The organism is Chitinophaga rhizosphaerae (assembly GCF_003958645.1).
GTDB classification, from domain to species: Bacteria; Bacteroidota; Bacteroidia; order Chitinophagales; family Chitinophagaceae; genus Chitinophaga; species Chitinophaga rhizosphaerae.
Window position 1 is genome coordinate 1 of sequence record NZ_RXLO01000010.1, and the last position, 57,671, is coordinate 57,671.

Here is a 57,671-nt window from a genome sequence, read left to right on the forward strand (position 1 = left end):
TCAACTGGGTCCGGAAGCAGTGCCTGCGGCGGGGAGGGAATAAGTTTGTTATTAATCGGATTTTTTGTTTAATTGATTATCGTCTATAACCCTGATATTAAATTGATTGCAAAATAGTTATACTTTCAATATTGGAAAGTGCCGTTGAAAGAGCCTTGGCCGCATCTTCGGCAGGTTTGAAGGTTAGCTCTTCAAATTCACTAATATTCTTCTTAATATCCGGTAGGTCGGTAGCTAGCTGCTGCGCAGTTTTAATGGCGTATAACTTCTTGAATTCAGCTTCCACCCCTTCTGCAATATTGGTCGCAATCAGTTTATCCAAGGTATTCAAATCCGATTCAATTGAATTAATGTTTTTGATGTCATCGGCCGTAAGGGGAATAGAGACTGCAAGCTGGCGTAACGATAGGTACAAGAAAGTTAATTCCGCGTTTTTGAAGCCGGTTGGCGGGTAATGCAAATCCCCTACGCCGGTTCCAGGAGCTCCCAAGCCAGATTTTGCAATTGCGGCGGCGCTTTCAGCATTGTTTTTGTTAAGGTTGGCCACTGGCGCGCCGAACATTTCCACCAGTTTTGTTACAAATGACTGAACCGCCAGGTCCGCTTCGTCTTCAAATGTGGAATCGGCCCATTTTATTTGATAGTGGAGTGGATTTAACCATCTAACATAAATATTGCATTCATTACTGGTCATAGCAAACTTCTTCTTCTCCCCTATTGATTCGTCCCCGGCTTCATTATCCCGATCCACGAAAGTCCTAAATTCGCCGCCCTCCAATTTTAGATACAGCTTGTTTTTTTCAATTTTAGTTCCCTTAATCAAGGTGTTCTGTGCGTTTGTTCCGGTACAAATTGTCAGGACTAGGAGTAAGAGGGGCAAAAAATGTTTCATTTAGGAATGTTTTTGGAAAATGGTGAAAAAATAATGGGATTATTAAGTTCACTTGGTGGTGGTATAAACTCAAAATAAGAAAACCTGTACGTAGGAAATATGTTGGTCGCATTCTCAACAATCACCTTGAATTTTATCCATTGACCCGGCTTGACTGTCGTTGTGAAATAATTCCAGAATCCTTCTTCTGCATGTGGCTTGTGTAACTCCGTAACGTAGAGGTTGTGGTTGTTGAATAGTGGATTAAGTTTTCTGTTATATTGGAAGATGCGTACTTTCAGGTCAGTGTGTACAAGCATCCCGCCGAGCTCTTGTTCATATTCAGGCTTGGCAAGATCGATGATTACACCAACCATCGTATCTCTGTAAATCATTGGTCCCACGAGACTATCTGTGATAAAGTAATCAACCATGCCAAGCCCGGCCGTTATCATAGAATCCAGTTCACAGCCATCCATAAAATCCGAATGAAAACGGTATATGCTATCGTGGCTAAGCAACTGATGGCAATCGCAATAGCCATTAGGAGAAAAATCATGCTTGGATTCCGGGTAAAATCGTGGCGGCGGGGGGACAGGGATGGTAAACGCTTGAATATATCCTTTCTGCCAGCCACGGTCTATGGCATTTGCCCGTCGTGCACGATCGGGATGAGTGCGCAAATTATCATCATTCTGGAGATAGGAAGTGTTCATGATCCAAGTGGAATAGTCAGCGCTGGCACCCATTCTATACAATATAAAACCCGCAAACTCATCAGCCTGCAATTCTTGCTTGAACCTGGTGGCTGTATCTTCGGCGAGCCGGTGATCGTACAATAGATGACCTGTCTCGTGCGCCAGAATATAGACCGATTGCCAAAATACGGTACGGGACACCTTATCGATGTCATTCATAAAGTCTTCACTGTAGATTATTATCTTACGTCCATCGATCGTAGTTGCCAGTGCATTGGACACCTTTCCCTGACAGATAGCAATATCCTGGGAAATGCCTGAATACTCCTCGATTTGGCGCATGATTTCAAGGGCTCGATCGCTCGCTGGGCTCAGCTCGTACCGCTTCTTCGCAGAATCGCTGTATGGGAAAGCACCACAAAATTTAACAGTTTTTAAGTCGATATAGCCTTTGGCATGATCGTTAGGGGCTTTAAACGGCGTTGAGCTGCAGCCCGCCAAAAAGACGGCTATCCCTACTATTATCCATTTAGCGGCGGTACACATCGGAAACAAGTCGCTTGTCTTCGGCTGAAAGTCTAACATTGATTGGGGTGGTATATCCATCTTCTGTGAGTTCCGGTGGAATATGGTACATCATGATTGAGGTTGGATCGAAAGTGCCAGAGATGAGCTGATCGCGCATGTAGCGGGAGAAAATATTGCGCTTCACGTCATCTACCTCCCAATAGTTCGGATAGTTGAGGTAATAGTTGTAAACAGCACTTACTTTCCATTTGATGAAATTGCCGTCAGGGAGCTGGTGTTCGTGTACAAGCCCTATTGCATGTCCAAACTCATGGAGCACCACTGAGGCGAAAAGAGAGTCAACTTGCTCTTCCTCAAGCCACCCGAAATTCATCGAAGGGTTATGATTTCTTGAATCTGTGCCTATGTGAGACCAGGATACTCCTTTTTTCGCGAATGAAATCTTGATATCGGAATTTTGCCCTGCCGGGACATAAACGAATTTAGCTCCGGTGAATCGTTCCCACTCTGCGGCTATCGCCTTAACTCTGTCCTGAATGGATGGCAAACCATCGTTAAAGCACACCCTGATCTGTTTTGGTTGACCCGGTACCCACTTCCACCGATAGATCGAAAGTGCTCCTACATGAAGAGACTCAAGGCCTGTAGAGTCTGCCTTCGGAAATATTTCGGTGCACCATCGGATCTTGGGGGGAATTGAGTCTTTGGGACGTTTATACAGGGCATTTAGCGAATCGCTTTCTGATAGTACGGTATCGGGAAGCTTAGTTTTGGGCTTGCCCTTGCAGGCAACCAATACAAACAGGATACCGATAGCTAGGGCGACAGATGCTGTTTTCATTGTTTCTGGTTATAGGTTAGGTAATGGGGTAATGCTTTGACTTACGTCATATTACATTGAACTTGCCAAAGGCAAGCAAAATGAATAAGAATTAAAGTGTTTGTTAAATCAATTGCTTGCACGTCCAGAAATTCGCTGGCGCGATACAAAATTGTAGTTCTCTTGGGGCCGAGCTACTAAAGCCAATTGGAATCGTCGAGCTACGTAACGTAAATGAATAGCTTATTGACTCTAATTTAGACAATTTTCAGAAACGCACAAAAAACTCTCAAAAAAGTGTTTCTTTATACAAGCGGTAAATCTTGCCTGGTACTGGGAGAGAATACTTCACTCTTTGGTATCTGTTCGAAAGTCATTAAATTGACAATTATCATCGGTTCTGTTCTCAGTAATAATAGAACCAGCAAAGCCAAAGACAAATGATAGACATATACAAGGACCTGCTAACTCGCCGTGGAAAGAGGGAAATATTACAGAACCATTACCCTGTAGACTATAGCCAAGAGGAGGCGTTGAAGGAGATGGAACCGCTCCTGGACAAAATCTATTTAGAGGCCGATAAATGCCTGCAGACTGTACGTGAAGCCATTGGAGCGCAGGAGGCATATTTGATCATTAACTATGACCCAGTCAACTCAAGTGCGGGGCCAAACGGGTTATCGAATGTTACACCTTATGTGGTCGCTGGTTGGGAGGCTGAGTTTTTTCAAACGATTCATTATCATTGTAGCGATTGGGACGATATCGTGACTGACCTTGATTGCCCCAAAATGTTTAGTGCATTGAAACGGGGAAAAATTGGTTTGTACAATGCAATGATGGAATACACATCAATGACCGTCCATTACCATGAACTGGCCCACCTGGTCCAGCGCAAAGGAGAACTACAGGCGGATTATCGGGCTCCCCAAGGAGCTCCAGGGGCTGTCAACGACGTGCCTATCTCCCACTTGTCAGAAATCGATGCGGATAATTTTGCGATGGATCTACTCGCGCAAAGAATAGCCGGCAAATTTGATCCCAAGGATGTAGATCAGGCGCTCATTCCTTCGATTGAGGGAGAGATAGGTCTGGCGATTGCGTCAAATATACGATATTGGGTATTGGCCAAAGAAAGGACTGGTAAGGATATTTATTTCGCTGAAGAGTCGCATCCCCACCCCTTCATCCGAATGCACAACATGCAGGGCAAGCTATTCGAAGCACTAAAAATGCACTTGCCTGACGGAATTGTCCTTGACGAAGAGAAAGTGATGGCGGAAGCGTACCAACTAACGGAGCGAATGTGTTTTGTTGCAGACTTTATCCCAAATTGTGCAACGGAAATGAAGGAGGCAATTGTTGCCAATCGGGAGGCAATTGAGCAATACCTGATAAAGGTTGAGCAACAGTCCAAATCCATTGAAGAGCTTTGCGTGCATCAGGACAAAATCAACATTAGCGTAAGCAAGGCAACCCGTTCGGATGCGACGATTCCCAATAACGCGCAACTAGATTTGAATGACGCAGAGCGGAGCGGAGATTGAATTTCGCTGGGAAGATCCCTACAGGGAACTAGATGGTAGGTTAAAAGACCGGGGATGTATTACTCCAGGGGCAAAAGGTGCCTAGCCCGCTTTACAGGTAGCAGGTAAAACCGCATGACTCCCGCTTCTTTTAGGAATACGCTATGCTGCCACAGGACAGAGAGCTCGTATTTGCTTTCACCCAACGCGTGCAGCTGCAGGTTCCCTTCCCCAGCGGTCGCATAACCAAAACCGCTCAGCTCATAGTTAATAGCCCAGAAACTAAGCCGGGCTCGCGAACCGTCACACATCTGCTGTGGTTCAAATACAAAACCTGGGCGAACCAACTTGCTCCCTTCATACTTGCCGGGAATGGGGACATAAACCATTGTTTCTGTAATTCCGGTCTTTCCTGTATGAAATGTCACAGTCAATTGATAAGGCAAGCCCTAGATAAGGACAAATCACTCCTTCCGGATTCGGTCGTTCGGCTTTTACCAAAACCTTAATTTCAAGCCAACCGACACTGACATACGCATAAGGTTGGCTCAATCGACGGGGCTATATTTCCCCGTCGTCCGCCATAGAGTAATAGTGCTCGCCATCGCCCGAAAGAATGATATGATCCAGCAGCTTCATGCTCAATAAGTTGCACGCATCCTTGAGGCGTCCGGTAATCTGTCTGTCGGCCAGGCTCGGTGTAAGACTACCGCTCGGATGATTATGCGCCACCACAATTCTGGTAGCAACTGATTTTAATGCGACTGCCAACACTAGGCGAATGTCCAGCATGGTGTTTTCTATTCCGCCTTTAAAAGCGGTCATGACACCAAGCACCCTATTTGAGCTATTGAGGTAAATCACTTTTACTTCCTCTCTAAGTTCGATGGTATCCATATCCCATATACTCTTAAGCAACGCAAATAGATCATGTGAATTCGAAACTATTGGTCTTTGACTCGCCTTCACTTTGTTCCTGAACGAAATGTCGATTTCAGAAATCTGCAGCCACGACTCTTTAATTTCAACCTTGGTTACCTTTTCCATAATATTTTTTTTGATTTAAAAATTATGGAGAGGTCAACCGGCATTCTCCGAGTAAGACCAAAGACGCACGCGGAATAAATAGCGCAGCGGTTTATGCCGAACGTCTTGGTCGCCCCGAAGGGGAATGCCGAGCTTTTGGAATAATTGGTAAAAAAAATGGCTCGGAAAGCATCATTTTTATGAGTTTGTTTGGGAACTAAACTTGGCAATTGAGAAAGATAGGCTGGATTGCTTGAATGGTTCGTGCACCCTGTGCAGCGCAGGCGGGGTATGATGAAGACTCCCCGCCTGGTAAGAAAAGCAGCAAGCAACAACCAGTGGCTTTTCTTATTTCCTGCCATCGCGTGATCAAGTATCCTGGAGACATTGGCAGTACCATTTGGGTGCCCTGTGGAAGAATGCAATCATCGGTCAGGAGCCTACCCGCCAGGCGGTGTCGACGGGCTAAACTTTTTGTAGATTAAATGGAGGCGATCTTATGGCCCAATACCAACGAACTACCGTATGCAGCTGACCCCTAGGGCCGTCGTGATCGATAATTCTCCCATACTATCCGTTTTACCTGGCTTGCATCCGGTGCCACCTTTGTTCAGGTTCTGGCATTTCCTACATGCTGATGTCACTCATAGTACTGGCGCATTGAATATTTAATGCTTACTGCCCCCCTACGTCGAATTGTGTTTTTCATTGGACCTTCTTATCTTTAATTGCATACGAAGTAAAAATTGTATATTCAATCAAAACATTAGATCTGATAATGGTAGAAACAAGATATTGCGCATTTATTGACGTGTTGGGCTATAAAGTAATTGTCACAGACGACAAAACGACGTTGGAACAAAAAGCGCGGACGCTTCAGAGCATCTATGAAAATCTGGCAACCCAGTTTATTTGGGGAATCGGACATCTAAATACACAATATGAGGACAAAGTGTATGTTCGATCGTTTAGCGACTGTTTTTACCTGGATTGCGCCTCCATTGAGCCGCTCCTGGTTGCTGTTGGCCAGATCTTCACCAGTACATTTAACTTTTATTCGAATTTCAAGCCCGAAGAAGAAACGACACCATTTCTGAGGTGTGGCATTGTGAAAGATTGGGTGATAAAATTTAAAGATATAGGATCAATGGTAAATGGCACGAATGAGCTAAATCCGGTAGGGCTTGCAGTAGCTCGCGCATATCTTACTTCTGAAAAAAGTAAACTTTCTGGCATGCGGGTGATTGTCTCACCGGAGGTCATCAACGATTTACAGGCAGTGCGGAACACGATACCCGAATTTTCGTATTTCACGAAAGACATAAGAGAATATAATGTCTCCTTACCGTACTACTTCAAGCCCATTAACATTAACGAAAAAGGAGAACCTTCCGAATTATATGAAATGCTTTGGCCGGTTAACTATGTAAACGACCATGCAGACACAGTGATAAGTGTGCTGCAAGGCATCCGACCGACAATTCCCAAAGATGAACAACGTCACCTTATTAAGACCGCGCAAATGTTTGCAGACTCATATCTGTTAAGCGAGTGGAGAGAGAAGGATGGCCGCATATTCCAACGGGATTTATTAAGGCTTCAATTGTTAGCTACGCCGCAGGAAGCACCTCAAAACTAGATTGACTGGTGCCAGCTTCAACGTAAAGCAAGGAAGATGCCCAGCGCTATAATTGCGACGACGATCAGAACTACGACAAGTACGGAGTTTCTGGAGCGTAGTGATTCGATTCTGCTGCTCATTTCTCCAACGTACGATTGGTATTGTTCCTGGCTTTGTTTATTGGCAGCAGTGGCTTCGTTTAATCGGTTTGTAAGGTCAGTAAGCCGGCTTTGGAACTGAAGCTCCACTTGTCTGGAAATATCTCCGATAAGTTTGGACTTTGATTGGGCCATTTCCTCCATCGTCTGGTTGTAGATGTCATACAGGTATTGGCCAAACGCTGTTGGGGTGATAAAGCTTCTATCTGCCACTTTTTCCAACAGGGTCTTATCCACGGCGTGTCCAATGGCGGTTATAAAGGCTGCTTTCAGACCCAGTGCGCGTTCGGCTAGCTCGATTTGGTCAAAGACCTGCAGGTTCTCCCCGCCTCCCCTTGTAACCACAATGAAATCTACATCTACCAATTGTTGAAATTGTGCGACAATTTCCTGAGGCCTTGTCAGGTTGATCCGGATGAAGTGCATCTCGAAGCGCACCGCCGCATCTTTAACCTGGTGCAGGATATCCTGGTCGACAATTGCGGTTTGCCCTATAATAACGGCGATACGTATGGGAAAATCTTTATATAACCGTTCTTTGACCAGCCGATTGACATCTTTATACCCGTGGTCTGCCTTGCGACGAAGCAGCGCGGCGGTCTTTTGAGCGACAGGATCGACTTCAACTTCTTTCTTCCGGAAAACCTCCGACAATACGAGTAGCAAGTCGAGCCTGCCGGTGCCGACATTGAGTCGCTTATTGAGGTAGGCAGCCCCTTCAATAAGCTGGCCTTCCGTAATGGTTTGTCGGATGCTCTCTGGAACAACGAGCGTGATATTGGCGTCGTTTGTTTCGTCTTTCAGGATATCGTAGAATTGCCCCCCATAACTAACTCCTTTCCCGGCACGATAAATACCTTTGATGGGAAGGACTTTTCCAAGCAAGGGTGAAGTCATCGTGTTACTGAACCCATGTAGAATGGACCCCGGCCCATAAGCTGGAGTTAAGGTGACATTCTCCGCCTCTTTAATTGTATCCATACGTCACTTCTGTTTGAAACCTTTAAAATAGTACCCCAAGCCTCTACGGGTGGGTTCCGGCGTGGTGGGGTCTAGATATTTGTCCAACAGCTTTTGCGTTGGCCGTAAACCGTTTTGGCCAATATCAGCACCAGTTACGACCAGGCGGCCAGCCTTGTATTTGGTTTTTTTATACCCAATGTAAAATCCGTATTTGTTTATGATTTCGATGATACGCGGAACAAGCGCCTGGAAATCTTCCTGGGAGGAGAAGCCCAAATCGTCAACGTACCGAGTGTAAGTAATGCGGTGAGCCTTGCATAACTCCAGTAGTTCGTTGTCCATATCGAAGCCTGCAATGTTGGCAAGAAATGGACTTGTCGGTGGTCCCTGCGCCAGATGGCCCCGGAAAGTTGTTGCCGCTGTAAGCAGTCGGGCTACCTTCTGGGAAAATCCTAGTCTGCGAAGGTTGCTGTAGACCATTTTGTTGGTCACGAAGTCAAAGTATGACTTTAGATCCGTATGAAATTTGTACAGTTTCCCCTGATGAGGCCGGGTATTAGTGATGTTGCCTCTGCCCTTGGTGCAGCCATGAAGATGATCTGGCAGTTCAATCTTACTGAAAATTTTATCGTAAATGCGATTATGCAGATCCCGGAGGCGCTGGCGGCTCGGGTGAAAATGCCGGAATACTTTCTCGCCTTTTACAATGCCTTTCTTTCGCTGGAAATGGTAGTGCAAATCTTCCTTCTCGCTGATCATTTGCTCGATCTCTACTATCGAGTACTTCAATATGGCGGTCAGGTGCGGGTACGAAAGAATCATGGGGTATCGATTAGTTCAAGCATAAATTGCCGAAGAGCCGGCTGAAGCAATTTAAAATGGGCGGCTTTGCTGGGGGGAATGTCCTTGTCGTCCATAGACAGCATAAATATAAACGGTAGCGGTGTCGATAGTTGGTTGCTGATTCTTTCCAGCAATGCCATGGTCGGCAATTTCTTATTATTTTCTATCTGTGACAGATAGGTGGATGTTATATGCAATAGCTCGGCCATTTCCGACTGCTTCAATCCCTTCTTTCCCCTTAACTGCGATATGGTATTGCCTAAATTCATAAAAATAAAATTAAGTGGACGGTTAAAGATTCTCACTAATAAATTTGACGAGCTCCGATACTTTCTCCCCTATTACAGGATTTGAAAAGAACCTGAGCAGCAGGTCTACTACTTTTACGCCATTTTGTAACCTTTCATCTCCCTTCAACCTTTCGTGTTTCTTAAGATGATCAATTACTGCATTTAAAAGCTCGGCATCTTCAACCGTCATTGAACCACGGTTCCTTAACATTTGTTGAAGACCTTCGATGAGGTCGTTTGTCGACGCGGACGTCTTTTTCTTAAAACCCATTGTAATGTGTTTTTTGATGTTAAGGACAGCATATGCTGCCCCCTGTCCGTTAGCAGTTAGCCAATATTTGTCGTGGTTCAACACTTAGAAATCACTTAACTTTTCCTGTCCAATAAGGTAACTCAGGTCAATCCCTTCAAAGTAAACCAGCACCAGCCTGATGGCGGATGGGGCAACGTTTCATGGTAAGACTACTTGAGTGTATACCAGTAGCATGGGCATGAGTATGACGTGAACGAATATTACCGGTAGTTTACTACCAATACTCAATATTCCTTGCTCTGCGCCTCCGCCCAACGCCTATTTCAGCGTATCGGATGAAGTCAGCACCAGCATACTGAGCCGTTCTGTCTTGTACTTGCCGAGACGATTTAACAAAACTGTCCGCGCATGGAAGATCAGCAAGGCGGATAGACGCCGTGTCCTGACCTGCTTTGCGTAGGAAGTCTGCATGGTTGCCGAAATTACTTGTTAGCAATAGCAGCATTTTTCGTCTTTTCTACTTTGCACCGGTGGAGTTGCAGACACTTTTGAGTGGTTGCAGTTTACCGGCGGACCGTATTTGCGTCGCTGTTCGTCCTGAGAGCGTTTCGGCCCAGGCGGCTGCGAGCAAACAATGATGGGCATTCATCCGGCGATGCCGGAATCAACCCATTGCGCATTTAAGCGCTTTAAGACATATGGTAACTGTCGACTATCAAAGAACTGCTGCAAATATACAGCACTTTAACTCACAGTGAAAGTAATTTTTGCATATATAATTGTTATACATATAATATTCTAATAAATAGTCAGTTAAAAGTTACCTATACTGACTGAAAGTTAAACATAGGTGATCCTCAAGAGGGCAATGCATCGCCAACCTTGATTGTCGAATAAATGGTAAATTCGAAAATGCCTTTTGCGCATATTAAACCGTAATTCTACTTTTCGTATGATTGATTTTCAGGAATTTGGTGGCAGTCAAAGAACGTTTATAACGGAACGACAAATTATCGAGCAGTTATGGTCAGCCCTTAAATTGCCCATACGCACCAGTCGTCAGCGTCCGGTGCTGAATTTAATTGCCAAACTATTTCGAGATGGCTGGATGCTGTCGGCGGACTTGGAGGATCTAATCTATGCGTTGGATCCGAGGCTTGAGGAAATCAATTTGGATGTGTCAAAGCTCATTGCTGCACTTCGGTTCTCCTGGGAAAAAGTGTGCTTTCGGCCTAGGTCGATTGCTACAGGCGTTATAGAATACAATGCTTTACGTCCTGAACCTATTGCTGCGGTTCTAATTCTGCTGGAACAATTCGGGTTGCAGACGCCCGCTTACGAATTGGTAAATAAATTGTTACCCTCCTTAAAGCCACGTAGGAGAAAAATCCTTACGGTCGAGGAACTGGACATTCTATGGTATCCTCGGTTCAGAGGCAGAAATAGTCCGGTCGCCCTTGGCTCGGAAAATTACGACGGTGACTGGATCAGGATGAGGGAGGATGAAAGTCTTTCTACACCTGCTGGCTATAAAGCACGTTTATACAGACATAAGACTGACGATAGCATGTTGTTGGACGTGTCAGCTCCCAGGCCACGAAAATTGATGCAAACCAAAAAGATGATTTGCACTGAATGCGGGCTGGAGTGGTTGAAAGGTGATCCAGAATCTAGCTTGCTCCACCGTCGCGAACACAAAAAAAGACTGATTTACCTACGGCCTTTACCTTTATCTGAAATGATTGCCGAAATGTCGATCAATGAGAATAGTGAATTGGTCACCAGCGCGTCTCCTATGTGGAAACACGAGCAAATGCACTTACGGGCCGTAGCATTCAGACGCGAGATGCACTTTGATTTTCCACAATGGGTGAGTCCCGAAAATAAAGCCGCGGTAGCTAAGACAAAGGCGCACGGGTACCTATTTACAAATAACGAGCAGGTAATCGTTGGTGCGTGTTCTTTTCAGCCAGGTGCTAGACTCGCAGAACCTGACCGTTGGGCCCTGGATTGGGTTTGGATTGCACCAGTATATCGGGGTAAAGGAATACTTGATGACAGATGGGATAAGTTCAAACAACAGTATGGAAACTTTTGGGTAAGCCATCCTGTATCTGAGGCTATGCAATCATTCTTGAATCGCCATGGAGATCTCGATATGATGAAATAGAATTAGGGGATCTGCGCCAAACCTTAATTGGGCGATTGGCGGAAGGCACATAGCCAGTAGGATAAATTTGTTAAAGGTCGGGTTCAGTACATCAGAAAAAAGGCCCGATTACTAAACCGCGGCTGGTCGAGACGTTCCACCACTATTTAATCCAGATTACTGGGAATTTCCTCCGTTGCATCATTGCGTTGTATGTACTTGCGCTTTTTCAGAAAGTGTTCAAAAAATGGCGCTGCATCCTTCATGAAAATGTCCATTACTTGCTGGGAAAAGTCCTTAACACTTACATCTTTGCCATTGAGATTCTGGAGCACCTTTGTTATGGCTGCTTGAGCGTAATCCTGCACGCCCTTGGTGTATTGCAAATGCTCCGCTACCGCCATAATACGGTTTAAATGGCTTTGTATGGAATTGATAATTTTTGAATTCAATTCTCTCGCCATATTGGCGTCGTTCACCATTGAAACATACGATAGCCGTCCTTCATAATTTGTAATTACCTTTTTTTCAAGTTTGGTGAGTGTAACGACATCATAGGCGAACGACTTTTCAAACTTTTCGCTACGGTAGTTTTCGGACAGGGTTACCATGTATCCAATACTGCTAAATAATACAACATAAGCATATAATAATCCCGTTGTTGGATCGCCATTGACTTGAACGAAATGAAACACCTCTTTTCCTGAAAGCTCCAATGAATCAATAATGTAGTAAAGGTGCGCATGTTGTTCGTTGCTAATTTCGCCTTTTATTACCGGCAATATCTCTCCCACCGCTGTCCGATCTCCTCCGCTGTGTAAATAGAAGTTGAGTGCAATTTTGGCGACGGCCCGAAGTCCCTGTTCACCGCCAAGGGTCAAAGATCCATGAAGTGCCTTATCCATGTAGGACTTTGATCGCACAGCCTTGCTCCTCACGTCTTCCAGGTCTATTTCCGGGAATCTGTCTTTAAATTGCCTGATTATTGTCTCGAATTCTTTTTCGTTCCTGGCTGAGATATGATAACTCTTACCGCCCTCTGCGACAGTAACAGGCGGTTCTACAGATTCGGGAAACCTACCGTCACGAAGTGAATATTTCTCACCGCTGTCAGTGACCAGGTTTTTGATGACAGGAATCTTCTCGCTCCGCTCCCGATCCAACATGAGCATTGCGACAAAAAACTCAAAGCTTTTGGCAAGATTCGCATCTATGGTCGCCCCATAATGCTCATTGCATTTTTTGCATAAAAGGGTTAATGAAGTTAGCCTTCCTCCGATAGCCTGAGGAAATATGTGCTCTTCGGAAAGCGTTCCTGGCTCTAGGCGAGTATTACAATTGTAGCAAATCATCATAAGGTCGGAATTTTTGAAGTGAACGCACCAATTACATTGCCGGGAAGCAATTGCCAAAAACCAGATTCCAGTAATAAAAAGCCTGGTCGATCTTGCCCCGGTCCTCTGCTTCTATTGCTTTCGTGGAGCGCTCGACCGCCCATTCCAATTTAGACAAGGCGCTGGCACGCTGATTTTCGGTTTTGCAGGCAGGCACAAGCCCCGAAACACCCATGGGATCCCTCATGGCTGCCAGTTGGTTGGCGTATAGCATCCGCAAAACAGCACGCATGTCTTTTTTGTAGGATACTGTGGTGGTCGAGTCAGCGTAACTGGTGGTCCTCAGTTCAAGATAGAAAGAAACGATTTCTGCATTGTTATAAAACTTCCAGGCTTTTACAAGCTGGATGAGGGGTTTTAGCCGAAAACCCAATTTTTTATTGTAGTGCTATACGTAATGATTATGCGCGTTTGGACTGGCTTTCATCCAACCACCGTTACTGTCGGGGATCTCATAATATGGCCGCTGCGCAAGTGGTGTTTGAATTAAGCCTTTAAACCGTGCGGGGCAAACTTCAACAAGCTCTGAAACCCTTGATCCAAATGGAATTCTTACTGCAGGAGAGCTGACCCTGATCCCGGTTGTGGAGTGAAAGGTATATGATAAAGCGTTTCGGAAATTAACAAGCATCGTATTGGAATTTTCCGAAATCTTTTCTGATGGGCAGGCAGCAAAGTAGTCTGTATCGCTATAGTTGCGCACACTCGTACCGCTCCCGAAAGAGCCGATTTCACGAAGGTCATAACATCCGAAACTGCGGCTGAGGCAGGAGTTTACAGTACTGTAATGTGACTTTACCTTGCCCTGCTCGGATGGTAATGGTTGGATGCGTTTAATAAGTTCATCAAATGCTTGATCTACTGTTCGGGCCATTATTGAATATTTAGTCTTTTTTTGAGTTCGATCCATTGGCCGGAAATTAAAGAATTGGCTTCGTCAAACAATTTATCCGAAAGTTTGATGCTCGCCCAGGCCATGGTTGCTTCATAGTTGGTCATCGCGTTAATAATGTAATTATCCTGGGCTTGCCCCCTTGGGAGAGCAAAAGTTTGTTTAAAACTGTCCAGGATCATAGCCAATCGGTTCTTCAGGAGCAATAGTCGAATAGTTTGCTGTGCGATAACAAATGGAATGGCCAGTTGGATAAGCACAATAAACCATTCATTAGGACCAAAAATTATAGCAAAGAGCATGACGATCACAACAATCGCTAATTTTATCACACTCGATCGTAATTGTTCTTTAACAACAGCAAGCGTAAGGAAGGTATTTTCAAAGCTGTTGACGCCAAGTTTATAGATACCGGGATGAATTTCATCATTTGAAAAGTACCCTTCGGAAATCACTTCGGACAGCACGGTGTTGAGGCTGTTATCAAAAAGATCGTTTCTGCGCCACATGTTCGCGCAAAAGAACAAATAATTACTGAGCTGGTCCAGCAAGAAGCAGCAGATTGCTAAAAGGCAAATCAGGCCGGTAACAATTTGCTTCCAGGTAGTTGTCTGATCGGTGACAGGCAGCCGTTCGATCAAAACATTGGCGATGTTGATAAATACAGACAGGTATAGCAACCAGTCTCCGGCAGCATTCAAGTGGCCAATGGTCTTGAAGCTGGCATAAAACGGGACACGTTGTGCCATGCACTTAAATTATGTGTGAACGGGGGATGAAACTTCCAACGTTTGTAGTGGTGTCAGTCCAAATAAAGCACCCTCTATAATTGCAATTCTTATGGGCAAAAGCGCGTTCACCACACTACAACACGTTGCTAGCTGGGGTAAGATCTAACGAGAACGAATTTGAAGCGAATATTAACCACAAACAATCCTAATAAAACACCGAAACCGATTCCTTATGCTGCAGATTCTTCGAAAGCATTAAGCTGGACCGGTATCCCGTGCCGCTTGCCGAAGGCCCTATAAAATGAATACCATTCATTAGGCCCATAGCGCTTCATCATGTCAATTGCTTCATCCCGGAATTGCTTTGCTTTTTCAATACCTGCCGGGTTCAAAAACTGGAAGAACTTCGCTGTCCGAATACCATTCGGTACAGCCCTTGAGCGGAGGTAGGTAACTAACGATTCTCCCTGGCTGAATCGCAAGTATATCAGGTAAACTAGGTGCCGCCCAACAACCCCCGGTTTGATGTACTTGCTTGCGTCCGCTTCATCAAGTCCCATAAGTCGGAAAATCTCCTTGAAAAATGGGTTCGAGTTGGGGAATATGGCCTCGTACGGCTGCCTGTGCGCTGCGGCATCGGCCATCAAATGGGCGATGTTCACGGTTGTGCCGTCGCGAAAGGTAACTATTTCCTTTTCTAGCTGCTCCCGCTGTTTTTTGCCATCTTGCGCCAGCTGGTCAGCTGCTTTGGTTAACCACTCGCCTAGTGGTAGTTGCGGATCCTGTGTTTTTGCAGAACCTCCCCCGGTACCCGCATCAGCGGGTAAACCTTCTTGCCCTGGTATGGGCTCCTCCTGTTTGTTAAAACTGTTAGACATATCACTCAATTATAGATATCGTTTTTGAGCACCTCTATCTTCTCCCAGGACAATTCTTCCTCCCACGGTACTGTCAGCCGCGAAACGGCTACTTCAACTGGCGGCGACATTTCACGAGCCCTAGCCCAGAATTTCTTAGATGATTTGTTATCGTATGCCAGGAAAAGATAAATGATACTTTCGTGCACTTGGCTATCTGCCGCCAAATCGGCAATATAATGCCGGTCGTATAGGTAGCGATCAACCCCTGCCGATTTCTCTTTGCTAAATAGGAACGATCGCGCAAAATCATCTGCTCTCCTATCCTTTTCCTTCACGGTGAGCGGTATGTCGTCTCCATCTTCTGTGGCATGATAGCTGTTCGCTTCAATATCTGGCCAATCAAAAAGCACATGGAAGATTTCATGGCAAAGCGCAAACCACAAGGTGCCATAAAACCCCATAATATCTGTCAGTACGATGCAAGGTTTGTTGTACACCGCCATCGTAGCTCCTCTTAATTGAAGGGAAGGCATCGGTGGTTGATAAATTACCGTCACCCCCAGCTTGTAAAGGGTTTTGACCACATCCACCAGGCCCAACTCGACATTTGTCGAATGCCAACGAATTAGCGGGATAAACTCGATCAAGCCCTGCCTATTGAAGTCATAAGGATTCTCAAGCTCTTCAAAAAGATTCATCGCAGCTCGAATCCAGACGGAACGGCTAAGGTCATTTTTGGGTTGCAGTATCCCCGCACTAAAGGCGACATGATTATCAGGCTTCTTGTAGTCGAAAATCGACTTGAGTCCTAACCGTAGTAACAACCGCTGCTCTATATGACGAAAATCAGTGATAGTGTCAATCAGCCTTGCTTTTCTTAGCGCGGCAAGATCGAAGTTATCTTTAATAAACTGGACTTTTTCTACGGTTACTGGTCCAGTGGAAAAGTTTGCTTCCAATGCAGCCGCAAAAAGCTCGACCACCCGTGTCAATGGCACCTGTAGAAAATTGGCTATCTTGATAAGATTAGTAAAATCAACCATTTTCTTTGTTCCGTCCAGTATTCCATTGAGCGCCCTGGATTCCATATCCAATACTGGTAAAATTGCTGTGACCGATGTATCCAAAGCGCTTAATTTTGCCTCAAACATTCCCCTGAGGGTCTCTTTTGGGACAAAAGCACTGTTAATCAGCGCGTTAATTTCAAATTTATGTGATTCTTCGTTGGGCATCCGTCGTTAATGTAATTCTACACTACGAATATCTAAAATAAAATGTAAATCTACATTGAAAATTTTTTAACAACATGTGTATATTTATAACATGCTGATAATAAAACAAATATACTTATAAACTATTCCCAACGACACATAGACATGGAGCTTTCCCTTAATACGTCGATACAACTACATTGTAACGAACAATCCCCTTTATCAAATTCTACAAGGCGTTTACCTCGGCTACGAGCTGGTAATTACTCAATAGTCGAATAATGACAGTCTTCCCGGCAAAAAGTCGTTTAGCTCGGCTATCCGCCAAGAGCAGTTCAGCCAAATCACGTGCAACAGCAGAGCCCTGTATATTATTTGCAATTTTTCCGTTTTTCAACTCAAGTCTAAAGCAATAATCTTCACGATTGCCAACGGCATTGAATTCATTTTTCGACAATTCGATGCCTAAATTGGATGGAAACACTTCCACCATGTCGAGGATATCAGGAATGTACATTTTCCACAGATTCGAATATAGGTGTTGCTGTTTATTCATATTCATTAATTTAAACTGGAAGTCATTATGCCAATGTCAAATCGTTTTGTTTTGTCGACAGAATTTACAGTTCAAACAAAATGGGAACTGCCTTTACAGTCAGTGTCCTCAAAATTCAGACTCACATGACTACGAAGCAGGTAAATCTGATTGTCTTTCAATCTGAGCCCGCAGTAATCGTTGAAGGAAAGTGGCCGTTAAATAGAGGATGGTGTTGATATCCGCTTCCTCAACTTTATCGTTGTGCTTTACGTAGTCATTTTGGTACTTGGTATAAAAATCTAATAGCCCAAGCAACATCGAGCGTAGCTCGGTAGGTACTCCCTTTTCTTTTAAGTATTTTCCAAGGGTATCTTGTTTCTCCAGAGGTTTATTATTACCCAATAGTTGTTTAAGAAAGAGTTCCAGGCATAACCTTAAGTTATCCATCGCGCTCCGATTATCAGACTTGTCGACAACTGCCCTTATACCAAGGCGGAATTTTTCTGCCGCTTTGCCATACAATTCTAGCCCCAATTGTACTTCCCCTATCAGATCACGTGATATGCCATCAAAAGATGCAGACATGGGACCAAAAAGCTGTTCCATTCGAGAAATGAGTTGATGACGGGACGCTACGTCAGGCGCTGCCAAAGCCAGATCCATTATCAATGTATAGCGCTTTTCTGGAAAGAAACCTTCAAGATTGGCCATAATTCCGGCCTTTTTACTGATGATGGAACCATCATCCGGGAATCGTTCATCTTGGTAAGGAAATGAAATGTCTGCCCTTACAGCCTGTTCTTGAAAGAATTTCGCAATTGCCGACCAGTCCATACCCAAGTCGTCATCGCCAAATACGTGCGCTACGTATTCGAGAAACGGTTCGTCCAGTCGCATTTTCCCATACGTCTCCAGGTACTTTAGGAACAGAAACGCCTCATTAGCAATAACATTATCCATACATTCGCCATAATCCCATGTTTTTACACTCCAGTCCAGTTCTCCTCCGTTTAGCAAGTCTTCGAATATGACCCGCTGCATATTCATACGATGCGATTCGAAGTCTTTTCTTAATGCAATTTTTGCTTTCTCGAGAACTTCATCCGGATAGATAGCACGGCTCATTCGGACTTCGAATTCCGCTACTCTCCCACCAAGCGTCATGGACCGGGGGACGCCATTGGTGGAATGTTTGATATAGTGATACACAAGCCGGTTGTATTCCGCAAACTCCTTTTTATCCATAGGGATAACAGAGATTCTGTCGCTGCCGTCATCCGATTCGGAATAGCTTATAAATGGACTCAAATCATTGCGTACCCAGTAATTGAATTTTGCCAGCAGGGAGTTATTCGCTTCAAAGAATACCCTCGCTTTGGCAAATTCTTTCCTGTACGCTGCTTCAAAAAAGGCGCGGTGTGCCATTGTATCCGGATGGTATCTGCACCCATCACAGGCACAATAGATCCGCTCTTTTTCCAGCCCATCCTCATCATAGGTATATAGCCGTCCTGACGCTAATAGTGGATAGTACACCACCAGTTCGTTAAATCGGCTTTCAAAGTCAGGTTTGGCAAGTACTCTCCGTTCAATCTCCTGGTGGGTCAAACCTCTATATTTCCAATAATATACTACGTCCCTCCTCATATACAATAATAATCATATTACAAATAGCTACCTTCCCTAATTCTACTCTCTCAACAAACTTTAACGCAATTGTACCTCGACGATTTTGCGCAAAAGGGTATTGGTAAGTTAAAATATTTTGTCGGATACTAGCTTGCCAGACCTTCAATATTTATGGAGAATAGGTAGGCATTCAATGCATGACTTTTTCATTATGAGATCGCTTACAGTCTCCAAAGGCTGCTATTTTCTTGTCTAATAGCCTCCGATTTGAACAGATTTACAGATCCGATTTGCAAGCAGGGTATCCCGGCTTGAATAGGAAATTGTGGCCTAATTTTATGGGAGGTAGTTGTCAAGAAAATCCTATCTTTACCATCGGTGTTACAGACGCCAGCCGCCCACCAGTGCAAAGCCACTCAGTACTGTAAATTCGATTTCAATTTTTGAAAACTTTTTCTCGCATAGAGAAATGGTGGGTGGGCGACATTTTCCCAAGCGAGATCATTAAAGTTTTTGAAGAATGAAAGAGTTACCTCGTTCAGTTACCTACATTAAAAGTCAGGCTAGAAAGCTTAAAAGGACACTAAACATTACTCACGTCCAAGCGCTTGAGTTACTCGCCAAACAATACGGCTACTCGAATTGGCAACATTGCCAGCGGGATCTTATAATCAGTGTTGGAGCAAAGATCGAATCAACACTTATTCCTTTCCATATTGGGTTTAATGATTGGCTGAAAAGGCACAAAAACAGGAATTCACCGCTTGGAGATTTGTCAAGAGCCATGCTTCGAAATAATTCTTGGCCAAATTTCGATACCCTGGAAGAATACGGTCAGTTTTTACCTTCCCTACGCCTTCCGTATGGTGCTACCGTCGCCCTTGAAAGAGCTTGGAAGCGGTATTTGTTATATATAAAAAGCAAGAATAGCCCTAGGCCAATTAAATCGCGCATAAAGAAGAAGGTAGCTCCTCAAAATGAAGGTAGAAAGATAACAATTGTAAAGGATGCACCCTCTGTTCAAATCACAGAAAGGACTGTAGAGAAATTCAAACCCGGCGATCAGGCATGGGTCTCCTGGAATGGTAGGAGAGCATTACCAATTACTATAACAGAAGTCGACAACAGACACTATACATTTATCGTAGAGCGACCGCTGAAGAAACGTGGTAATGAGCACTACGTTTTCCACGATGAAGTCGGAAGTACACCGAAACTCGCATGTACAAATTATGTTACATTTTAAGAATATTCCTTTGCTGGCCCTCTCCTTTCCGGGGGCCAGTTTTTATATATCACATAACCGTGCATTAATTTAGTTCCAAGCAGCACTTAGAAATATTCTCAGAGTCAGCGTTTAGAAGCTTCCGTAAATAGGCTTGCAAGGACTGGGATTCCCATACATTCAATCAGTCATTGCAATATATGGTTCGCACTATGAGAGGTTGGCTTTCAGCTTTTCCAGCAGCGTTTTTTCTCTTTCAACAATAAATTGATCAAAATTATCGAACGCAAGATCTACGGTTTCGGGGATTAATAACTCTGACCGGATATTTCCGTTTGTAAGCTGCCTTTCAGCGATCCATTCTTGTAATGGCCGGTCATTTTTTGATTTATTTGCCTCTTCCGAAAGAAAGGCCAGGTTCAGTACCGTGTTGTAATTTTGTTCAAAAGTCTCCCTTTTTTCTTTTGGTAATCTTTTCAAAGCTTCTTCATTAAAACCGGCGACTGGATGAAGGTGATCAATATTTACATCCTTAAATTGGAAATTAAAATTCGGATACAGTAATGCCAAGGTATAAAAGCTGTCCAGCTCATCATAGCTTCTACGTAGAATACTCTTCAGTTTTTCCTCATTGACAAGGAACGTTTTCGGCGGCTCTGTGAATTCTTGCCTGAAGGCTTCCAGTGGGAAGCCCCGATCAATGTTTTTTTCTGTTATGCTTCGGAGCCTTGTCAAGAAAGTGTCTGCACTGCCACTAAACACCTTATTGAGTAAACCGATGTGCAGGTACTGCCGAATTGCCCGTTTATTTGATTGATGACGATTATCCTTATTAATGTCGACGGAGAACCCTGTCTTAAATAGGTAATAGGCGACCGGTATAAGCGCGTTCTTGGCGCGAAGAGAATAGTCGTTGAAGGATAGGGATCTAGCCAACTTGAATGTCTCAATGATGGATCGGGTGATCTTTCCCCAATTTAGGCCGATCTCTGCTATTGTATCTGCGCCGAAGTTCTTAAGCGAGAAACGTATGTCCTTGGAAACAAAAACTAGGCAAGTTTTCAGGATGAAGTCCTGATCAATATTGAAACCAATTTCCTGGACCAATCTCACCAGCGTATCCACTTCCTCCCTTGCACCTTTTGTATTATCATCCAGATCCCAAGATGCGGTAATGATAGACATCAAAAGGTCGGCAAAGGATAATTTTGTCCCACCGGAATTGGTTCTTATGAATTCGTGCAGGATTTTATCAAAGTCTTGATCTTTTTCTAAGTAGTAGTTTAGGAGATCTTCTTTTCTGACCTTGGAGTAAAGTTTCAAAAGAGTTTCAAGTGGAAAATCAGCAACTGGCAGGCCATTGCGGGACAAAAATGTAAATATTTCTGATTCATCCTTCATTTTCAGGATAGCACCTACCTCGTACCAAAAACAAGGTTGTTTGATTTTCCGACCGTCTGGTGTTTCGATAGTTTTAGTCTTCTCCTCCCCTTCCTTCATGTGCTCATTCTTAACCAAAAACCGAAAGTCGTAAACTTTACGTTCTTCATCATCTTCTAACGGTGCCAGGATATCTAGATAAAGCACCCGAGAAGGATAGTCTTGTTCATCCTTAAGGTATTTTCTTTTGAATTTTTGATACTTTTTGTATGCATAATTTCCCTTAAGTCCAATGTAGAGGCTATTGAGCCGTTGTTGACCATCGATGATTGCATAAAAATCTGTAAAAGTTGCATTGACTGGCTTCTGCTGATTGTTTCCCCCAAGGTATTCCTTGAATACTTTCAAAAACTCATAAAAGCGAAAGTTGTTTTTTACTTCAGCATCGGTTACCTGCCACATCATCATTGTATTGATGGGATAATCTTGCATGATGGAATCGAAGAGCATTTCGATTTGGTAGGTATTCCAGACGAAGCGACGCTGGATGGATGGTAGTAGATAGCGGCTACTATCGATTTCAGCAATTGCCTCTGATATTTTGATAGCTTTTTCGAGCTGATTGGCCATAGATTTGGGTTATTGTTTATTAACGAGGAAAGTGTCCTACGATGATTTCAATATGTATATCTCCGTCTGGATTGCCTGGCAGGGAAAAGACATGGGCGCTAGAGTTCCGTTCAGTAACCGCACCGCGACTTTTATATTGAGGGTGTTCACTTACATACTCGGCAATTCGTTGCAGTACAGTATCGATATCATCTCGGTCTACAAATAGGAGCAGTGCAGCTTTGCTGTCGCGGTATGTTAAATACCCCATTAGCTGGGTGATCGCAGCGAGCATGCCCGCCTTGCCAGCCCAAATTTTACACTCTGCGACAAATAGATTGTTACCGCTAGTGTGACGAACCAGGATGTCAGTCCTCCCTGCCTTGTTAAATGACTCGCGGGTGACGGTGGTGTGTTCGAAAGCAGGTTCTAAAATTCCGGTGATATAATCGCGTATTTGCTCTTCCCCCATGAGGCGATAGAGGTCAGGCTTTGTCTCCAGATTTGTAATTGCATCCCGAAGTCGCTTCAAAATTTGTTGATAAGTATTATCAGACATCATCGGATCAACAGGCACAACGGGACGTATTAGTTCGTCACCGGCCTCGCCGAACATTTTTTTCAGCTCCATAAGTTCACGACTCGTGAAAGTACCCAGTTCCCGAAAAATGGCTTTATAGGCTGCCACCCGTTCTTGTTGCGGAACACCTTCCAAAATTTCCTGGTAATATACTTTTCTGCTGGTTGGAAGCTTTTTATTGCTCCTCATTTGTATATACTTTGTATAGTTCTGAGGAAAATTATAGCTAATTCCTTTAAGGGTATTTATGAATCGTGGACCCGAAAAGTACTCGGGGGCCTCCCTGTTGCCGCCAGCTTCAATAATGTCAAACAATCGATAATACGCCTCTTCCCAATGAATCGCCATTTTCTAAAGATTAGTTTTAGGTTAGGGTATTGATAAATTTATCAATTTGGGACAACTTGAACAAATTTTATAATGTATATACATATACGAAGTGCGCCGACTATTGGGACTTAAAATCGGTCGTGATTCAAGCTCAGGATGTTCGGAACATCTGAAACGAGAAGATCCATCAAATACATAGGGCTGGCCATAGGGCCAGGCATCGTTTGATGCAATTTGTAGTGCCACCTTGATTATCGGGTATGGCAAAATGCTGGATGCCGGGGGGATTCAAGGTCCGGTAATCAGTTGAGGGTATCAAGGCATCCGTTAGGTGGCGGCAGCGCCTATTTACTACGAGCGCTAATTAAGTTTTCTCCCCGTTATTTACAATTCAATCCATTGTTTGAAACCCGGGCGCCATTTGAAAACCCAGCCTCCTGTATTTTGCATATACCGAGTAACCAATGTCCAATAAGGTTTCCGCTATATAAAGCCTATTGGAATTCAAGTTCCATTTTCGTACCTTAACTAATCATTTCATAGCGCAACCCTCAGAAAATAAGCAAGGGACGTCTGGATCCATTTCACAAAATTTATTGAAAACCTAAGAATTCAAATGGTGAGAAAGGCTTTGAACATATTAATCGTCGATGACGATCAAGATGATAAAGACTTTATTACGGATACGATCCTCAAACAAGCGCCAAATGCTAATGTCCAGGGTTTAGAGAGTGGCGCCGAGGCTTTAGATTACTTTTCGATAGTATCCCCAATGAATTTTCCGGATCTTATTATTCTGGATTACAATATGCCACGGATGAATGGTCTTGAAACGCTAGATAAAATTGCCAGTGTAGAAATGATACGTAGTATACCAATAGCAGTCGTTAGTACAGCAAATGAAAGGATATATCGAAGGGAATGCCTAGCACATGGTGCAATCAGGTATTTTGAGAAACCATCTGATATGGCCCACTGGGGGCATATTGTAGAAGAGCTGCTGGAGTTGGTTTCGCCTGTATTATAAATGCAGTTCCAGGGGTCACAAAGGTAATATATTCCTCGGGCTATGCTCACTCATCCAACTTTAATTACTTCGCTAAGGCCGGAAATAAATTTCGTATATAAGAGGATAGATTTTAGGGGCTAATTGAATTGCAAAAAGTCATTACTGGTATTTCATGGATTAAATTATTTGAAAATGGTATCAATATCGTAACTAGACTGGCCCCGGAAACGCCCAAATTGAGCCATATTATAATAGAGATCCCAAACATTCCGCATAGCAAACTGAAAGGCGTTTTGCCCATTGCTTAATTGTAGTTCCTTGAAGTTGTTAGCTGCCCCGTTGCTTTCGCTAACGAACTGCGTATTGCATGGAGTTAACCTTATAAAGCCGTTCGAAATATGACTTAGCGAGGTATGCTCCCAAGACAATTTGGATGGGCACTGGGTCATAAAATGTTCGGTTCTAAAAATCTTTTATTCTCAGTCCTTGATACTCGAGCCAAATCCGACCGTATACCTTTTTAGTTATCAAATAAAGCCTGTTAAGTTCTGTTGTGGTACCTGCTTGGGATAATCATCATGTGGACGACTAGACAGACTAATCACTATCAGGTGTCTGTTAGGGTAACATGGCTCCTATTTTTTGCCCTCTGGATTTGTCGTTATTCTGCAAAAGGCAGCGATGAAATTTTGCAATTTGAATCTTTTCCCCTAATTTGACAGTGGTTTATCTTCTCCGGCAGTTACCACAAGCTTTAGGCATATAAATACCAGCTATACCTCCCATTTTGCCCCGTGCGTTTGACAAAAGTCTATAGAGTCGGCCAAGAATTGAGATAGATCAACAAAGTTAACTCCTATAACGATTGAAATATGGCCCCAAAAACTAAGTGGCTTGTTTTAGTTTGTGCATTTTTCCAAACAACAATCAACGCCCAGTCTATTCATCGCAGTGATTCTATAAGCTGCGCCATTCATTTCGAGACAGTCAGGGTTCGAAAAAAACTTGCGGACGAATACTTTATTAACAAGCGAAACACGGATGCGCATGCAGAATACTCGCGAGCGATCCAGCAACTGGCCCAGCTCGAAGGTAACCTCCTTTGTAATTATAAAGATTCGTTGAAGCTTCTCAAACAAGATATTTTGTATCGCTTATTCTTACTTGACCAAGGGCTTGGTTTCTGGACGGCTTCTCAACTTAAACCTATGAATCCCGCCTACTACTATACGAGGTTCAAATCGGAATTTGAAGCATTTGAAGCGGTGGCCAAGGAAGTTGAAACCTATATCGACAAAATAGAAACTGACCAAAATGCAATTAACGCAGATGCCTCCAATTTGGATCAGCAGTCAGTAAATTCACAAATAGAGACCATAAATCGGGAAAAGAGTGAAATTATAGAAGACAGTTATCTTAAGGCCATAGCGCGCTGTGAAGACAGGATTGACCAGATAAATACGAGGCATAAGGAAATAGAGAAAATTGTGATAGCAAAAGTCGCAGAGCTGGATAAACTATCGGCCAGTCTTGGCAATATTATGATGCAGGGGCTTAGCCAGGCCCTTGGACTTCCGTTCGATCCGCAGTTGCTTCTTCAGGAAGGAAATTTAAAGGACAAACTGCTAAAAGCGGCTTCCCAATGGGCTACCAATGACCCCTCCATAAAGGAGGCCTTGTCAAAATCGTCTGAAGCTATGAAGCAGCTAATGGATATTTATGCAACCGCGGATGAACTTGTAAAGGAAGGCAAAAGCATGGTTGCAACTGCTAGGAGCGCCTATGACTTGATAAGAGAGCCGTCCATGGACGCATTTATATCGATGGGCAAAAAAATGATGGGCGAGTTGGCTCCAGCCGAATTGCAACAATTGGAAGTCGCAATGAGCGAAGTAAAGAGCCTTGAAACACTGCTACATACTCTAGCTGATTTCCCCTCTATAAGGCAGAAAATAGGTGCCGAAATCTTCAAAAGTAAGGACGTCCTGGCCACTTACCTTGATAACTTGGCAAAGGAGGCAAGCATGCAGGCCACCCTCTTTACTACGGTTACGGAAAAGTATTTTGACGGGCTGACTAACGAAGGCAAAGCCTATGTTGCTACCCAAATAGTGCGGCTCTATCCTTCCCAATTTATCCGGCAATTACCGGACAAGGCGAAAAAGGCCCTTTTTGAGAAGTTGAATGTATCCGGCGCCCCTGCCATGGTCAAGGCAATTGACGATAACATTAATGGGGCCCAAACACAACTTCGGCTGGAAGGAACTAAATTGATTTATTTTGGGGTTCAGCTAACAGACGATGCAAGAACATGGTTAAACCAAGTGGCTAAAAATGCCGATTCATTGAGTGTGGAAAAGCAAGCGGAATTACTTGCCGTGGCCAAGAGATGGGCTGATGAGCAACCCTTCGGACTTCCTCCACTGAGCAACGTTGTTTCGCTATTTGATCTTGAAAGTTCACTCGGACCAGTGTTCAAAAATGTAGCCGACAATCAGTTGCCGGCAGCGAGAAAAGAGTATTTTGATAAGCTGGTTAGCCTGGTCCAGGATGAGCCCGCAATCAAGGATCTGACGGGAGAGATTCTTGCCTGTGATATCGGCTCATATATGTTAAATGCATCCTCTCCAAAAGGCAACCTGCGGTATGCGACGGAGCAGCCACCGAGAAACGTCAATAATTCGCAAAAATTGCAACAGGTTGCGTTAACGGCGGCTATTTCGTACGCGTGTCCTTATGTGGGTATGGCAATTTCGATCATGCAGGGAATTGTCGCACGCCGCAAAATAAAAAACGAAATAGCGAGCTTGAACAGAGAAGGCAAGGAGCTAGTCGTCGAAAAACTTCGCACTCTGGATATACTCGACCAAACCAATGTTCAGCTAAAGCTAACGCAAAAGGATCAATTGATCATCAAGTTGCGAAAAGGCTATGCAGACAATGCTTATCAGCGCACAAGGATGACATTGGAGTCAAAGTACGACCACATCAAACAATACAATCTCAAGGTAGCGAATCGAAAACCCCTACTCTATTACCATACTGAAAAGCTACGCCAATATGCCACGCTGCTCGACCAGGCACTTCAGTACAGGCACGGCACCTCGCTGCTGGATATAGTGAATTCCGATCCTGATAACGTGAGGTTGTTCCTAGATAGGGATATAAACCTACACACTTGGCTGGATCTAACGAAAGCCGGCGCGAGGAGCGATTTGGATCAAATGCGATTGCAATGGCAAAAGTATTTCGCAGTGGTTGTAAATGATTGCAAAGGATGTCCCAAGGAGCGGATTCCGGAACTAGTAGCCGAACAAAGCGGGAGTATTTCATTAAAAATCAATTTCCAGACGCCCTGGGAACAGCTAAGTAAGGCGATATCGAGCAGGCAAAACATATACAATTTTGATTTGCCCATATTGCCAAGAGATGGCAGTATTGTCAATGACTCTGCGAAAAACCTACGCTACCTCGGCGCGAGAGTTATAGCAGTTATGAAAAATGGGCGGCACAGAACCATTTTGAATCTAACTCTGTCACATCCCGGTGTAGGGTATGTTTTTGACGGAGAGAAATATCGCGCTGAAATATTCAATCCGGCGGTGGGCAATATCGATGGAGGCCAGGAGAGAATAGCAGGTGCCAATTCCGATGAGTACCCCGAAGCGTTTTTACCGGCTCAATTTGCTAATGGGTGGCAGGCAATGCAAGATAAAGAGGATTACCCGGCTTTACAGGGATATAGCATGCTTACTACCTGGCGATTGCGAATTCCAATATCAGACAATCCTACGATTTTCAACGACCAATTGGAGGATATACGTGTAAGGTTCATCTATTCACTTGACAAGGCTACGGTATATCCGATTCGCGCAGTTTCAGCAATTACAGATCCTACATATCCCAATGTGTTAAATGGAATTTCCACCGGTGATATCCGCTTTTTCAACAGTCCGCTGGAGTGTGAGCAAAGGATTAAGGCGCTTTTGACAAAATATCCGCAGTATTGGCGATAAAATCCAGTTTAGGTATTCTTAAACAAATAGAAGATGATACCGAAAAACATTATACGCTATATTTTTCCTGGCCTACTCCTCACCACATGCGATGTCGGGGCACAGCAATATCAATACATCGGGGAAGTTAATATCAGAATAGCCGATGGAGCCCCAACTAACCTCACTCCTTCGGTGAAATTCTATGCTGGAGATCGGGTTATGATACAAATCGATCCCCAAAGCCAGGTTCGCCATAATCCATGGGAAGAACGTCACGAAGATTGCGACTTTTTGTTCATTGGTTGCGACGATGTGATTACACCACATCATAATTACAAGTCCGCAAGAGATTTGCCGATTACCACCTATTTAAGAGGCGATAATGGCAGATACCTTGATCCGCATGGGACGCTTGTTTTTGCAGCTCCTACGGAACATTTCATTTCATTACAGGAGGATTTCGGCAAAGCGTTTGACCTGGTTGGATTTTTTGGGGATTATAGAGCTCCTGAATATCCCGATGGTATTCCTATTGATAGAGCCGTGTCTGACGGTGCATACAAGGTAAAAGTCTATTTGGACGCCTCAATTCGGATACAACGATTTGCACAGAAACTCGAGGAATCCAAAGAAAATGTGACTCTGCAATCCATTTTTGCAGAAAATATGCTAAACAGTAACCTTCGGCAATTTTATCCGGCAAAAGTCGCCAAGATCATCGGCGATCACTGTATTCGCTATCCAAACATTGAAGGCATAGAACGGCGGAGCATACTAACGGAAGCACTTAGGCTTGATCCCACAAATCCAGATTTAATTGCAACTATGGCCGACACGTACCTCAAAGCAGGAGATCTCAGTGGTGCGGAACTGAACTACCGCAAGCTAATCGCGGATGAAAAGAGTGGCGGCGCCAATCCCCGGGTCCTGGGAACCGCATATATGGGACTGGGTAACGTAAACTATACCCGAGGCAAAAGTATCCTAACTGACAGGATTGAGGCAGCTGCAAGTGCGTTCGGGCAAGCTGCAATCTATTTTATGGCGGCCAATGACTATACCGCTGTAGCAGAGGCCTACCTGTTAGAGGCAAAATGTTTTCAATTGGGTAACACTCCAGCTCATCTTGAAGCAGCTCTAGCTGTGATGAAAAAAGCATTTGCACTGGAAACAGAGACGATGGTCATCACAAAAGGAAATAAAACGGGGTTGGTTGATATGTTTGGCCAGGTCATAGTTGCACCGCAATACGAAAATATAAGGGTTGGCCGAACAGCGCTAATGGCAGCTCAAAAAGGAACCAAATGGGGTTTTGTGAATAAGTTAGGTGAGGAAGTGACACAATTTATTTACGATGACGCTTGGCCCTTTAGTAACAATATTGCGCGTGTACGCCATGGTGACAACTTTTTTTACATAGATCCGACAGGAAAAGCGTTGTTTGGCGAACGGTACAAATGGGCTACCCAATTTGAGGGGTGGCTGGCTGCAGTAGAAACACTCGATGGTCAGTTTTACTACATGAACAACCGAGGCGAACGTTTTGCCAATATATCTCGGAATTTTATCGCATCGCAGGTTGGACAATTGGGGGCCGGAGGTCTGGCGGCTGTGCCTAATCCTGGCAACTCACTTGAAAATACATTAATAAACAATCCTGGCGCAGAGTCCAACATTCTCAGCCAATTTATGATTGCGTTTGCTAAAAATGATCCGATTGCCGCCAGGTCAATTATCGCGTTCAATAAGGACAACGAGCCAACTTGGAGGAGAACCCTGCAGCCAGGGAATTATGGGTTCATTGACGACCTCGGTACAATCAGGAAAGCACCGGATGGTAACATCTACAATGTCCAATACACACCGTTTGGTTATGATCTTGGGATAAGGTTTCCCGGTCGTGTCGGATTTGCGCACCTGGATTCAACATTACAGCTTGTCAATTTCAGAGTTCCCGAAGTTGGAAATTGGTTAATAAGAGTACTCAGGAATGGACATTACACCTACATGATGGACAACGCTCCGGGCAAGTGGGGATATTTCAACAAAGACGCTGAACGAAGGATGCCGCCAATTTACGACATGATAGAGGGAATAGAATACACTTCGCTCATCTATACAATTAAGGATCAGGAGATCGGCCTTTGTGATGCTGCTGATGGTAAAAGAATCAAAACCTTCATCCAAAACAAGACAGGGATTGAGTCTATTATCATTTTACCGTTCTGGGATTTTGACGGAACCGGTGCGGTCGGCTTTCCCGTACCTAGGCAGCTCAAGGTCGTTATGCCTCAGGGAACAGGCATAACGGACATGCAGGGAAATCAAATCGTTGACCTTCTCTATAATGACATAGCACCTGTAAGTAATTCTCAAAAAAGATATATCGTAACAGACAAACAAGACCGGCAAGGCGTACTTCAGGCCGGCGATACCTGGCTCATTCCACTTGCGGATCGAAAATTATTTTATTCCATAGCGAACCAAACTTACACAAGCATCGAAAACGACAGAATTGGTATTTGGGATGAGACAGGAAAGGAAATCTTCAAACCTCAATTTGAACATATTAACTATCTATCAGATACAATGTTCGCCGGCCTAATCGGAGAAGACTGGCGGCTTTTCACCACAACAGGCCGTACACTTCAACTGAATGCGAAGGCAATTTATCCCGTAGTTGTGGATCCTGCATTGGAAAAGAACAGATCGAAAGGATTAGTATATATGGCTTTCGCAGAGCCGTACTTGTCAATATTGACCAGACGACTATTGGACAGACCGACGGATTTAGTGATTTACAAGAATCCAAGGAACAAGTTCGGCGTTTGGAATGCGAAGTTGCAAACCGAACTAATTGCTCCACTATATGATACAATTTTTGCAACTGATCAGTTCTTCATTGGTCTCAATGAGATCGATGACGAGCACCTGGAATTCCAACTTATCACTTTCAGCGGGACTCCACTAATCCCTGGAATCTTCCTTGAATTCACATACTCTCCTGAATCGAATCTTGTGCTCGGCATACGAAAAACTGGCGAGGCGATTTGCGTAGATGCCAATACAGGTAAGCCACGCATAACCGCGAAGGTGAACTTTAAAGGCTTACTGCAGGACGCTATTCGGAAGAACACCGCGAAGTGGGAAAACATTATGGTTTATCAGAATGATTTGCCTAGGGGCATTCCAGGAAGTTTTAAGCGTGTTGTTGAAACAGGTAAGATGATCTATCTGATCGGAAATGGAGACATGATTCAAATAGACCCATCCAGTGGGTACTTTCAAGAAATTGCGGCGGAAAATATTACCTCTCACTCACGATCAAATTAAACTTATGAAAGCACCACTAGTTATCATTATCATTCTTTTTGTACAATTATCCTCTTTGGCAGTGCGCGGACAGGAATACAACCTCGATTCTCTCAAGCATAGGTGTTTTCAAGCCGATAGTAAATCTTGTCGCTTGTTATATGATATCTTACGACCCAAGTGCAAAGAGATACCGACTGTTTCAGTCGATTTTGGAAAGTGCATATTTTTGAGTGGTTGTTGGCTCGAGTTGGCGACTACAGCCAAAGACCTCCCGACAATGAAGCGTTTGTTCGGTGAGCACTCCGATTCCTATAAGCGACAACTGTACAATTTTGAATCAATCATACAGTCAACAGATTCATGTCGTAAAAATCCTAATGATCCGATTCAGCAAAAATAAATATATACAATCATGAAACTTTTTATCGCTATCGCCGTCGCTACCGCACCTTCGCTATTTGGCGTAAATGTTATTTTCCGGAATGCTCCAACCAACAATGCGAATTCACTCATCCGGGGCGAAGTCGGTGCGTATATGGCTCGCAGAGATGGAGGAAAACTTCACACCGGAATTGACATAGTTGCCAATAAAAGCTCGATGGATAAGAATACCTACGCTGTATATGCAGTGAAGTCGGGTAGAGTCGCTTATGCGCGACTAAATGGTACGGAGTCGACTGATTATGGGTATACAATTGTCATTGACCACGGCGATAGCCTATACTCGCAGTATTCGCATTTAGCTGTTAAGGCAAGCAAAGACTTAGTCAAGATCGGCGATGAGGTCGCAGCAGGTCAAATTATTGCCTATTTGGCGGATCCGGCGAAAGGCGAACTATCTTCCGGGAACGTACGCAAAGATGTTGTGAAAAATTATGATAAGATCCAGCTACATTTCGAAACATTTATGGCAAAACCTGGGGTAACTTCCACAGGGGTATTGAGCACAATTAAAAAGGACTGCAGATACCTTGATCCAACTCCAGACTTAGTCGCGTTGGGATATGCCTCTTTCTGACAGGTACATACCAGCTGGCTAGGTATGAATAAGGTTACGTAATTACAAAGATCATTGTCCCTCGTTTATTCAAGCGCCTATCATATAATCTGAGCAAGAATAGTTCCTACATAGGAGGTTAAACATTTCGGGTTACATAACTTGCAATTCATTAAAGGTATCGCAAGTTCTACCAATAGTAAATGGTTTCAATGTCGTAACCGGACTGGCCCCGGAATCGTCAATTTTGAGCCAGTTTCAACGGGAGGGCTACGTACGTCCCGCCGAACAAACCCGGCGTCGCGACGGCATTTTTTAGTTATGGCTCCCTGGAATTGAAAATAGATTCCTCAACTTTTGCAAACGATTTGGCATGGAATGGTTCGAGGTTTGTGCCGGGATTTAATGCTCTCAAGACAGTTTTGAATAGATGGGTGCACCATCAATTGATTATTTTACATAATATTTTCGGTATCCTCTCGTAGCAAAACTATGTCCTGGTTTCTGATCGCGAATTCAAAAAAAGCTGAAAGGCGACCGGTTCGATCTTTTCTTTGGCAATTTAACCCAAAGCAGGATACTAAATTGGAGCCGTCTGCGCATGTTTTTCCAAAATAGCCGAGGACCTATAATTTAAAATACTTTTATTTGTTTGAATATCAATTTGTTATGGCAACTTCTTTCATATTTTACTAGGCTAGGAAACAGGCCCTAAATTGGCAAGAGGTTTCAAATCCATTATAAAAAGGTTCGAAATTTGTACCACAGGGTTCACAGAAGGCGCTAGAAATAGCGCCTTTTTCGTTTAAACCCTTCACCACTCCTGGGTTTTACGGAATAATTCGCACAAGAAAGCACAAAGTCTATCAGATCATTCGGGGACCTGTTCGGAGACCTATTCGGGGATCGTAAATTAGGTCCCCTACCATTGATTGCGTAGCGGTTTTAGGCTTATTCAAAAACGTAAAAACTTGTGCGAAATGAAAGTTAACGAACATCTTTCCATCTTATTCTTCCTCTCGAAGAAGAAAGCAAGTAAGGACGGCAAAGCGCCGATTTGGGCCAGAATTACGGTTGACGGTGAACGGGCTGAATTTTCCCTCGGCCGAAAAATTCTCCCCGATTTTTGGGATCAGGAGCGCGAGAATGTGAATGTCTCCGTACACCCTGAGAAAAAAGAAGCCATGCAAATGTCCAGTGAGATTTCCCAAATTCTTACCGACCTCAACACCCATTATTTTTTTCTCTCCCAGCATTATGCACGGGTATCGGCCGATCTGTTGAAACGATCATACTCCGGTGAACTCGTAAAGGAACAATCAGCTCCCCCGCCGCCGGAACGTACCCTGTTGCAGGCATTGAACTATAAGTATAGCAAACTGGCGCAGCTCGTTAAGGTGGGCGAACGCTCCCCCAATACTTTGAAGCGGTGGAAGGTTACGAAAAACAAATTGCGAGCATTCCTTCACTTCACGTTCCACAAATGGGATATTTCTCTTTCGCAGGTTCACAGTTCCCTATGCGACGATTTCCTGCAGTTTTTATTAGTTCAGCATGGTATAAAGAAGAACACGGCGATGAAATACCTAAAAAATACCAAGGAATTGCTCACGATTGCGGACAGAAAGGAATGGCTGAATAAGAACCCATGGGCAGGCTTTAAAACTACCTACAAGCAACCTCCCAGGCTATGCCTGACGATGCCGGAGATCATCCGACTGAGTCGAAAGTCTTTTATACCCAGGCTCGACCATGTTCGCAATGTGTTCCTTTTTGCCTGCTTCACGGGCTATGCATTTCAAGAAGTGCAGGATTTGAGGCGTGATATGATTTTCATAGGAAATGACGGGAAACGGTGGATCAAGATCGACCGGCTAAAAACCGGGAACCCTGAGTGCCTCCCCCTGCTGCCGATACCCGCCGCGATCGTAGATATGTATGTAGATGATCCGTATTGCATCGCCAATAATTGTCTACTTCCGGTAAGGTCTTATCAGCACTACAATGGTTATCTGAAGGAAGTCGGGGACATTTGTGAAATTGGCGTGACGTTGTCTACCCACGTAGCACGGCACACCTTCGCAACAACGGTTTGCCTTGACAATGGCATCCCCCTGGAAACGGTGAGTAAGATGCTGGGGCATACAAATATCCGCACTACGCAAATTTATGCCCGTGTGTCAAATAGAAACATAAGTGTTAATATGAGCGATCTGGAGAAGAAGTTGTTTACCGTGAAGGGGGAATTGAAGGTAGTGGAAATGCAGCACCTGCTCTCACAATGGGAAGATCCAGCAATTGCAGTTTGAGTAACGAAAAAGGGAGCTGCAAGCTCCCTTTTTCTATTGACTGAAGTTCGATTAGTGCTTTTTCTTTAATGCCTCCAACTCCGCTTTCAGCTTATCTATTTGCGTATCCTTTTCTTTAATGGTTCTTTCCAGATACTCAACAAGTTTGTCAGCATAGTTGAAGGACGGCTGATATTGGTATTGCGCCTGGTTAGAATTGTCGTGCGTATTGATGTGATACGTGTTCCCGATAAACTGCACAAACGCTTCGCTTGAATAGTTTTCAATAGCTTCCACGGGAATATTCATCACATCTGCAATCTGCTGGAGCAGTGCTTTGTCGATTTCTTCCTTTTGCAGAATTTTCGATACCTGCTGCTGGCTCACGTCCAACTCAGACGCGAGCGTTTCCTGTTTAATGTTCAGTAGGGCAAGTAAAGCCTTTACATTTTGTCCGATATGCGGTGAATTCGTAGTGCGCATGGTTAAAGGTATTTCGATGCCCAAATATAACGAAAATGCTAATACTTGAAATCCCGGTTGTAAAATACAAGGGAATCGTGGTAAAGTACAACCTTCAGTGGTAGGTTACAACGGGCACTGTGCGGAACTTTGAAGCATAACGAGAAATTCAAAATCACATAAATTTTTCGATATGGAATATGAAGTTCTTCGGGGCACGATACAGAACCTTCACTACTTCCAGCTTTTCAAGGTGGGTGATGAAATGGGGCTTAACTTTTTTTATAAGCACCTCCACGGCCCCGTGTATTTTCACGGTATGCAGATTGTAAACGACGATTTCCTTGTTAGCACATTTCTGCAGGAAGCCTTTCTCAAAGCGTGGTATCTCCGGGAGCGGATCACCAGTGCCCTCCACCTTTTGCGATTCTTGCGCCTTTGTGTTCGGTGGGAATGCAGTGCCTATTTCGCGTCAGCCGTTGGGAAATTCAGCCGTAGGGTAAGTTATATCGACTATGCCGAGAATACCTTCCACGCGAGTGTCAGCTGGGAGGAAGACGCACTGAATTTTGAAGAAATCGATGTGAAGGATGCCCAGCTTGATGCTATCCTGAAAGCCATCCGATACTTACCGGCTACAAAGCAAAATGTGATGCGCCTCTATGCGCACTATGGCCTTTCCGAGAAGGAAATAGCCCAAAAGTTTAAAGTGCCCTATCAGACCATCGCCCGAATGATCCGTAAAAGCACGAACACATTAAAGGAATACTTAATAAAAACGCAGATGACGATCAGGACGCCGCTTGAACAGTATATCGAAGAGCGTTACAGGCTGAGCTTGACACCGGAACAGGCGGAAGTTTATAGGCTGCGCGCATATAGCCGCCTGAGCTTTGACCAAATTTCAATTAAACTCGGTAAGACGCCGGAAAGAATATTAAATCTATACTTCGACGCAGTCGAAATCCTTAAAACGACGAATCCAAATGCCGCAAAAAGAAGTAATAGTAACAAGAAAAATTCAATTGTTGATTGGAAGCGATGATCCGGTAGTGCGGGCGGACACATGGGCAACATTGCGTATGTGGCGTCATATCTGCTTCCGGGCAGCCAATTACATTTTTACCCACCACTTCCTCCAGGAACAAGTGAAGGAGATTATGTATATAAATGACGATATGAAAATCAAACTAACTGACATGCGGAAAGATGCCGACGGTATTTTGACTACTAGCAAAATGAATTCGACATATCAGGTTTTAAGCAGCAAGTTTAAAGGTGACTTGCCAATGACGATTTTAGGAACATTGAACAATTTGCTCGTAACTAAATATAACTCCGAACGTACTGCATATCAAAAGGGGGAACGATCTGTGAGAAACTATAAGAGAACCATTCCGATTCCATTGCCTCCTTCAGCTTTTCGGAAAATGACGCTGGTAGAGAAGGGAAATTATTACACATTCTCGGTTTATGGGTTGCATTTTCAAACATACTTCGGAAGCGATTACACCGATAAGCGTGTTATGTGGGAGAGATATTTGAATGGTGAATACAAACTTGGCATTAGTTCGATAAAGATTGAAAAAAGCAAAATTTTTTTGTTGGCTGTATTCAAATTCCCAAAGGAGTACCGCGAGCTGAATCCTGAACTGATTGCCGAAGCATCGTTGAGTCTGGAAGTTCCGATCATTTTGCGATTTCAGAGTAAACGATACGAGATTGGGACAAAGGAAGACTTCCTTTACCGGCGCGTCGCAATCCAACATGCCAGATCTCGCATTCAGCGTTCTCTGAAGTATTGTCGGGCAAAAAATGGTATGAAACGACAGAAGCAACGTTTACATGCTTTTGCAGAAAAGGAACTGAATTACGTTAACAACAAGTTGCATTTATACAGCAAAATGCTGGTGGATATGTGCGTCAAGCTGAACGCTGGTACGCTTGTTCTGGAACGGCAAGAGGAGAAAGAGGAATATGCAAAGGTAGATGAGTTTTTATTGCGGAACTGGAGTTATCATGGGCTGAAAGAGAAAATACGGTATAAGGCTGAACAGGCGGGTATTAAGGTCATTTCAGAATGAAAAGTTCTTTGATATTATTTGAGGGTGCTTGTTCACCCGCAGAGTGAGGCAAGATGCACTCACTAAACCTGAATCTAAACAACCATATCATCTACGGTTTGAAAGAAAAACGGGAAGCAATGTGGGCGATCTGGTTTACAGGCTGGACAATATGGGCGATCTGGTTATATGGGTTTAGCTAAACAACTGCTCTTCCTGGTGCTTGTAAGATCGGGGATACAACAGGATTATTTTGGTTCCGAGATTTAGTTTCGTCTGCCAATATAACAAAAGCTGCTGAATTGGTTGATGTTTCTACACCGTCCCTTCATTTTATTGAACGCAACTTTGTGGAGTCATATCTTCGATTTATAGCATGAACGCAAGGGACATTGTTTCTACATTGTCCCGTTTAACTGAATCTAACTTATTCTTCATACATGGGTTAAGGGACGAATGCAACATGGGATAAGCGGGACGATGTTTCTACATCGTCCATTCAGAAAAAATTGCCAACAGTTGAAAAATATCATAAGTAAACGGGGAGCTTTTTTTAATTCTCCCCTTCTGTATAGTTTCATAAATGCCTGATTTTTTGGAGTGAAACCGATCCATTTATTACAAGCCTTTGGCCGGCTCGCCCGGTCGAAGTTTTTTTTCCAAACTAGGAAAGTGACTATGAAAGTCCGCTTCCCCACGGCAATACTTTTGGGAAAACGCTGTGAAAATGGACAGATCACAGAAAGAGCCAGCGAGCAGCCGCAGGGCGATATACAGAGATCAATTGGTAACGCTCGGAGATCTCCAGCAGTTCCAGGAGGAATTGGTGCAGGCGTTGCGCCGAATGCTTACTGAAAAGAGCGGGGCTCCACCAGCCGGAAGAAGCTGGGTAAAGACCCAACAGGTATGCAGACTGTTGGATTGCTCTCCCGGTACTTTGCTCAACCTTCGGGCAAACGGCACCCTTCCATTCACGAAAATCGGTGGAACCATTTTCTACAATGCGGATGAAATCAACAAGGTATTGCAGGACCGGCGCCAGCATTTTCATCGGAATTCAGTTCCGCTGAAGGGTGCCAAAAAGGCATAAGTATGAGTAAGAGAAACCCTGACGGCGTTCCGCCGCGCTTCGAGCATGTGCTGATTTACTTTCAGCAAAAGGGATTGCCCGACAAGGAAGCCCGAGACTTTTTCCTCTTCTATGAGGCAAAGAACTGGTGTAATACCCGTGGCGAAACCTACCTCCGATGGAAAGGGATCGCCCACAAGTGGATCGTCGGCGTGTTCGTGATGCAGCCTTCGCTGTATAACCGGCGTCTCAACTGATTCGCTTTTATATATAAAAACAGATGCTTATGTGGGTAGTACGGAAATTTCCGGAGGCTTGGGGCATCTACGATGAAGACACCGGGTTCGCTCGCATTCTCGACGAAGCCGAGATCGAACTGATTGCCGGTGAATTTCCCCAATTGAAAGATGATATGGTCAAGATGATCCTGGTGGTGGAAATCACCTCCATTGTCACCGGGCTGAGGCAACAGGAACCGCCTTTTGAAGATTCCTAGCATCCCCGCGGAGCACATCTTCCGCCGTCTTTCACTCAATTACATGAGCCGCCTTCCACAGAAAGGGGTGAATGTATCTCCCTGCCTTCGCGGCAGGGAGCAAGATGTATTGTTGTAGACAACAATGGCTTTGCCTGCGCGGCAAAGCGGTGCTGTCGCTAAATATTTTACCGTGGCAAGAAAGAAAACTCCAGAAGAAATTGCACTCGTTCACCGCGTTGAAACGCGGGTTACATCCGCGAAGTTCGAGGAACTCCAGTTGCTACTTTGCCGTTCCGAGCATAACGAAATGGCCGGGCTGATCCGCGACATTCTTCACAACCGCGTCATCAGGACAATCACTTATGATCGGAGCCTCGATACCGTGATGGAGGAGCTTGCGGCCCTTCGCGGAGAAATCCGTGCCATCGGCGTGAATATAAATCAGATAACAAAACATTTCAATACATACCCTGAACCACAGCGGAAGGCTTTTTACGCCAGAACAGCCTTAGACCGGTACGAAAAAATCGAACCCAAGATCGACCGGCTTCTGGAACTCGTCACGCATATCGCTAAAGTATGGTTGCCAAAATATCCTGCGGCAGGTCGATAAAGTCTGCTTTGCATTACAACGAATCGAAGTTGGCCGAGGGAAAGGCGACGTTGATCCTTTCTTCCCGCTTCGGATGCGATGCAGACGATTTGGCAGTCTGGCAGAAACTCGCCCGGTTCGATTCACTCATCAAAAGAAATAAAAAGGTGAAAACAAACACCGTTCATATCTCACTCAACTTTGCTCCTGGCGAACAACTGGTGCTTGGTACGCTCCAGTATCTCGCCGCCGATTACATGCAGCGGATCGGTTTCGCGGACCAGCCATTTCTGGTTTATCAGCATCACGATGCGGGGCATCCGCATATCCATATCGTTACAACGAATATCCGAACAGATGGTAAAGCAATCAGCCTTCATAACATCGGACGGGAGAAATCGGAGCCCGCCAGGAAGGCACTGGAGCAAATCTATGGCCTGGTTGTGGCCGAAGGTCGCCGCCAACGGGTCGATCTCCCTGCGGTTATGACACCAGTAACATACGGCAAAGCCGAGACTAAAGCTGCTATTTCCAATATCGTCCGAGAAATAACCTCCACTTTCCGATACGCCTCACTAGAGGAACTGAATGCCGTTTTGAGGTACTACAATGTAATTGCAGACCCCGGATTACCTGGGAGCCGATGCTGGAGCCATCGGGGGCTGACCTTTTCGATTGTGGACAGCGAGGGCGGTAAAGTTGGTATTCCTATCGCGGCGAGTAGCATTTACGGCCGGCCAGTGCTTGCCGCGCTTGAAAAAAAGATGGACGCAAACCGCGTATTGGGAATGCAGAAGCGGCGCCGGTTGCGTCAGGCGGTTGAGAAGGTTTTGGCTTCAGGATCACCTGGAGCTGCCCGTAGATTCCTGGAGCGCGCCAGCATTACCTGCCACCAGGCCGTAAGCGGCGGCAGCCCTGATCTATTCCTGATCGACCACCTTAATCGTACTGTGATCTCAGTTCGTGGAGAGGGTTTTCGGGTTCCGGAAATCGCCCATGCCCTACGGCTGGATGCCGATGGGTCGACAGCCATCACACTGTTGGCCCAAGCCCCAGTGGCAGCAGACTTTCTCTTTATCGACTCCGCAAAGCTCCTCCATGAGCTGACTACAGATACACATCCGCAAGGAGAATACCTACCGTCGGAACTGCTGAAGAGGAAAAAGAGGCGGCGGAAGCAATGACACATATTCAATATGGAGTAACATGCAAAACGGAGAAAATACACAAGCACTTCGATCAATTCTCGACTTCCTGCGCCTTGGATCGGTCGTAGTAATGCTTATCCATTTTTACGCATCCTGCTTCCCGCTCTTTGCCGGGAGTGGCCTTTCTGTCGATATTCTCGACAGGTTTGTATATGACCTGTGCCACCGCTTGCCGTTCCTCAGCACGCCAATGGCATCAAAGTCATCGGCGCTCTTGCTGTTGGCCGTTAGCATGTTAGGGTCAAAAGGGCGAAAAGACGAGAAGATGAGAATCCCGCCGGTAGTCATAGCTTTATCGGTAGGTCTGCTGCTGCTATATTCTTCCACGGCGATGCTCCACCTGCAGAACGGCCACAACTGGGTCTTACGGGCATACATATTTGTATCTTCCGTTGCCTTCCTGACCGTATTGTACTCCGGTTCCAGGCTGAGCAGATATCTCCGCCTACGTTTTCAGGATGACATTTTTAACGAGAAGAGTGAATCGTTCCCCCAATGCGAAGAGCTTCACGAAAATGAATTTTCGGTGAACCTGCCGGCCCGGTATCAGTTTCGCGGGAAAATGCGCTCCAGCTTCATCAATTTACTTTGCGTTTTCCGGGGTACGTTGATCCTGGGCTCTCCTGGTAGTGGGAAAACCTATTTTTTCTTTTCTGAAATCATCCGGCAACATTTGATGAAGGGCTTTTGCATGTTTGTCTTCGATTTCAAGTTTCCAACTCTCAGCCAGATGGCGTACAATTATCTTCGGGAATACGCTGGAAATTTCTCTGTAAATCCGCAATTCGTTGTTATCAATTTCGACGACCTCAACCGAACGCATCGGGTCAATGCCCTACCGCCGGACCTTATGCCGGATATTACTGATGCCACCGAAAGTAGCCGCACATTCATGCTGGCATTGAATAAGGAGTGGGCAAAAAAAAGCGATTTTTTCGTCGAATCGGCCATTACATTTTGCACAGCCTTGTTTTGGTTTCTGAAAAAGTACGAAGGTGGACGCTACTGCACGCTTCCTCACGCCATTGAGCTTTCGCAGATCGAGTATACCAAGCTGTTCCCAGTGCTGGCTATCGAGCCAGAAATATCCGTGTTAATCAATCCATTCATCAGCGCGCTGAAGCGGGGAGCAAATGAACAATTGGAAGGCCAGATCGCCTCCGCGAAAATCGCAATCGCGCGTCTGGCATCGCCATCGTTATATTATGTTCTCAGCGGGAACGATTTTGATCTTGATTTGAATAACCCGAAAGCGCCGAAAGTAATTTGCGCGGGAAGCAATCCCGCGAAGAGGCAGATATACGGCGCGGTGCTTTCCCTATACGTGGAAAGGATGCTGAAACTGGTGAACCAGGAAGGAAAAGCCAAGTCCTCCCTCATTTTCGATGAATTTCCGACAATTTATGTTCCGAATATCGACGCATTGATCGCCACGGCCCGCAGCAACAAAGTGGCGACCACGCTGGGCGTGCAGGATATGTCGCAGCTTGTTCAGAACTATGGAAAGGAGAATGCCGACGTCATCATGAACATCGCGGGGAACATCGTCAGCGGCCAGGTCATGGGCGACAGCGCCCGCCAATTGTCTGATCGTATTGGGAAAATCATGCAGGAACGGGAGTCTATTTCGATCAATTCATCGGAAACTTCCCTGAGCCGGAGCACGCAGTTGGAAACTGCCGTCCCCCCTTCAAAAATCGCAATGCTGAGCAGCGGCCAGTTTGTCGGCCTCATTGCCGATGAGCCCAGCCATCCAATTAAGTTGAAGGCTTTTCATGCCGAAGTGGCGAAGGACCATAACGCCGCCCGCGCGCGGGAAAAGACCCAGGTGCCGATTCCGGCTATTCGAGACGTGTCAAAGGCCGATGTTGATGCCAATTTCCGACGAATAAAGCAGGATGTGCACAACTTGATCGAACGGGAAATGGAAAAGATCAAAAGCAGCCCTGAGTATCAGGCAATGCAGGCCGCGGTGGCGGATTCCGGAAAGAAATCGTCGGTTAGTATGTAGTTATTTCATAACATAAAACTTGCATCATGGTAGAAAAGAATTATTCTTATCTGGTGGATGAAATCCTGCCAAAGCTAGGATTTAACGAGATCTTCAATGATAAGCTGCGAGCCGCTATGAAAGTGGGTATTGAGCCCATCGAATTGAAAGCGGCCGAAACGCGGAAGGTGGGAGAATTTACCTACAATATCGTTTTGGAAAAGAATCGCGGTGAGAACCTGGCACCCGATCAGGAGCCGTTTTATTTTGCCAATCGAATTGAGGTTTCATTCAAAAAGAATGGAGAGGAGAATATCCGTGAACACACATTTGGCCTTTATAAGCAGAGAGGCCATTCCCGTGAACAGATACGCAATTTGATGAATGGTAATTATGTGCATAATACCTATCGTAAGGGCGACGAGATCGTTGGTCGTTGGCAGGGAATTAATTTCAATAAGCCGAAGGAAGACGGAACGTTTGAACTGCGATCTATTTATGACCGTACTATTCAATGGAACGTTACGAAGGAGCTTTCTAACCTCCCGCATATCAACTCTCTCACCCAGGAAATGAAGGAGGACATGCTACGGTCGCTTTACAACGGTGATAATGTTGCGGTAAGTTTAAAGATCAATGGAAATCGGGAACAGCTCTATATCCGCGCGAATCCCCGCACAACTTCACTGGATATCTTCAACGCGGATGGGCAGAAGATCACTTTACCTTCCAAGAACTCACTCCAGCTTGTGTCCGATGACATTTCCGAAAAGAAGGACCTGAGCGAAGCAGTGAGCATTGCGATGGATGCTGGTGCTGCGATAGATCTCAGTCAAGGGCAAAAGAAGAAGCGCTGATTAATTTTGTTTTTTGGGTTGCCGGCCGTTTATATAATGGCCGGCATTTTTATATTGAATTATAACAAGTTACCCTTGGAATAATTGAAAAAAGTGAATATATTCACTATGTAATCGGAAATCAGATATCAGATATTAAATATTTAGATAATCCAATAGCATTTAAGACAAATACGCTTCAGGAAACCATTATTCACCCATTAATTCTTTATTGATGAACCCTTGGCGTTACTTAGCAGCAAAGGGGGACGTCGAAGAAATCCCGTTTGAGATCGTGGGACCGATGTTCTCCGAAATGTTCCAACTTTTCAAGGCGCTGCATCCCCAAATTTCAGAATCCCTTATGCAGGAAATCCATGACAGGTGCCGCCCCGTCCGATTTAAGAAAAAGTCGTTGATCCTCGATTACGGCGAAACCTGCGGTCATGTATTTTTCGCCGCGCGTGGACTTGTCCGTGCCATCTTCCAGCGTGAAGGAATGGAACAGACGTGCTGGTTCATGGGCGAAGGCGATATCGTCATCGCTGTCGAGAGTTTCTATTCTCAACAACCAAGTCTTGAAAGACTGGTAGCGATGGAGGACACCGACTGCATTGCCCTGTCCTGGGACGACTTGCAGGTGATTTATCAAAAGCATGTGGATTTCAACATCATCGGAAGAAAGCTCACTGAGCTGTATTACCGACAGGCTATTGAAAGGACTAAATGGGTCTGCCTGTCAGCGAAGGAGCGTTATGATGCATTGTTCAAAGACTATCCGAAATTCCTGAATCGCGTGCCGGACGTGGCTCTTGCATCATATTTAGGTATAGGTAAGTCTTATTTGAGTAAGATCCGGGCTGATGTTCACTTTCAAAAATGATGCAAAATGACAACAAAATAGTCATTTCACGTCCATAGCTTTGTTAGTATAAACCAAAATTGCTATGAAACCATATCACACCTACCCCGTGCGGCAAGTGATTTTTGCCGTAGCAGCTATTCTTTTCCTTATCGGTTGCTCAAAAACCGATTCCACAGTAGAAAAAAAGAAACCCAGTCATCTTTTTACGAACCTACCGGCCACGGCTGACGAGCGACTGGTTCCATTTACAGATTCACTTTTGGTATCGGAAGATGCCCGGCCCTGGATGGATAGCGTTATCGCTGCCATTGGCTCTCCTGCCTGGGAGCACGCAGCCTTTGGGGTTCAGTCCGGTGCCCCTTCTGTTATGTTACCTCTTATCAATTCCAACGAAAAGCGGGTTACCGGCTTGCTGGTAATGGTAAAGGGTGACCGCTTCCGCTTTCGGGTTATTGATTCCCGAAGGCCGGAACGATATGGATATAATAACGGAAGGAACGCCGCGAATGCCCGTACAATATTCATTGCTGCCGATTTATTCAACCAGCGCGCATTTCCGGATGCCGAGCCCGCAGCCATCGGTGAATGCATGATGACCCGCACCGAGCGACAGCACTTTGAAAGCGCACGTAAGTCCGGTGGTTCCTTTACGCCGATGGTAAAGGCTGCTGGATATGCCATGTCGATCACCTGCTACACAACAATGGCCTGTACTGGCGATGGGCGCGGCAATTGTATCGGTAATATCGTCTACAGTACAGACTGCATTTACAACTACATATGGGTAGAAGATTCTGGCTGGGGAAGCAGTGGCCCAGGTGGTGAAGGCGGCTACGGCGGCGGCGGAATTGGTGGCGGCGGCGGAGGATCAGTAGGCCCGGGCAACGGATCAACGAACCCCTGCGGTGGGAGCTCGACCCCTCCGGGTCAAAACACCGGGCCGCTCGCCGTGCTTCCTCCTACAAAGCCGATCGTAGACGTAAAGAAATATGTTCGCTGTTTTGATCGTACCGGAGCGGCTAAACTCACCCTATACGCCGACCAGCCACAGGCAGGCAGCGATGAGCCGTTTACCGTGAAGGGGAAAGTCGGTCATTCTTATATTACCATTGAACAAAATTTCGGTGGGCAGATCGTGCGGCGTACCCTTGGTTTTCATCCTTTTGAAGCCGTGTCGCCGTTTTTCGCGAAAGAGGGCCAAAGCCAGCTAGGCGATGACTCCGACGCCAGTTATGACGTGAGGCTGGATGTAAATATCTCCGGCGAGGCGTTAGCAAAAGTGCTTTCCATAATTGAGAGTTTTAATCCTCAATACCATCTGGAAAATTATAATTGTACTAATTTTGTTCTGGACGTATCCGATGCCTGCGGTTTGAAAATTCCACGAACAAAGGCATGGTGGCTCGTAGGATCAGGATTGAATCCTGGTAGTTTTGGCGAGGATTTAAAAAAGGTGCCCGGAGCCGTTTCAGGACGGGGCCGCTCGGACGATAACACAGGAGAATGTAACTAAACCATATTTTTTATGAAAACCGTGAAGTTTCTTATCATTTTTAGTTTGATTACCTTCCACGCATTTGCAGTTACCCAGCCTTCGCGTGACCAGGCGATCATTAAGAAGTTCCTTACTTACATCGCAGGCCCGAGGTGGCATATCGATACCGTAGTGTCAAAGTATGTGGTTTTTTATGCGGAAGAATCAAAAGTCGCTTCCAGAGCGACCAGGAAGATGTACCTCAGCATGGCGGTGGCCGATTTGGTGGAACAGGTCAAAAGGGTCAAAATCGATGATCTGAAGATCATACCATATAACGATGTTGATGAAAAACTACAAATAATGACCCTCGGACCCGATTATCGCCAAAGGTCGTATGTTGTGACTGATCCATCAGGTAAGTTTGTACGGTACTTTTTGCTGAAAGACGACCAAATCGAATCATTTGTATTGTTTCAGGGAAAAGCCTATCTATTATTGAACTGATATAATAACTACCATACCTTACGCTGCTTTAATCGCAGCTGCGAGGGGGAAGTATCACCCCAACCTGGGCAATGATGCTTCCCCTTTTTCGTGCCCCTATGTTTCATTTTAAAATGATTCAAAATGCTGACCGCTTCTGATGATCTGCTGCGCGAATTGCAGACCAAGATCAATATATTATCTCGTGACCCATCGGTATCGTTGGCCCGCACTGAAAAGATCCTGGTTTATATTAATCAAGCACTCATTTCCCTCAAAGAATTGGTAAGATTACACACGTTCACCAGCACCGACGAGGAAATCCGGTTTTTTAAGGATATTAACCCGGAATTTTATGCGCTGTGGATTTATTATAGTACAGTTTATTCGATTCAATGCCACACTTTCCCTGGCTCATCGAAGAGCCGGGTGAAATACCTTGAGCATGAAATAAAAAAGATCGATGATTTTTTCTTTCATCACCTTGATTTTTATAAATATTACAGAAGTGGAAAAACGCATCGCGATCAGGAGTTCTTTCTCCGTAACCCGAAAATGGAGGAGTTTTATACCGATACTTATGCAGCGGTGATCGACAGGCAGCAGTGTACACCGCATTCACTTAAAATAGCAATTGTTTTGGCGAATGAGCGGTTAAGGGTTTATGTAAATGACGCTATTGAAGAGGAACTTTCCGGAAATTCTCAGCAGGTGAAGTCGGATGGCGTTGCCCCGCTTCAATGGACTGAATCAAAAACCAGCTTGATCGAGATCATTTATGCATTCTATGCAGCGAAGGTATTCAATAACGGGGATGCGACGGTCGAAGCGATTACACGGTATTGCGAAAAGGTGTTTTATATTGAGTTGAAAGCCCATACAATTACGTTCCAGGAAATCCTTCGCAGAAAGAAAGGACTAGCCTCAGCCTTGGAATGGATTAAAAGTAAGTATTTGCTATATATTGATGCAGTAGAGGAAAGAAACCGAATACGGAGAAATAAAAGGTAACATCACTTCATCAAAAAATCTCTTTTTAGTTTCGCCAAGAAAACACTTCTGTTGTGCACATTTTGATTATGCTTTAATTGTTGTCTCCTTTGATATCTATTTAGTTCGGGAAATGCTTTTTTTGTCCGCGAAAAAAGCCGTCTAAAAGTTTCCACGCTTTTTTCCTTTGGCCTTCTATTAATTTCTTCAACGACCAAATCGAAAATCATCTCAGCAGTAAGAAATGCATATAAATAGGTTTCATTATTGATGTTAAGTGCGTCAAGGGCCTTTCCAAGATCGTGTGTTTCTAACAAAAGGTCGTAAAAACCACTGAAGTCTCGCGTGAAGTTTTCGTTTCTAATAATATCCTTTGGACCTATGAATCCCCAATACGGTGCAGTCTGCTGAATGTCAGTTAACTTGTACATGTATGCCCCCTGACAAGTCGCCAAAGAAATGATTAACCCATTCTTCAATGCCCGGTTCATTTCCCTGAAAATTCCCGCCAGCTCTTCCCATAAAACTACTTCTCCATTTCCTAATTCTAAACCTTTTCGACCTCCATGTATTTCCATGTGCAAAATGGGAGATACTGTTCCGGCTATTACTTGCGCTTTTATGGCATATAGTTCTTGGAAGAATTCGTTTTTAGTCTGAATGGAAATGTAATGTGCCCGCGTGCCGTTGCGCTCACAACGTCTTCTAGTTATGTCATTGAAAAGCTCTTTTCCGGTTTCTGGTTCATTTGGAAGAAGCGACTGAATTACTATTACGGAATCATACTTAAAGTTGTACCGTACGGTTATGTCATCCATCGGATTTTTTGTTTTTGAAGATAACTATTCCAAAGATGGTGAAAAATTCAAAATAAAATTACCCAACTAGGATTTAGACTATGAAAAATGAGCTTTAGTGGATCGCACATTTGCCTTACAATTTATTTCATAATCAAAATACAATTGTATGGCATCTATCAATTTTTCACCGGTACTGCTCGCCCTGCTTCTCTCGGGCATTACATATGTCCTGGTTTATCTTTTTTTCATCAGGGCAAAAGCGTTCAGTAAGAAAGAAATTCCCGTACCAGTCGTTCAGACGGCTGGCTTCAGGGAGCCCCTGGCACCTTCATTTAGCAATCGCTTTCCAACTTCCAGCTACGAGCCTCAAGATCCCGAAATCGATTTTACAGAAGAAGATAACTCCGGCGAATTGGAACTGGTGGAGGACGATTCAAGTATTCTCCTGAAGGAAGCTGAAGCAGTAATCGATCATATCGCTGCCGTTATCGGCAACATCGCCAGCCATCCCGCCAATCCTGCTGAAGTGTTCACGAAGATACGGGCTATCGTAAGCCAATACGGTATTTTCCAGAATACCGAGTTCTACGATGCCATTAACCGATATGTGGCTGTATCTGTAGAGCGCGACCTGGCATTACGTTTTACGGAAGCGGAACTGGCGGAACTGTGGTCGTAGGCCACATGGTCAAATTAACTTTCCCATCATAGCCCTGCCTGCCGATCAACGGTTCTCCGCCGGCGACGGGCCCCCACAGGCAGGGCATCCTCACCTCCCAAATTTCCAATTCATGAAATTACTCAATTCATACGGGCAGAAAGCCCGCTGGCAGGCTATTGCCATCGTTCTCTTATCTGCGAGCATTTCCGCTAATGCCCAAGATGGTGTTGCCGGTATCGAACAAGCAAATGACATGGTCCGTGAATACTTCGACACTGGAATAACCCTGCTTTATGCCATCGGCGCCGTACTTGGGCTGGTAGGCGCCGTAAAGGTCTATACCCGATGGAGCCAAGGCGATACGGAAACGACGAAGCTGGCCGCGAGTTGGTTCGGTGCCTGCATTTTCCTGGTCGTTGTGGCTACGGTATTGAAGAGCTTTTTCGGCGTGTAAATCTTTACCGATGGCAACAGTATATCAAATAAACAAAGGCGTCAACCGCAGCATCGAGTTTCGGGGTATAAAGGCGCAGTATCTGCTCTTTCTCGCAGTGGGCATGGTTCTCCTGCTGCTGCTTTGTGCAATTGCCTTCATCGCAGGAATACCGGCAATACCGGTTGTCGTAGCCGTAGTGGTTGCAGGATATGGGCTGTTGGTTGCGGTTCAACGGTATAGCAAGCGGTACGGCGAGCATGGCCTAGCAAAGAAGCTCGCTCAATCCCGTTTGCCGCAGCATATCACGACGTCCTCGCGTAGTGTCTTCACCTCCTTCAATTCACGCAAGTATGAAAAAGAGTAAAACGCTGGAGAGCGTGTTCCCTATTCATAAAATCGAAAAGGATTTTCTCATTGCTAAATCCGGCAGCGTTTCCATAGCTTTTTCGGTCGTGCTGCCGGAGATATTCACGATGTCTTCCGCTGACTATGAGGCGCTCCATGCCGCTTTTGTGAAGGCGATACGCGTACTGCCGGAACATACTATCGTTCATAAGCAAGACTGGTACTTAGAGGAAGGTTTCAAGCCATCCGCCTCGGCTGACTCTTTCCTTATGGACGCCAGCGACCGGCATTTTTCGGAAAGACCCTTTCTGCGCCATGAATGTTACATTTTTCTCAGCACGGTGCCACCGGCCTTATTGAACCCAGCGCCGACGGCAGGCGTCTTGTTTCGCACGTCTCCTGTTGCCCGGGAGCTGCTGGACGACCGGCGCTTCGAGGTATTTGCCGAAAAGGCCAGCCAGTTCGCCGCCGTTCTGCAAGACAGCGGTTTCCTGGAGCTGCGGAGGCTGGACGGTGATGTCCTGGCCAGTTCTCCTAATCGTGCAGGCCTGCTCGAAAGATATTGCTATCAATTGGCTGAAGACCAAATGCCGGTATTGGCCGATTTCAATACTGGTGGGGAATTGGGCGTAGCGGGACACTCCCTGCACATTTTTTCCCTTGCAGATCCTGATGACCTGCCTTCCCTGTGCGGCCCCCGCCTGAATTACGAAAAGTACAGCACCGAGCGTACCCCGTTCTCCATCGGTTTCGGTGCGCCGTTAGGCCTGTTGCTGCATTGCAATCATATCGTCAACCAGTACATCATTGTCGGTGACGCGGCGGGGACCCTCCGCCACTTGGAAGCAAAACGGAAACGTTTGCAATCACTTTCGGCCTATTCACGTGAAAACGCCATCAGCCGTGACGCGACGAGCGCATTCCTCAATGAAGCCATCGGTCAGGGCCGATTGCCAGTGAAAGCCCACTTGAATGTGATTGCCTGGCACGATGACCCGGCGAAGAGCAGGGAACTCCGGAACATGGTGTCCTCCGCAATGGCCGCGCTGGATGGTAAAGCAAAGCTGGAGACGGCGGCGGCGGCGTGCTTGTTTTGGGCTGGCATCCCGGGAAACGGGGCGGAACTACCATCCACGGCGAGATTTGACACGTTTGCCGAGCAGGCTGTGTGTTTTTTCAACGTCGAAACGAACTACCGGACTTCCCTCGCCGCGCAGGGCATTCGGTTCGGCGACCGTTTGACAGGGCGACCCCTTCAGGTCGATTTATTCTATGAACCCTTCGACCGGGGGCTTATTCAGAACCGGAATATTTTCCTTTGCGGGCCGTCCGGCTCCGGAAAGTCGTTTGCCACCAACCACATCCTGCGTAGCTGCAATGAATGCGGCGACCACATCCTTGTCGTGGACGTAGGGCACTCATATAAGGGACTTTGCGACCTCGTAGGTGGGTACTACTTTACGTTCAGCGAAAAGAATCCCATATCCTTCAACCCGTTTTTCGTTCCAGATAACCAACTGGATACGGAGAAACGCGAGGCGATAAAGTCATTGCTGCTGGCTTTGTGGAAGAAGGACGACGAGGCGTATTCCAGGAGTGAATACATTTCCCTGTCCAACGCGCTGCAGAGCTACTTCGACAAGCTGAAGGCCGATCCTGGCGTCTTTCCGTGTTTCAATACGTTTTACGACTACCTCCGCGATGTCTTTGTCCCGGAACTGCGCCAGCAGGGCGTGAAAGACAAGCATTTCGACATTGACAATTTCCTATACGTGCTCCGGCCATACTACACCGGCGGAGAATATGATTACCTGTTAAATGCGACGGAGAACCTGGACTTGCTCCATACCAATTTCATCGTGTACGAGCTGGACGCGATCCGTGACCATCCCATCCTGCTGCCAGCCGTAACCTTGACGCTCGCCGAGAATTTTCTCAACAAGATGCGGCGCCTGAAGGGTGTGCGTAAGATCATCCTGATCGAAGAAGCATGGAAAGCAATTGCCCGTGCCGGAATGGCGGAATACATCCGCTATCTGTTCAAAACCGTCCGGAAGTTCTATGGTACGGCGGCCGTTGTCACCCAAGAGATCGACGATATCATTTCCAGCCCGATAATCAAGGACACCATTATCGCTAACAGCGACATCAAAATCCTGCTCGACCAAAGTAAATACGCGAACAAGTTCCAGGCAGTTCAGGATGCCCTGGGCCTGACAGACCGGGACCGGAGCCTGATCTTGTCTATGAACAAGGCAAACGATCCGCACCTGAAGTACAAAGAAATTTTCATCAGCCTGGGCGCTTACAGCAAGGTGTACCGGACGGAAGTCTCCCTCGAAGAATACCTGTGCTACACCACCGAGGAACGGGAAAAGCTGCTGGTGCAACAATATGCGGCGCGGTATGGCTCCATCAGGCGTGGCATTTCCCGGCTTGCCGCCGACATACGTTCAAAAAAGATATGATATGAAACGGAAGATTTTTATCACACTCGCCCTCCTGGTCGTCCTGACCGGAGTTCCCGTCAGCCGTACGTATGCGATTTGGCCCGTTGTTACCGCCGTGGTAAAGAAGGTGATCCGTGCGATGGATTTGCAAATCCAGCGGCTCCAGAACCGGACGATCGCCCTTCAAAATGCCCAAAAGGCGCTGGAGAACATCATGGCGAAGCTGCGGTTGGAGGAGATCGGCCAGTGGACGGAGCGGCAGCGGGTGTTGTACCAGGACTACTTCGCCGAGCTGTGGAAGGTAAAATCCGTCATTGCCTACTACCGGCGCGTGGCTGAGATCGTCCAGCGGCAACGCGTGCTGGTGGAAGAATACCGCCGGGCATTTACCGTCATCCGGGAGGACCGACATTTTAATGCAGCTGAGGTTGACCAGCTTCACGCGCTGTATTCCGGCATCCTTGCTGAAAGCCTAAATAACGTGGAAGACGTGCTGAATGTGGTCAATGCCTTCACCGTGCGGATGAGTGATGCTGACCGGCTGAAGATCATAAGTGAGGCTGCGGACCGAATGGAAGGGCATGTCGTCGCGCTGCGCCGGGTAACGCATCGAGCCGCCGGCCTCAGCCTCCAGCGTGCCCGGAGCGCAAAAGAGGCAAACAGGATAAAGGGCTTATACGGAATAAAATGACGCTCATGTACCGGAAAACTATTCTCATCCTCCTTTTGATGGTTCTCGCCGGGAATGTGCGGGCCCAACTGGCCGCTGAATGGCTTCGCCAAAACCAGACACAGCGGAGGTATCTGGCAATACAGATCGCCGCGCTTCAGCAATACCTGTCCTTGGCCCGCCAAGGGTATCAGGCTGTCAGTGGCGGGCTTCAGGTTGTCGGCCAGATCAAGCGCGGCGATTTCGATATCCATTCCGCATTCTTTTCATCGTTGCAACACGTCAGCCCCTTCATTCGGAGGCATCAGAAAGTGCTGAACCTTGCCGGCAGCTATGCATCTCTGTTTGAACATTGCCGGCGTATGCGTACCCGATGGGAAACTATCGAAGGCTTTCCCACCTGGAAACGCAGCATCCTGGTGGACGCATATCTCCAGTTCTCCGACGATCTCGCCCGCGACCTGCTTTTTTTAACTGATCTCCTGACGGACGGCCGCTATGAATTGAACGACGCGGAGCGGCTGGAGCAGGTCAGGCACCTGGTTGCCCGGCAGGAATTGCGGCGGGCACGCATTCGGCAGCTTTCCGATGATTTCGAGCGTTCAGCGGCGGCCGCGGTCAGTAACAGCCGTGAACACCTTCACTTCAAAACCTTGTTGCCATGAAAAGCGCCGCTATTCTTTTGTTCCTTGTGCTGATGGGGTTTCGCCCAGCGGGCGCCCAATCCCATGATGTAATTCAACTGGGGCTCAACATCGAGAAGTTAAATCAGTTCCGCCAGATATTGGCTGACATGCGCCGCGCCTACACAGTGCTCAGCCGCGGTTACAATGCTGTCCGCGACCTGTCCCAGGGGAATTTTAAGCTACATGAACTGTTTTTGGATGGCCTGATGGCGGTCAGCCCCGGCGTTGCCCGATATCGGCGCATTCCGGAAATTATCGCGATGCAGCGGATCATCGTCGCGGAGTACCGCACCGCTCTTTCCCGGTTCCGACGAAATGGGATGTTTACTCCTGATGAGCTTTCGGCCATTAAGCGCGTGTACGCCGGCCTCTTTGACAAATCTGTACGGAACCTCGAAGAGCTGGTATTGATCGTGACCGGAGGCAAGTTGCGGATGACCGATGCCGAGCGCATGGCGGCAATTGACCGCGTTTTTGCGTCGGTGCAAAGCGATTTGTCCTCTTTGCGGCAATTCAATCTCAACACCGGCTCCGTGGCTCGCATACGGGTCGGCAGGTTCCAGGAAATAGAACAGCTAACCGGCCGCCAGGCCAGTAAATAGGAAATCCATGAAAAAGTCCTTCCTGTTGGTGCTGCTAATAGCGGCATTGCCCGCCGTTTGTCTTGCCCAGTCGGGCGGAAACGCGGATATCCAGAAACTCCATGATATACTTGACCGGATTTACGACGATATGATCCCGCTTTGCGGCCGCTTGACGACGGTCGCGCGGGGCATAGCCGGCTTCGGCGCCATCTTCTACATCGCAGCCCGCGCTGGCCGGAGTCTGGCGGCGGCGGAACCTATCGATTTTTTCCCGTTGCTGCGCCCTTTCGTGCTCGCTGTGCTGATCGGTATCTATCCGCTGGTGTTGGGCGTTATCAACGGTATTCTTCAGCCAACGGTTGACGCAACGAACGAGCTTGTCACCCAAAGCGACAACGCTGTAAAGGAACTGATGCGTGTGGAATATGAGTTACTCGCGAAAGGAAAGGCGGAATTGCCCCCCGGCAGCCCGGAGACCAGCGACCAGGAAATGCAGGAATACTACAAGTACCTCAACGCTCAAACGGCGGGTGAAGAGAATTCCCGTGGATTCTGGAGCCTGATGTGGGGAAAGGTCGAAGGAACGATCCTTTACTACGTCCAGCTTATTGTGTCGAAGATACTCCAGATCCTTTTCTACGCCGCTGCGCTTTGTATCGACGCCATGCGGACGTTTCACCTGGTCATCCTCGCCATCGTGGGGCCGTTTGTCTTCGCCCTGAGCGTTTACGACGGTTTCCAGCATACGTTGTCCGTCTGGCTTGCCCGGTATATAAACGTATACATGTGGCTTCCCGTTGCCAATCTCTTCGGTGCCATGATCTCCCGTATTCAAGAAAATCTTATCAAGAATGACATTGAAGCCGTGCTCGCTGGCGGAAACAATGCAACGTATAGCTTGACCAGCGTGGCTTACATCGTGTTCCTCGTCGTCGGCATCGTCGGGTATTTCACCGTGCCGTCGATCGCCAACTACATCGTGCACGCCAGTGGCGGCAATGCCCTGTTATCGAAGTTTCAATCTGCGGCGCGCACCGCTGTGGTTGCGGGTACAGGAGGCGCCGGAGCCGCAGCGGGCTCCTCTTCAGCAGCCGGGGCGTCGGCGGCTGGAAGTGCGGCAGCCGACACCGGCGCGTCTGACAAATTGCGTTACCCGATGGCGGATGCCGCAAACTCGGAAGGCTATAACAAGGACGCTGGGCATCAATTCAATCAAATCTCAGGTAAGTAAACTCCCAGGCTATGTTCCAACATTTCAAAAATGTAGATGCCGCTTTCCGGCACATCAGACTGTTTTCTTACTTATTCCTTGCCGTTAACGGTATTGGCTCCGCGCTGGCCCAATACTGGGCCGTGCGTGTTGTCCGGGAAGAACGGTCGAAGGTGTATGTACTCGCCAACGGCAAATTGTTGGAGGCAACAGGCACGGATAAGAGGCGCGTATTGGAAATAAGGGTGAAAGACCATGTGCGTGATTTCCATCATTTTTTCTTTACCGCTTCTCCCGACGAAGAAGCTATCCGCCGAGGCGTCACGCGGGCGCTGTATTTGGCCGACGCGACTGCAAAAAAGGAGTATGACAACCTCCAGGAGTCAGGCTACTACACCGGGATCGTTTCCGGAAACATCAACCAGTTTGTTGAAGCCGACAGCGTTGCGGTTGATGTGAATGCAAGTCCAGTCCGTTTTGCTTTTTACGGAAAGCTGAAGATCGTTCGCGCCACCTCCACCATCGTCCGCTCGCTCATCACCACGGGCACCATAACAGAAACCGCCGCAATCAGCGAAAATAACCCGCAGGGTATGCTGATTGGCGCATGGCGGATCATTTCAAACCAAGACATGCACCGATGAAAATTCTCCAAAACATCATCCGCGGGCACGATGAAGTTCCTCTTGCACCGGAACGCCAGAACGGTCGGCGTTGGCTCAAGACGCTGGCGAGCTACCTCCGGCGCAGTGAGCAACTTTTTACTGTTAGGCAAAAACAAACGATGCTACTGTGCTTCACGCTGGTAGCCGGAACCTGTTTCCTTCACCTGGCAATTACCGGGGTGATTTCGCCGAGAAACAGCCATCGCCCGCCGATCAGGCAGGAAAGGCTCCAGCACTTGCAGGCGCCGCTGCCACAGGCACTTTCGCTCGATTCGATTCAGAACAAAAACCTTTTACCATGACTTCCATACCACTCTCAAAACTCGACATCAGTAAACTACTGAAGTTATTGCCAGTAGCGGCGTTCGTGCTGACGCTGGGGTTCTATTACCTTTTTACCTTTTTGCGGGAATCTGGCACTCCTGCGGAAAAAACCGGGAAAAGTGCCTTCAATACAGACCTGCCCGGCCCCAAGCTGGACGATCGGTATAAGAACAAACTGGATTTATATATGGAAGCACGCCAGGACAGCCTCCGCAAACTGAAGGAAGCTCGCAGAGACTCCCTTCTGTTCCCGGTCGAGGGCGTTGCACCTGAAATCGTGAATGTCCCGCCGCAACTGCCGCAGGAAACTCGCCGTGCGACGTCAAGCACCGACCCCAACGAACGGAAGGTGGAGAAAGTGCTGGAGCGGCTACAGATGACCCTGGCCCAACAGGAAGCAGAGCCTCACATGCCCAACGCCGGTCTGCCGATTGCTCTTCCGTCCGACAAGCGGACTTCCGCCGACCTGGGGCGGTTAGAAAAGCTCATGGGTGATGTCGCAAACCCGCCTGATGACGTAGAGATAAAGCGTTTGGACGGGATGCTGGACAAAATTTTGGAAATCCAGCAGCCGGGGCGCAATCCCGGGCATGCAAAGCCTGTTCCAGACGATACGCTGGAATCCTTCATCGCTACCGTTGCTGGCCCAAAACCCAGCGAGTATACTGACAACGGTTTTTATGGGCTTTCCGAAGAACCTACACCTCAAAGCATAGAACAACCGCCCGGAAACGGAACGATTGCGGCCACGGTACATGCCGACCAGCGTGTACGTACTGGCTCCATCGTCCGGTTACGACTGCTGCAGGATATATATGTCAACAACGCCAAAATTCCGGCAAACAGTTTTGTCTTCGGAAGGGCCACTGTCGCCAAGGAAAGGGTTGAGCTCGATATTCGCCACGCTTTTTACGCCAATACCGTGCTACCGGTGAAACTGACCGTCTTCGATATCGACGGGATCGCGGGCATATCTGCGCCGGGCGCAGATGCCCGCGACGCGAGCCGTGAGGGGCTAAACCAGGCGGTGCAAAACCTGGAGCTGTACAACATGGACCCCAGCCTGGGGGCACAGGCAGCCGCATCCGGTATTCAGGCCGCTAAAAGCCTGTTATCGAAAAAGACGAAAACGCCATATGCCACGCTCAAAGCCAATCACAAAGTCATGTTGGTAAACACTCGTTTTTAACCAGTAAATCATCTTATATGAAACAATGCATCATTTTACCGTTGTTATTCCTGCTGACCCTCGGAAATGCGTCAGCCCAAATGGTGGAACTTCCCTCCAGCACGGCGATCACCCCTTATTCGCTTTCCGTAGGCTACAACAAAACGACCGTGCTGATTTTTCCCGCGCCTATCAAGGATGCTGACAGAGGAAGACAGGACATAATCGTAAGCCGGCAGGCAGGCGTCGGCAATGTGTTAAAGGTGAAAGCCGCCCGCATGGATTTCGAGCCGTCCAATCTCCACGTCTTTACTGCGGACGGGAAGTTGTATTCCTTTGAAATTTCCTTTGGGGCCGGTAGCGGCGGCACCTTCGATTTGTCACGCCTGGCTGCTTCGACAGGCCGGGTGGCGCAGCATATGCCACT

Annotated in this window: 54 protein-coding genes (1 of these 54 running past the window's edge); 34 read left to right on the plus strand and 20 right to left on the minus strand. The window is 46.2% G+C overall.

The genetic code is table 11. The annotated features are described in order from the left end of the window. Positions 1 to 97 precede the first annotated feature (97 nt). Genes EJ361_RS20520 through EJ361_RS20530 form a run of 3 tightly spaced genes read right to left on the minus strand, consistent with a single transcriptional unit; the run spans position 98 to position 2,938 of the window. Positions 98 to 892 (minus strand): hypothetical protein, encoded by a 795-nt coding sequence (locus EJ361_RS20520; protein WP_126247802.1) that lies wholly within the window; start codon positions 890 to 892, stop codon positions 98 to 100. Continuing rightward, positions 889 to 2,154, minus strand: coding sequence for a M48 family metalloprotease (locus tag EJ361_RS20525; protein ID WP_126247804.1), 1,266 nt, complete (start codon positions 2,152 to 2,154; stop codon positions 889 to 891). Before EJ361_RS20525 ends, EJ361_RS20520 begins: the two co-directional genes overlap by 4 nt. Further along, positions 2,099 to 2,938: a M12 family metallopeptidase gene (locus EJ361_RS20530; RefSeq protein WP_126247806.1), complete on the minus strand. Its 840-nt coding sequence runs from the start codon at positions 2,936 to 2,938 to the stop codon at positions 2,099 to 2,101. Before EJ361_RS20530 ends, EJ361_RS20525 begins: the two co-directional genes overlap by 56 nt. A gap of 419 nt (positions 2,939 to 3,357) precedes the next feature. Between EJ361_RS20530 and EJ361_RS20535 the strand changes: the two genes are divergently transcribed. Next, positions 3,358 to 4,464: a hypothetical protein gene (locus EJ361_RS20535; RefSeq protein ID WP_126247808.1), complete on the plus strand. Its 1,107-nt coding sequence runs from the start codon at positions 3,358 to 3,360 to the stop codon at positions 4,462 to 4,464. 540 nt (positions 4,465 to 5,004) lie between these two features. On the opposite strand, the gene EJ361_RS20540 is transcribed toward EJ361_RS20535, so the two are convergent. Further along, positions 5,005 to 5,490 carry a JAB domain-containing protein gene (locus EJ361_RS20540; RefSeq protein ID WP_126247810.1) on the minus strand — a complete coding sequence of 162 codons (486 nt, stop codon included), beginning with the start codon at positions 5,488 to 5,490 and terminating at the stop codon, positions 5,005 to 5,007. Between the two features lie 757 nt (positions 5,491 to 6,247). Between EJ361_RS20540 and EJ361_RS20550 the strand changes: the two genes are divergently transcribed. Further along, complete coding sequence (locus EJ361_RS20550) at positions 6,248 to 7,108, plus strand: hypothetical protein (RefSeq protein WP_126247812.1); 861 nt, start codon at positions 6,248 to 6,250, stop codon at positions 7,106 to 7,108. A 17-nt stretch (positions 7,109 to 7,125) separates the two neighbouring features. Here the strand turns inward: EJ361_RS20550 and EJ361_RS20555 are convergent, their stop codons facing one another. From EJ361_RS20555 to EJ361_RS20570, 4 genes are read right to left on the minus strand one after another with little or no spacing between them, the layout of a single operon-like run. Further along, on the minus strand, positions 7,126 to 8,229 hold the full coding sequence (locus EJ361_RS20555; protein ID WP_126247814.1) for an exodeoxyribonuclease VII large subunit: 1,104 nt from the start codon (positions 8,227 to 8,229) through the stop codon (positions 7,126 to 7,128). A gap of 3 nt (positions 8,230 to 8,232) precedes the next feature. Then, positions 8,233 to 9,033: a reverse transcriptase family protein gene (locus EJ361_RS20560; RefSeq protein ID WP_126247816.1), complete on the minus strand. Its 801-nt coding sequence runs from the start codon at positions 9,031 to 9,033 to the stop codon at positions 8,233 to 8,235. Continuing rightward, positions 9,030 to 9,323 carry a helix-turn-helix domain-containing protein gene (locus EJ361_RS20565; RefSeq protein ID WP_126247818.1) on the minus strand — a complete coding sequence of 98 codons (294 nt, stop codon included), beginning with the start codon at positions 9,321 to 9,323 and terminating at the stop codon, positions 9,030 to 9,032. Before EJ361_RS20565 ends, EJ361_RS20560 begins: the two co-directional genes overlap by 4 nt. 22 nt (positions 9,324 to 9,345) lie before the next feature. Continuing rightward, positions 9,346 to 9,615 (minus strand): hypothetical protein, encoded by a 270-nt coding sequence (locus tag EJ361_RS20570; protein ID WP_126247820.1) that lies wholly within the window; start codon positions 9,613 to 9,615, stop codon positions 9,346 to 9,348. Positions 9,616 to 10,549: 934 nt separating this feature from the next. Between EJ361_RS20570 and EJ361_RS20575 the strand changes: the two genes are divergently transcribed. Further along, a complete protein-coding gene (locus EJ361_RS20575; protein ID WP_126247822.1) occupies positions 10,550 to 11,767 on the plus strand; it encodes a GNAT family N-acetyltransferase in 1,218 nt (405 codons plus the stop codon). Positions 11,768 to 11,913: 146 nt separating this feature from the next. Here EJ361_RS20575 and EJ361_RS20580 read toward each other — a convergent pair whose 3' ends face one another. The 8 genes from EJ361_RS20580 to EJ361_RS20615 form a co-directional block, all read right to left on the minus strand. Further along, positions 11,914 to 13,101, minus strand: a complete 1,188-nt coding sequence (locus EJ361_RS20580; RefSeq protein ID WP_126247824.1) for an HNH endonuclease — start codon at positions 13,099 to 13,101, stop codon at positions 11,914 to 11,916. 31 nt (positions 13,102 to 13,132) lie between these two features. After that, positions 13,133 to 13,513 carry a hypothetical protein gene (locus tag EJ361_RS20585; protein WP_126247826.1) on the minus strand — a complete coding sequence of 127 codons (381 nt, stop codon included), beginning with the start codon at positions 13,511 to 13,513 and terminating at the stop codon, positions 13,133 to 13,135. A gap of 15 nt (positions 13,514 to 13,528) precedes the next feature. Continuing rightward, positions 13,529 to 14,014 carry a nucleotidyltransferase domain-containing protein gene (locus EJ361_RS20590; RefSeq protein WP_164714347.1) on the minus strand — a complete coding sequence of 162 codons (486 nt, stop codon included), beginning with the start codon at positions 14,012 to 14,014 and terminating at the stop codon, positions 13,529 to 13,531. Further along, complete coding sequence (locus EJ361_RS20595; protein ID WP_126247830.1) at positions 14,014 to 14,781, minus strand: hypothetical protein; 768 nt, start codon at positions 14,779 to 14,781, stop codon at positions 14,014 to 14,016. The genes EJ361_RS20590 and EJ361_RS20595 overlap by 1 nt, the downstream gene beginning before the upstream one ends. A 212-nt stretch (positions 14,782 to 14,993) precedes the next feature. Continuing rightward, complete coding sequence (locus EJ361_RS20600) at positions 14,994 to 15,641, minus strand: P63C domain-containing protein (RefSeq protein WP_126247832.1); 648 nt, start codon at positions 15,639 to 15,641, stop codon at positions 14,994 to 14,996. A 5-nt stretch (positions 15,642 to 15,646) separates the two neighbouring features. Then, positions 15,647 to 16,855: an ImmA/IrrE family metallo-endopeptidase gene (locus EJ361_RS20605; protein WP_126247834.1), complete on the minus strand. Its 1,209-nt coding sequence runs from the start codon at positions 16,853 to 16,855 to the stop codon at positions 15,647 to 15,649. Between the two features lie 208 nt (positions 16,856 to 17,063). Then, entirely contained in the window at positions 17,064 to 17,390 is a 327-nt protein-coding gene (locus EJ361_RS20610) for a hypothetical protein (protein ID WP_126247836.1), read from the minus strand. 129 nt (positions 17,391 to 17,519) lie between these two features. Further along, a complete protein-coding gene (locus EJ361_RS20615; RefSeq protein WP_126247838.1) occupies positions 17,520 to 18,980 on the minus strand; it encodes a hypothetical protein in 1,461 nt (486 codons plus the stop codon). Between the two features lie 541 nt (positions 18,981 to 19,521). Between EJ361_RS20615 and EJ361_RS20620 the strand changes: the two genes are divergently transcribed. Then, positions 19,522 to 20,247, plus strand: a complete 726-nt coding sequence (locus EJ361_RS20620) for a glyoxalase superfamily protein (RefSeq protein ID WP_126247840.1) — start codon at positions 19,522 to 19,524, stop codon at positions 20,245 to 20,247. Positions 20,248 to 20,436: 189 nt separating this feature from the next. On the opposite strand, the gene EJ361_RS20625 is transcribed toward EJ361_RS20620, so the two are convergent. Beyond that, the gene (locus tag EJ361_RS20625) at positions 20,437 to 22,236 is read right to left on the minus strand and encodes a DUF262 domain-containing protein (protein WP_126247842.1); all 1,800 of its coding nucleotides are present in this window, start codon (positions 22,234 to 22,236) and stop codon (positions 20,437 to 20,439) included. Positions 22,237 to 22,255: 19 nt separating this feature from the next. Next, a complete protein-coding gene (locus EJ361_RS20630; protein ID WP_126247844.1) occupies positions 22,256 to 23,143 on the minus strand; it encodes a hypothetical protein in 888 nt (295 codons plus the stop codon). 598 nt (positions 23,144 to 23,741) lie between these two features. Between EJ361_RS20630 and EJ361_RS20635 the strand changes: the two genes are divergently transcribed. The 5 genes from EJ361_RS20635 (at position 23,742) to EJ361_RS20655 (ending at position 34,753) form a co-directional block, all read left to right on the plus strand. Beyond that, positions 23,742 to 24,152, plus strand: a complete 411-nt coding sequence (locus EJ361_RS20635) for a response regulator (protein ID WP_126247846.1) — start codon at positions 23,742 to 23,744, stop codon at positions 24,150 to 24,152. An 854-nt stretch (positions 24,153 to 25,006) separates the two neighbouring features. Then, positions 25,007 to 28,150 carry a hypothetical protein gene (locus EJ361_RS20640; protein ID WP_126247848.1) on the plus strand — a complete coding sequence of 1,048 codons (3,144 nt, stop codon included), beginning with the start codon at positions 25,007 to 25,009 and terminating at the stop codon, positions 28,148 to 28,150. Between the two features lie 33 nt (positions 28,151 to 28,183). After that, positions 28,184 to 31,465 carry a WG repeat-containing protein gene (locus tag EJ361_RS20645; RefSeq protein ID WP_126247850.1) on the plus strand — a complete coding sequence of 1,094 codons (3,282 nt, stop codon included), beginning with the start codon at positions 28,184 to 28,186 and terminating at the stop codon, positions 31,463 to 31,465. Between the two features lie 394 nt (positions 31,466 to 31,859). Continuing rightward, positions 31,860 to 32,465 carry a M23 family metallopeptidase gene (locus EJ361_RS20650; protein WP_126247852.1) on the plus strand — a complete coding sequence of 202 codons (606 nt, stop codon included), beginning with the start codon at positions 31,860 to 31,862 and terminating at the stop codon, positions 32,463 to 32,465. A 959-nt stretch (positions 32,466 to 33,424) separates the two neighbouring features. Continuing rightward, the gene (locus tag EJ361_RS20655) at positions 33,425 to 34,753 is read left to right on the plus strand and encodes a site-specific integrase (protein ID WP_126247853.1); all 1,329 of its coding nucleotides are present in this window, start codon (positions 33,425 to 33,427) and stop codon (positions 34,751 to 34,753) included. A 51-nt stretch (positions 34,754 to 34,804) separates the two neighbouring features. Here EJ361_RS20655 and EJ361_RS20660 read toward each other — a convergent pair whose 3' ends face one another. Then, entirely contained in the window at positions 34,805 to 35,215 is a 411-nt protein-coding gene (locus EJ361_RS20660) for a helix-turn-helix domain-containing protein (RefSeq protein ID WP_126247855.1), read from the minus strand. A 172-nt stretch (positions 35,216 to 35,387) separates the two neighbouring features. Here EJ361_RS20660 and EJ361_RS20665 point away from each other — a divergent pair, with 172 nt between their 5' ends. The 13 genes from EJ361_RS20665 (at position 35,388) to EJ361_RS20725 (ending at position 47,266) form a co-directional block, all read left to right on the plus strand. Then, a complete protein-coding gene (locus EJ361_RS20665; RefSeq protein WP_126247857.1) occupies positions 35,388 to 36,239 on the plus strand; it encodes an RNA polymerase sigma factor in 852 nt (283 codons plus the stop codon). After that, positions 36,181 to 37,278, plus strand: coding sequence for an IS200/IS605 family element transposase accessory protein TnpB (locus EJ361_RS20670; RefSeq protein WP_126247859.1), 1,098 nt, complete (start codon positions 36,181 to 36,183; stop codon positions 37,276 to 37,278). Before EJ361_RS20665 ends, EJ361_RS20670 begins: the two co-directional genes overlap by 59 nt. 823 nt (positions 37,279 to 38,101) lie before the next feature. Continuing rightward, a complete protein-coding gene (locus EJ361_RS26185; protein WP_394344733.1) occupies positions 38,102 to 38,347 on the plus strand; it encodes a helix-turn-helix domain-containing protein in 246 nt (81 codons plus the stop codon). Positions 38,348 to 38,349: 2 nt separating this feature from the next. After that, positions 38,350 to 38,583: a hypothetical protein gene (locus tag EJ361_RS20680; protein WP_126247863.1), complete on the plus strand. Its 234-nt coding sequence runs from the start codon at positions 38,350 to 38,352 to the stop codon at positions 38,581 to 38,583. A 29-nt stretch (positions 38,584 to 38,612) separates the two neighbouring features. Continuing rightward, positions 38,613 to 38,822: a hypothetical protein gene (locus EJ361_RS20685; protein WP_126247865.1), complete on the plus strand. Its 210-nt coding sequence runs from the start codon at positions 38,613 to 38,615 to the stop codon at positions 38,820 to 38,822. Positions 38,823 to 38,994: 172 nt separating this feature from the next. Next, a complete protein-coding gene (locus tag EJ361_RS20690; protein ID WP_164714348.1) occupies positions 38,995 to 39,417 on the plus strand; it encodes a plasmid mobilization protein in 423 nt (140 codons plus the stop codon). Continuing rightward, positions 39,384 to 40,580, plus strand: a complete 1,197-nt coding sequence (locus EJ361_RS20695; RefSeq protein ID WP_126247870.1) for a relaxase/mobilization nuclease domain-containing protein — start codon at positions 39,384 to 39,386, stop codon at positions 40,578 to 40,580. The genes EJ361_RS20690 and EJ361_RS20695 overlap by 34 nt, the downstream gene beginning before the upstream one ends. A 22-nt stretch (positions 40,581 to 40,602) precedes the next feature. Then, positions 40,603 to 42,615 (plus strand): conjugal transfer protein MobC, encoded by a 2,013-nt coding sequence (gene mobC, locus EJ361_RS20700; protein ID WP_126247872.1) that lies wholly within the window; start codon positions 40,603 to 40,605, stop codon positions 42,613 to 42,615. A gap of 26 nt (positions 42,616 to 42,641) precedes the next feature. Further along, positions 42,642 to 43,451, plus strand: a complete 810-nt coding sequence (locus tag EJ361_RS20705) for a hypothetical protein (protein ID WP_126247874.1) — start codon at positions 42,642 to 42,644, stop codon at positions 43,449 to 43,451. Between the two features lie 214 nt (positions 43,452 to 43,665). Next, the gene (locus EJ361_RS20710; RefSeq protein WP_126247876.1) at positions 43,666 to 44,313 is read left to right on the plus strand and encodes a Crp/Fnr family transcriptional regulator; all 648 of its coding nucleotides are present in this window, start codon (positions 43,666 to 43,668) and stop codon (positions 44,311 to 44,313) included. A gap of 64 nt (positions 44,314 to 44,377) precedes the next feature. Next, positions 44,378 to 45,808 carry a hypothetical protein gene (locus EJ361_RS20715; RefSeq protein ID WP_126247878.1) on the plus strand — a complete coding sequence of 477 codons (1,431 nt, stop codon included), beginning with the start codon at positions 44,378 to 44,380 and terminating at the stop codon, positions 45,806 to 45,808. A 12-nt stretch (positions 45,809 to 45,820) separates the two neighbouring features. Then, on the plus strand, positions 45,821 to 46,276 hold the full coding sequence (locus EJ361_RS20720) for a hypothetical protein (protein WP_126247880.1): 456 nt from the start codon (positions 45,821 to 45,823) through the stop codon (positions 46,274 to 46,276). Between the two features lie 123 nt (positions 46,277 to 46,399). Beyond that, on the plus strand, positions 46,400 to 47,266 hold the full coding sequence (locus tag EJ361_RS20725; RefSeq protein WP_126247882.1) for an RteC domain-containing protein: 867 nt from the start codon (positions 46,400 to 46,402) through the stop codon (positions 47,264 to 47,266). A gap of 2 nt (positions 47,267 to 47,268) precedes the next feature. Here EJ361_RS20725 and EJ361_RS20730 read toward each other — a convergent pair whose 3' ends face one another. Further along, complete coding sequence (locus EJ361_RS20730) at positions 47,269 to 48,063, minus strand: hypothetical protein (RefSeq protein WP_126247884.1); 795 nt, start codon at positions 48,061 to 48,063, stop codon at positions 47,269 to 47,271. Positions 48,064 to 48,211: 148 nt separating this feature from the next. Here EJ361_RS20730 and EJ361_RS20735 point away from each other — a divergent pair, with 148 nt between their 5' ends. From EJ361_RS20735 to traN, 12 genes are all read left to right on the plus strand, one after another. Beyond that, a complete protein-coding gene (locus EJ361_RS20735) occupies positions 48,212 to 48,724 on the plus strand; it encodes a hypothetical protein (RefSeq protein WP_126247886.1) in 513 nt (170 codons plus the stop codon). A gap of 112 nt (positions 48,725 to 48,836) precedes the next feature. Continuing rightward, complete coding sequence (locus tag EJ361_RS20740; RefSeq protein WP_126247888.1) at positions 48,837 to 49,160, plus strand: DUF4134 domain-containing protein; 324 nt, start codon at positions 48,837 to 48,839, stop codon at positions 49,158 to 49,160. A 10-nt stretch (positions 49,161 to 49,170) separates the two neighbouring features. Further along, a complete protein-coding gene (locus EJ361_RS20745; RefSeq protein ID WP_126247890.1) occupies positions 49,171 to 49,506 on the plus strand; it encodes a DUF4133 domain-containing protein in 336 nt (111 codons plus the stop codon). Further along, positions 49,493 to 51,955, plus strand: a complete 2,463-nt coding sequence (locus EJ361_RS20750) for a TraG family conjugative transposon ATPase (RefSeq protein ID WP_126247892.1) — start codon at positions 49,493 to 49,495, stop codon at positions 51,953 to 51,955. The genes EJ361_RS20745 and EJ361_RS20750 overlap by 14 nt, the downstream gene beginning before the upstream one ends. 1 nt (position 51,956) lies before the next feature. Then, the gene (locus EJ361_RS20755) at positions 51,957 to 52,628 is read left to right on the plus strand and encodes a conjugal transfer protein TraI (RefSeq protein ID WP_126247894.1); all 672 of its coding nucleotides are present in this window, start codon (positions 51,957 to 51,959) and stop codon (positions 52,626 to 52,628) included. A 5-nt stretch (positions 52,629 to 52,633) separates the two neighbouring features. Next, the gene (locus tag EJ361_RS20760; protein WP_126247897.1) at positions 52,634 to 53,272 is read left to right on the plus strand and encodes a hypothetical protein; all 639 of its coding nucleotides are present in this window, start codon (positions 52,634 to 52,636) and stop codon (positions 53,270 to 53,272) included. Beyond that, positions 53,269 to 53,895, plus strand: coding sequence for a TerB family tellurite resistance protein (locus tag EJ361_RS20765; RefSeq protein WP_126247899.1), 627 nt, complete (start codon positions 53,269 to 53,271; stop codon positions 53,893 to 53,895). Before EJ361_RS20760 ends, EJ361_RS20765 begins: the two co-directional genes overlap by 4 nt. A gap of 7 nt (positions 53,896 to 53,902) precedes the next feature. Then, positions 53,903 to 55,108, plus strand: coding sequence for a conjugative transposon protein TraJ (traJ, locus tag EJ361_RS20770; RefSeq protein WP_126247901.1), 1,206 nt, complete (start codon positions 53,903 to 53,905; stop codon positions 55,106 to 55,108). An 11-nt stretch (positions 55,109 to 55,119) separates the two neighbouring features. Then, complete coding sequence (gene traK / locus EJ361_RS20775) at positions 55,120 to 55,731, plus strand: conjugative transposon protein TraK (RefSeq protein WP_126247903.1); 612 nt, start codon at positions 55,120 to 55,122, stop codon at positions 55,729 to 55,731. Then, positions 55,728 to 56,054: a hypothetical protein gene (locus EJ361_RS20780; protein ID WP_126247905.1), complete on the plus strand. Its 327-nt coding sequence runs from the start codon at positions 55,728 to 55,730 to the stop codon at positions 56,052 to 56,054. The genes traK and EJ361_RS20780 overlap by 4 nt, the downstream gene beginning before the upstream one ends. Next, on the plus strand, positions 56,051 to 57,265 hold the full coding sequence (gene traM / locus EJ361_RS20785; protein WP_126247907.1) for a conjugative transposon protein TraM: 1,215 nt from the start codon (positions 56,051 to 56,053) through the stop codon (positions 57,263 to 57,265). Before EJ361_RS20780 ends, traM begins: the two co-directional genes overlap by 4 nt. Before the next feature lie 17 nt (positions 57,266 to 57,282). After that, on the plus strand, positions 57,283 to 57,671 hold the beginning of the coding sequence (gene traN / locus EJ361_RS20790) for a conjugative transposon protein TraN (RefSeq protein WP_126247909.1). The gene runs 457 nt beyond the window's last position; 389 of the gene's 846 nt are visible here — the first part of the coding sequence; the start codon lies at positions 57,283 to 57,285; its stop codon lies off the right edge, out of view.

What these genes read in the sequence shown, in the direction of transcription:
- EJ361_RS20760 (WP_126247897.1), top strand. Translation starts at nt 52,634, where the DNA reads ATGTACCGGAAAACTATTCTCATCCTCCTTTTGATGGTTCTCGCCGGG.
- EJ361_RS20590 (WP_164714347.1), bottom strand. Translation starts at nt 14,014, where the DNA reads ATGGCCCGAACAGTAGATCAAGCATTTGATGAACTTATTAAACGCATC.
- EJ361_RS20530 (WP_126247806.1), bottom strand. Translation starts at nt 2,938, where the DNA reads ATGAAAACAGCATCTGTCGCCCTAGCTATCGGTATCCTGTTTGTATTG.
- EJ361_RS20750 (WP_126247892.1), top strand. Translation starts at nt 49,493, where the DNA reads ATGAAAAAGAGTAAAACGCTGGAGAGCGTGTTCCCTATTCATAAAATC.
- EJ361_RS20765 (WP_126247899.1), top strand. Translation starts at nt 53,269, where the DNA reads ATGAAAAGCGCCGCTATTCTTTTGTTCCTTGTGCTGATGGGGTTTCGC.
- EJ361_RS20640 (WP_126247848.1), top strand. Translation starts at nt 25,007, where the DNA reads ATGGCCCCAAAAACTAAGTGGCTTGTTTTAGTTTGTGCATTTTTCCAA.
- EJ361_RS20655 (WP_126247853.1), top strand. Translation starts at nt 33,425, where the DNA reads ATGAAAGTTAACGAACATCTTTCCATCTTATTCTTCCTCTCGAAGAAG.
- EJ361_RS20705 (WP_126247874.1), top strand. Translation starts at nt 42,642, where the DNA reads ATGGTAGAAAAGAATTATTCTTATCTGGTGGATGAAATCCTGCCAAAG.
- EJ361_RS20680 (WP_126247863.1), top strand. Translation starts at nt 38,350, where the DNA reads ATGAGTAAGAGAAACCCTGACGGCGTTCCGCCGCGCTTCGAGCATGTG.
- traK (WP_126247903.1), top strand. Translation starts at nt 55,120, where the DNA reads ATGTTCCAACATTTCAAAAATGTAGATGCCGCTTTCCGGCACATCAGA.
- EJ361_RS20540 (WP_126247810.1), bottom strand. Translation starts at nt 5,490, where the DNA reads ATGGAAAAGGTAACCAAGGTTGAAATTAAAGAGTCGTGGCTGCAGATT.
- EJ361_RS20580 (WP_126247824.1), bottom strand. Translation starts at nt 13,101, where the DNA reads ATGATGATTTGCTACAATTGTAATACTCGCCTAGAGCCAGGAACGCTT.
- EJ361_RS20740 (WP_126247888.1), top strand. Translation starts at nt 48,837, where the DNA reads ATGAAATTACTCAATTCATACGGGCAGAAAGCCCGCTGGCAGGCTATT.
- EJ361_RS20605 (WP_126247834.1), bottom strand. Translation starts at nt 16,855, where the DNA reads ATGCCCAACGAAGAATCACATAAATTTGAAATTAACGCGCTGATTAAC.
- EJ361_RS20555 (WP_126247814.1), bottom strand. Translation starts at nt 8,229, where the DNA reads ATGGATACAATTAAAGAGGCGGAGAATGTCACCTTAACTCCAGCTTAT.
- EJ361_RS20635 (WP_126247846.1), top strand. Translation starts at nt 23,742, where the DNA reads ATGGTGAGAAAGGCTTTGAACATATTAATCGTCGATGACGATCAAGAT.
- EJ361_RS20725 (WP_126247882.1), top strand. Translation starts at nt 46,400, where the DNA reads ATGCTGACCGCTTCTGATGATCTGCTGCGCGAATTGCAGACCAAGATC.
- EJ361_RS20730 (WP_126247884.1), bottom strand. Translation starts at nt 48,063, where the DNA reads ATGGATGACATAACCGTACGGTACAACTTTAAGTATGATTCCGTAATA.
- EJ361_RS26185 (WP_394344733.1), top strand. Translation starts at nt 38,102, where the DNA reads ATGCTTACTGAAAAGAGCGGGGCTCCACCAGCCGGAAGAAGCTGGGTA.
- EJ361_RS20550 (WP_126247812.1), top strand. Translation starts at nt 6,248, where the DNA reads ATGGTAGAAACAAGATATTGCGCATTTATTGACGTGTTGGGCTATAAA.
- EJ361_RS20575 (WP_126247822.1), top strand. Translation starts at nt 10,550, where the DNA reads ATGATTGATTTTCAGGAATTTGGTGGCAGTCAAAGAACGTTTATAACG.
- EJ361_RS20745 (WP_126247890.1), top strand. Translation starts at nt 49,171, where the DNA reads ATGGCAACAGTATATCAAATAAACAAAGGCGTCAACCGCAGCATCGAG.
- EJ361_RS20570 (WP_126247820.1), bottom strand. Translation starts at nt 9,615, where the DNA reads ATGGGTTTTAAGAAAAAGACGTCCGCGTCGACAAACGACCTCATCGAA.
- EJ361_RS20650 (WP_126247852.1), top strand. Translation starts at nt 31,860, where the DNA reads ATGAAACTTTTTATCGCTATCGCCGTCGCTACCGCACCTTCGCTATTT.
- EJ361_RS20780 (WP_126247905.1), top strand. Translation starts at nt 55,728, where the DNA reads ATGAAAATTCTCCAAAACATCATCCGCGGGCACGATGAAGTTCCTCTT.
- traM (WP_126247907.1), top strand. Translation starts at nt 56,051, where the DNA reads ATGACTTCCATACCACTCTCAAAACTCGACATCAGTAAACTACTGAAG.
- EJ361_RS20660 (WP_126247855.1), bottom strand. Translation starts at nt 35,215, where the DNA reads ATGCGCACTACGAATTCACCGCATATCGGACAAAATGTAAAGGCTTTA.
- EJ361_RS20520 (WP_126247802.1), bottom strand. Translation starts at nt 892, where the DNA reads ATGAAACATTTTTTGCCCCTCTTACTCCTAGTCCTGACAATTTGTACC.
- EJ361_RS20525 (WP_126247804.1), bottom strand. Translation starts at nt 2,154, where the DNA reads ATGTTAGACTTTCAGCCGAAGACAAGCGACTTGTTTCCGATGTGTACC.
- EJ361_RS20620 (WP_126247840.1), top strand. Translation starts at nt 19,522, where the DNA reads ATGAAAGAGTTACCTCGTTCAGTTACCTACATTAAAAGTCAGGCTAGA.
- EJ361_RS20595 (WP_126247830.1), bottom strand. Translation starts at nt 14,781, where the DNA reads ATGGCACAACGTGTCCCGTTTTATGCCAGCTTCAAGACCATTGGCCAC.
- EJ361_RS20560 (WP_126247816.1), bottom strand. Translation starts at nt 9,033, where the DNA reads ATGATTCTTTCGTACCCGCACCTGACCGCCATATTGAAGTACTCGATA.
- EJ361_RS20630 (WP_126247844.1), bottom strand. Translation starts at nt 23,143, where the DNA reads ATGGCGATTCATTGGGAAGAGGCGTATTATCGATTGTTTGACATTATT.
- EJ361_RS20565 (WP_126247818.1), bottom strand. Translation starts at nt 9,323, where the DNA reads ATGAATTTAGGCAATACCATATCGCAGTTAAGGGGAAAGAAGGGATTG.
- EJ361_RS20610 (WP_126247836.1), bottom strand. Translation starts at nt 17,390, where the DNA reads ATGAATAAACAGCAACACCTATATTCGAATCTGTGGAAAATGTACATT.
- EJ361_RS20600 (WP_126247832.1), bottom strand. Translation starts at nt 15,641, where the DNA reads ATGTCTAACAGTTTTAACAAACAGGAGGAGCCCATACCAGGGCAAGAA.
- EJ361_RS20535 (WP_126247808.1), top strand. Translation starts at nt 3,358, where the DNA reads ATGATAGACATATACAAGGACCTGCTAACTCGCCGTGGAAAGAGGGAA.
- EJ361_RS20685 (WP_126247865.1), top strand. Translation starts at nt 38,613, where the DNA reads ATGTGGGTAGTACGGAAATTTCCGGAGGCTTGGGGCATCTACGATGAA.
- EJ361_RS20665 (WP_126247857.1), top strand. Translation starts at nt 35,388, where the DNA reads ATGGAATATGAAGTTCTTCGGGGCACGATACAGAACCTTCACTACTTC.
- traJ (WP_126247901.1), top strand. Translation starts at nt 53,903, where the DNA reads ATGAAAAAGTCCTTCCTGTTGGTGCTGCTAATAGCGGCATTGCCCGCC.
- mobC (WP_126247872.1), top strand. Translation starts at nt 40,603, where the DNA reads ATGCAAAACGGAGAAAATACACAAGCACTTCGATCAATTCTCGACTTC.
- EJ361_RS20695 (WP_126247870.1), top strand. Translation starts at nt 39,384, where the DNA reads ATGGTTGCCAAAATATCCTGCGGCAGGTCGATAAAGTCTGCTTTGCAT.
- EJ361_RS20625 (WP_126247842.1), bottom strand. Translation starts at nt 22,236, where the DNA reads ATGGCCAATCAGCTCGAAAAAGCTATCAAAATATCAGAGGCAATTGCT.
- EJ361_RS20645 (WP_126247850.1), top strand. Translation starts at nt 28,184, where the DNA reads ATGATACCGAAAAACATTATACGCTATATTTTTCCTGGCCTACTCCTC.
- EJ361_RS20735 (WP_126247886.1), top strand. Translation starts at nt 48,212, where the DNA reads ATGGCATCTATCAATTTTTCACCGGTACTGCTCGCCCTGCTTCTCTCG.
- EJ361_RS20670 (WP_126247859.1), top strand. Translation starts at nt 36,181, where the DNA reads ATGCCGCAAAAAGAAGTAATAGTAACAAGAAAAATTCAATTGTTGATT.
- EJ361_RS20720 (WP_126247880.1), top strand. Translation starts at nt 45,821, where the DNA reads ATGAAAACCGTGAAGTTTCTTATCATTTTTAGTTTGATTACCTTCCAC.
- EJ361_RS20715 (WP_126247878.1), top strand. Translation starts at nt 44,378, where the DNA reads ATGAAACCATATCACACCTACCCCGTGCGGCAAGTGATTTTTGCCGTA.
- EJ361_RS20755 (WP_126247894.1), top strand. Translation starts at nt 51,957, where the DNA reads ATGAAACGGAAGATTTTTATCACACTCGCCCTCCTGGTCGTCCTGACC.
- EJ361_RS20710 (WP_126247876.1), top strand. Translation starts at nt 43,666, where the DNA reads ATGAACCCTTGGCGTTACTTAGCAGCAAAGGGGGACGTCGAAGAAATC.